This window comes from Schaalia sp. ORNL0103 (genome assembly GCF_019429565.1).
GTDB lineage: Bacteria > Actinomycetota > Actinomycetes > Actinomycetales > Actinomycetaceae > Pauljensenia.
In genome coordinates this window covers 57,672-115,342 of the sequence record NZ_JAHXSA010000002.1, presented here as the reverse complement: position 1 = coordinate 115,342, position 57,671 = coordinate 57,672, and the positions used below count along the sequence as shown (strand labels likewise).

Below are 57,671 nucleotides of genomic sequence, written 5' to 3'. Positions count from 1 at the left end.
CACTGGCGGCAACGTTGTTGATTGGGATCAGGTGAACCTGACCGCCACCCTGCCCGATGGAACCTCGGCAACGGCGACGACAATCGCTGTTGTGAAGGCTGTGAAGCAGGACGCGAAGGCACCTGCTCCGTGGGTTGAGCCTGCTCCGCAGCCCGATCCGCAGCCTGCGCCGGACCCGCAGCCTGCCCCGGATCCGCAGCCTGCGCCGGATCCGCAGCCTGCGCCGGATCCGCAGCCTGCGCCGGATCCGCAGCCTGCGCCGGACCCGCAGCCTGCCCCGGACCCGCAGCCTGCCCCGGATCCGCAGCCTGCGCCTGACCCGCAGCCTGCGCCTGACCCGCAGCCTCAGCCGGATCCGCAGCCTGCTCCCGATCCTCAGCCCGCGCCTGACCCGCAGCCTGCGCCCAACCCGCAGCCTCAGCCGGACCCGCAGCCCGCGCCTGACCCGCAGCCTGCTCCCGCCCCGATGGGCGCCTGGATGATGGACTCGGTCGGCTGGTGGTACCGCAATGCTGACGGCACGTACCCGACGAACACCTCCATGATGATCGACGGACACACCTACCGCTTCGATGGACGCGGCTACATGCGCACCGGCTGGGTCATGGACGGCGGAGCCTGGTACTACCACGACGCCTCCGGCGCTCAGCTCACCGGCTGGCAGATGGTCCGCGGCTCCTGGTACTACCTGGGTGACAACGGCCTGATGCGTACCGGCTGGGTCATGGTCGACGGTGTCTGGTACTACCTGCATGGCTCCGGTGCGATGGCCACCGGATGGGTCAACCTGGGTGGCACGTGGTTCTACCTGCACGGCTCGGGCGCGATGCTCACCGGCTGGCAGATGATCGGCGGCTCCTGGTACTTCCTCGGCTCGGATGGCGCCATGCGTACCGGTTGGGTGAAGGATGGTAGCACCTGGTACTACCTGCACGGCTCGGGCGCGATGGCCACCGGCTGGCTCAACCTGGGTGGCGCCTGGTATTACCTGTCTCCCTCGGGGGCCATGGTGACCGGCACGCAGATGATCAACGGCCGTATGTACACCTTCGACGCCTCGGGTATGTGGATGCCGTGATCTGATATCCGCCTACCGCCAGGCAATACGCCGGGTCCGGGAACGCAGTAGCGCGCTCCCGGGCCCGGTCGTGTTAGACGCTTCAGCTGCGCTTCACATATCGGTAAGCAAGATGGTGATTGTCAGGTAGGGCACATGAGGTATGTTGTGAGGAGACGGCTGGTACGCCGACGTACCGGGTGCCACTGGCACTCCGTCCCCCAACATATCGGAGAAGGCTTATGTCAACGAAGAAACCGGCTGCCCTCCTCGCCTTCGTCGGCGCGTGCGCGCTCGCGGTGACTGGGCCGGCCACCCTGGCCTCGCCCCTGCCCCCGGGACCCACCGGAACGCACGATGGCGCAGCAACCTCCCTGCCCGTGGGCGACATCGACACGGCGCTGACCTCGAAGAGCGGACAGTCCGCGCCCTCCTCGACCGGCGCAGAGGCGGACCCGGCGCGCGTCGTCGGCGTCATCGTCCAGCTCGAGGATGGCGCGTCCCGCGAGGGTGCGATCAGTGAGATCAACGAGGCCGTGTCCGCCCTCTACCCGGGAACGCAGGCCCAGGTGGAGCACGAGTACGGCAACGTCATGTCGGGCTTCGCCCTCAAGGCACCCGTCGGTGCGCTCGATGCAATCCGCCGTGCCCCGGGCGTACGCGCCGCGTTCCTTGAGCGCGAGGGTCGCGTCAGTGATGTGGCCACGCCCGATGCCGAGGGTGGTATCGAGTCCTCGCAGACCGGCGGGCAGGACCCCGTCAACCTGAGCGCCCATCTCATGATGCACATCGACCAGGTCGCCCAGAAGGGCGAAGGAAAGGTCATCGCCGTCATCGACACGGGCGTCGACATGACGCATCCGGCATTCACTGGCGAGCTCGCGGGAACGCCCCCGCTCACCCCGCAGAAGGTCGCCGCGATGACCTCGCAGCTGGGTGAGGGCAAGACCGGCGTCTACGTCTCGCAGAAGTTCCCCTTCGCCTACGACTACGCGGACGGCGACAACGACGCGTCGCCGGCGAAGACCCCGTACGGTTCCCACGGGACGCATGTCGCCGGCATCGCCGCAGGTAACGCCGACAAGATCGTCGGCACCGCTCCGAACACCCAGGTGATCGTCGCGAAGGTGACGCGCAGCGAGGACGACGCGCTGCTGGACTCGGCGCTGCTTGCCTCCCTCGACGACATGCTCGTCCTGCATCCCGACGTCATTAACCTGTCGCTCGGCTGGACGGCCGGCATGGATGGCGAGGCCGACACGGTGTACGCGACCGTGTACAAGAAGCTGCAGGAAGCGGGCATCACCGTCAACGCGGCCTCGGGCAATGCCTTCTCCACCGGGTACGGCAACAACTCCGGCAAGGGCCTGCCCTACGCCTCGGACCCCGACTCCTCGGTTATGGACGAGCCGGCGACCTACTCCTCGGTGGTTGCCGTCGCCTCGGTCGAAAACGCCCTGATGCGCAACGCCTTCACCGTCAATGGGAAAGACATCGGATATCAGCGCGCTCGCGGCCTCAACGGCGAGAAGGTCGCCTTCTTCTCCGACCTGCCCGCCGGCACCTACGAGTACGTGGACGCCGGGTTCGCCTCCGAGGAGGACGCCGCCGCGCTCAAGGCGAAGTACCCGGACGGCCTCGCCGGCAAGATCGCGCTCGTCTCCCGCGGCAACATGACCTACCAGAAGAAGGTCGAGAACCTCTACGACCTCAAGCCCGCCGGAATCGTCGTCTACAACAACGTGTCGGTCGGATCGCTCATCGCCATGAATCTGACGACGCAGGACATGCCCGCGGCGTTCATCTCTCAGGCCGATGGCCAGGCCATGCTGGACGCCCCCGAGCACACGCTCTCGATCGCCGAGGGTCAGGTCCTGCCGCAGTCCACCGTGTACGAGGCGTCGGAATTCTCCGCGTGGGGCGTGTCCCCGGACCTGCGCCTCAAGCCCGAGATCGCGGCGCCCGGTGGCGAGGTTTTCTCGTCGATACCGGACGGTGCGTACGAGCAGTCCTCGGGTACGTCGATGGCCACGCCTCAGATGGCGGGCGTCAGCACGATCGTCTTGCAGCGCGTCCAGTCCGACCCGCTCTTCGCCTCGATGAGTGCGCGTCAGAAGGCTGACGTCGTCCAGAACCTCATCATGGGCACTGCCCGTCCGCTGACGGATGCGGCTCAGACGACGGGCGCGTTGTACTCGCCGCGTAAGCAGGGCGCGGGCCTCGTCGACGCCCTGGCTGCGACGACTTCGTCCGTGTACCCGACCGTGGTCGGCGCCCCCGAGCAGTCCCGACCCAAGGCGGACCTGGGGGACGGCACGAAGGGGTGGCACTTCGACGTCACGCTGCATAACCTCTCGGGTGTTCCGGCCACCTACGAGCTGAGCTCGCAGGCCCTCTCCGAGATCGTGGACGGCGGATTCTTCACGCAGCACTCCTCTGATTGGCGAGGCCGTGGCGTGGAGATCGCGTACTCGGGCGCCGCATCCGCGTCCGCCGAGGGTGCGACGGTGACGGTCCCCGCGAGCGGCGAGGCCACCGTCGGTATCGACATCACGCCCGGCAGCGAGTTCGCCTCCTACGTCGCGGACAATGCGCCCAACGGTACGTTCCTCGACGGTTTCGTGCGCTTCGCGTCGAAGACCGCGTCCCAGCCCGACCTCGCCGTGCCCTACCTGGGCTTCTACGGCGACTGGGGCAAGGTCCCCATCTTCGACGCCCTCGCCTCGGACGGCGGCGCACACACCCGGGCCTCGGCCATCGTCAACGGCAAGACCGGCGACTCCCTCGGCTACAACCCCCTCGTTAAGGCGGCCGAGCGCACCGGCAAGCCCAACCCGCAGCGCTACGTGATCTCCAGGTCCACGGCCTCGGGCGCCCCGACGATCCTCGAACCCCGCACGGGCACGCTGCGCAGCGTCCACTCGCTGACCAGCACCTACACGAACGAGGCCGGGGAGACGGTCTTCTCGGTGACCAACCATCGGAACTGGAAGTCCCTCTACCAGACGAGCACCGAGGAGAACACCTGGGTCGAGGCCTACCACGAGTCCACGGTCTTCGACGCGAACGCGGAGAAGTTCTCGCACATGCCCGACGGCACGTACACGCTGCGGATCGCCGCGTCCAACGACGGCCCGTCGCGCGCCGAGCAGTCGATCTCCTACAAGTTCCGCCTCGACACGACGGCACCGGTCATCTCAGGAGTGACGTACGGCGGAGACGGGCCCGACATGGCCGTGTCCTTCAATGTCGCCGATGACTCGCCCCTGGCGGCGATCGACTTGCACGACCCGGCTGACGGCCTGTGGTTCTACCGCCACGTCTTCACCGAGAGCGAGGGTAGCGTTGGCCCCGACGGTCGGTACATGTACCACGTTGAGATCCCATTGATGGAGATCTCTGGGGCGTGGAGTGACCAGGGTGGCGTCGGCGGAGTCATCGACAATCCCTACCTGCTCGCGTGGGACTACGGGCTCAACCCCTCCGAGCCGGTGAGCCTCGACCTGCCCATCTCCGACGACAACGAGACGGCCTCGTGCAAGGATCCGACGGGCGGTCACTGGATCAAGGAAGTGCGGTACTGGCGGTACCAGTGCGCTAACGAGAGGGCGTACCTGGGAGGAGGCTGGTTCACGATCGGTGGCAGGGACTACCAGTTCAGCCCCTCCGGTTACATGATGACCGGCTTCGTCAAGCACCCCAGCGGTGACTGGATGTACGTGGATTCCGATGGCGTTCCCGTCGGCGGGTGGGTCCTCGACGGCGTGTACGGTGGCCCCTACTGGTACTACCTGGATCCGGCCACCAAGATCATGAAGACCGGGTGGCTCGCCGACGGCGGCTCGTGGTACTACCTCACAGGTTCCGGCGCGATGGCCATCGGCTGGGTGCACGATGGCGGCTCCTGGTACTACCTGTCCGACTCGGGCAAGATGGCGACAGGCTGGGTCAAGGTCGGTGGCACCTGGTACTACCTGGGCCCCGATGGTGCGATGTTCACGGGCACGCACGTGATTAACGGGCGTACCTACGTCTTTGACGGGAGCGGCGCGTGGGTCGGTTGACCTGAGTGCTTGCCCAGCGACGACGAGGCCCGGGGAGGGCGTCTCACCCGGCCCGGGCCTTGTTCGTCGTCGCACTGCCCTGCTGTCCGACGTGCTGCGCAATGATGCGTCGCAGCGCTGTCCTCACATAACGACCAATAGGTACGCGTTCGCTTCGTGCCTCTCGAGGTCCCCATTCACATTTTGGAGTTACGCACATGACAACGAAGAAACCAGCGGCGTTCCTCGCGCTGGCTGGCACCGCCGCTCTGGTGGTTGCCGGCCCCGCGACCCTCGCATCCCCGCCAACCCCGGCAGACACCCGACCCGACGCAGGCGCCACGGCCTCGTCCCTGCCCGTCGGCGACGTCGATACCGCGCTCACCTCGAAGAGCGGACAGACCACGCAGGACGCTCAGCCGCCGACGACCGACGAGGTCGACCCCGCCGCGGTCGTCACTATCGTCGTCCAGCTCGACGAGGGTGCAGACCGCGCGGCCTCCCTCGCCTCGATCAACGAGGCCGTGGCCGGTGCGTTCCCCGGCTCTTCCGCCCAGGTGGAGCGCCAGTACGACAAGGCCCTGCAGGGCTTCGCGCTGAGCGCCCCCGCCGGATCCCTCGACGCGATCCGCGCGGTGAGCGGCGTCAACGCCGCCTTCCTCGATCGCGAGACCCATGTCGATGGTGTCGATGACCAGGTCGCCGGAGAGGGCGCGACGAACTCCTCGCGCATCTCCACCCAGAACCCCGACAACCTCAGCGCCCAGCTGATGATGCACGCCGACCAGATCACCCAAAAGGGTAATGGCAAGGTCGTCGCCATCATCGACACGGGCGTGGACATGACCCACCCAGCGTTCGCGGGTGCCCTGCACGGGACCCCCGGGCTTTCCGAGGACAAGGTGGAGGGCCTGACCCCACATCTTGGCGACGGCAAGACCGGCAGCTACGTGTCGGAAAAGTTCCCCTTCGCCTACGACTACGCGGATAACGACCCGGACGCCTCGCCGACCGGCAAAGCCGGATCGCACGGCACGCACGTCGCCGGCATCACCGCGGGCAACGCGGGTGAAATCGTGGGCATCGCCCCGGACGCGCAGATCATCGTCGCCAAGGTCGCCAGCAGTATCAGCGGCGGCATCCCGGACTCGGCGCTGCTCGCCGCCCTCGACGACATGGTCGTCCTGCGCCCCGACGTCGTGAACCTGTCCCTCGGACAGACCGGCGGCATGGATAACGAGGCCGACTCCATGTACGCGACCGTGTTCAAGAGCCTCCAGGACGCTGGCGTCACCGTGAACGCGGCCGCCGGCAACGAGTACACGGCCGGATACGGCAACCTCTCCGGCAAGAACCTGCCCTTCGCCTCCGACCCCGACTCCTCCGTCCTGGGCGAACCGGCGTCCTACTCCTCCGTCGTGTCCGTGGCCTCGGTCGACAACTCGCTGTCGCACAGCGCCTTCACCGTCGGCGACCGCGACATCGCCTACCAGCGCGCCGGCGGCGCCGACGGCCAGAAGATGCCCGACCTGTCCGACCTGACCGGCGGTCCCTTCGAGTACGTCGACGGCGGCATCGGTTCGCCCGAGGATGGCGCCGCGCTCAAGGCCAAGTACCCCGAGGGCCTCGCGGGCAAGATCGTGCTGGTCAAGCGCGGTACTCTCACCTTCCAGGACAAGTTCAACAACATTGCCGGCTCCAAGCCCGCCGGCTTCATCGTCTACAACAACGTGCCCGGTGACTCGCTCGTGGTCATGAGCCTGGCGACGGACGGCGTGCCCGCCGCGTTCATCTCGCAGGCTGACGGTGAGGCCATGCTGGCCGCCGCCGACCACCACCTGAGCGTCGCCCCCGGCAAGGTCGTGGCCCCGAGCAAGAAGTACTCCATGTCGAGCTTCTCCTCGTTGGGCGTCACCCCGGACCTGCGCCTCAAGCCCGAGGTCAGCGCCCCCGGAGGCAACATCTACTCGGCTGTGCCCGGCGGCACCTACGAGTTCATGTCCGGCACCTCGATGGCGACCCCGCAGATGGCGGGCGTGAGCGCCGTCGTCCTGCAGCGCGTTGAGAACGATCCGCTGTTTGCCTCGATGAGCGCGCGTCAGAAGATCGATGTCGTCCAGAACCTCATCATGGGAACGGCGACCCCCGTCGTCGACCCGCTCCAGGACACTGGCGCCCCGTACTCACCGCGCAAGCAGGGATCGGGCCTGACGAATGTCCTGGCGGCCACGACCTCGTCCGTGTATCCGACCGTGGTCGGCGCCCCCGAGCAGTCCCGGCCCAAGGCGGACCTGGGGGATGGTACGAAGGGCTGGCACTTCGACGTCACGCTGCACAACCTGTCCGGCGCGGAGGCCACCTACGCGCTGAGCTCGCAGGCCCTCTCCGAGATTGTTGAGGGTGGGTTCTTCACCGGCAAGTCCGCCGATTGGCGAGGCAAGGGCGTGGACATCGCCTACTCCGGCGCGGCCGTGAGTGGCACCGGTGAGGGCGCGACCGTTACCGTTCCCGCGAACGGCGAGGTCACGGTGGGCGTGGATGTCAAGCCTGGCTCCGACTTCGACTCCTCCGTCGCGCAGAACACGCCCAACGGCACCTTCCTCGATGGATTCGTGCGTTTCGCCTCGAAGACCGCGTCCCAGCCCGACCTGACCGTGCCCTACTTGGGCTTCTACGGTGACTGGGGCAAGGCCCCCATTTTCGACGCCCTCGCCTCCGAGGACGGGGCTCACACGCTCGCCTCCTGGGTCTACAACGGATCCACGCGCCAGCAGCTGGGATACAACCCCCTGGTCAAGGATGCTGATCGTATCGGTCTGCCCAGCTCGAGCAAGAACGTCCTCTCTCGCTCGGTTGCCTCGGGCGCTCCCACGATTCTCGAACCCCGCACGGGCACGCTGCGCAGCGTGCACACGATCAACGCCGCGTACACGAACGCTGCGGGAGAGACGATCGCGTCCTTCACGCGCTACCAGAACTGGAAGTCCGCGCTGGATTCGTCCGGAAGGATGACGTGGGTCGAGCGGGGACGTGAGCCGCTGGTCCTGGATCTGCGCGACGCCGAGTACAGGAACCTGCCCGATGGTGTGTACAAGCTGACGCTGTCCGCGCACAACGACGGCCCTTCGCAGGCCGAGCAGTCGATCTCCTACGAGTTCCGCATCGACACGGCCGCGCCCGTTGTCTCCAACCTGGAGTACAAGGGCGAGGGTGCCGACACGGTCGTGTCCTTTGACGTCACCGACGCGTCCCCGCTGGCCGCGTTCGACCTGCATGACCCGGCCGACGGCCTGTGGTTCTACCGCCACGTGTTCGCGGACAACGAAGGAACGGTCGGGGCTGACGGAACCTACACGTACCACGTCGAGGTTCCCATGTCGGCCATCTCGCAGGGGTGGGCCGATCAGGGTGGCTCCGGCGAGGTCATCGCCCACCCCTACGTCCTCGCGTGGGATTACGGACTGAACCACTCCAAGGCAGCGACCCTTGACCTGCCGTCGGATAACCCTGGCGTGTGCGTCACGGCTGACGGCGGCCACTGGGCGAAGGACTTGCGTGGCTGGTGGTACCAGTGCGCCAACGGGAAGGAGTACCTCAAGAACGGCTGGTTCACGATCGGTGGCAAGGACTACCTGTTCGGCTCCGACGGCTACATGATGACCGGCTGGCTCCGGCGCGATGACGGTGCGTGGGTGTACGCAAATTCCGAGGGCGCCCTGGTTGGCGGCTGGGTGTTCGACGAGAGCTTCGACGGTGCTTACTGGTACTACCTGGATCCGGCTACGAAGGTCATGAAGACCGGGTGGGTCGCCGACGGTGGCTCGTGGTACTACCTCACCGGTAGCGGCGCGATGGCCACCGGATGGGTGCACGATGGTGGCTCCTGGTACTACCTGAAGGATTCGGGCGCGATGCACACCGGATGGTTGAACCTCGACGGTACCTGGTACTACCTGGGACCCGATGGGGCAATGTTCACCGGCACTCACGTGATCAACGGACGCACCTACGTGTTCGACGCGAACGGGGTCTGGGTGCGCTGACGCGCATCGCACCTGAATCACTGATTCGCTCATTCACGAGGCCGGGGCCCGGGAACGCTCACTGCGAGCGCTCCCGGGCCCCTTCTCATGCGCGCCCACGGGTGTTCATGCGCGCACGAACGTCGCATTCCCGATCGTCGCTGCGGTATGTTGGAAGCGGCGACACACCTCGATGTCGCCTCGTATCTGCGTCGAACGTATGGGAGTGCAGTCCATGAAGAAGCCAGCTGTTTTCCTGGCCGGGGTGGGCACGTGCGCGCTCGCGGTCGCGGGCTGCTCGCCTGCCTCCACGTCGACGCCCTCGCCACAGTCCAACCCGGGCAGCGACTCCGCCCAGTCCGCGCTGCGAGCCACGGCCTCGCCGACGATCGACCCCGACACTGCACTGACGTCCAAGAACGGGCAGAGCGGACCGAGCGCGCAGTCCGGCCAGGACGCAGACACCTCGGTCGTCGTCATCGTCCAGCTCGCGGAAAGCGCCGACGGCGAGGCGACCCTCGCCTCGATCAACGAGGCCGTAACCGCCGCGTTCCCGGGCGCCTCCGTGTCCGTGGAACGCGAGTATCGCAACGCCCTGCGCGGCTACGCTCTGCGCGTGCCCGCCGGGTCGATCGACGTCATTCGAGCGGTGAGCGGCGTCCAGGGGGCATACCCGGACGGCAACAACAACCTCCAGTAAACGAACATCCGGCTGCCTCGCGCCGGGTGAGGCAGGTGGGGGCGCGCCATTTCTCCTAGATGAGATCCAAGACTTGGGGCGCAACATTTCTAATTACTTAAAATTAAGATAGAATTAGAAGTAATTTGATTTTGTGTGAACGGAGCAGTCATGAAGAAGCCGACCCCTCCGCCTTGTCGTCTGGCTGAACTCTATGAGAGTGTTCTCGATAGCCTCAGGGGTATGGATGAGGACCATCGTTCGTCTGTTATTCGTGCGCTAGCTGGCGGACTTGATGATCCAGAGTATCGACCGTGGGAGTATTACTTCCGTGCCGAGCCGGTGCCCGAGGGGCTCACTCGCGAGGCGTGGTGGTGTGCAGTGCGCAGTGCGCGAGCGACCACGGCCAGGCCGACGCCCTTCACGATGAAGGACACAACGCCCTTGACCTTCAATCTTCCAGATGTTCTTTTGAGTCTGAATGAGGACATTACCGCTCAGGCGCGAGGTCAGGTCGAGCTCCCAGGGGAGGTTGCAACGGAGGCTGCGCGAGACAGGTACCTCATCAACTCCCTGTACGAGGAGGCGATCACATCCTCCCAGATGGAGGGAGCCTCCACGTCGAGGCGCGATGCGAAAAAGATGCTCCGGGAGGGGAGACGTCCACAGACGCGGTCGGAGCGGATGATCCGAAACAACTTTCTCGCCCTTGAATTTGTGCGGGGGCGTCTCACGGATAAGCTCACTCCTGAGTTTGTCTGCGAGGTGCATCGGATCGTGACCGAGGGGACGCTCGATGATCCGGGCGATGCTGGCCGCCTCCAGCGGGAGGGGGAGGGCAGGGTTCGCATCTACGGGACAGAAAATGAGGAGCAACTGCTCCATGTTCCGCCGTCCGCATCGGAGCTGCCCGAGCGCCTGGAGCGTCTGTGTTCCTTTGTAAATGGCGAAGGTGAGTATGCGACGCAATATGTGCCGCCCCTCGTAAGGGCGCTCATTGTTCACTTCATGATGGGATACGACCACTACTTCGTTGATGGTAACGGTCGCACGGCCCGCGTCATTGCGCAGTGGGTGATGCTGCGTGAGGGCTTCTTTCTGATGGACTTCGTTCCGGTGTCCCGACTATTGCACAGAGCGCCCGCACAGTACGCTCGCTCATTCCTTGAGGTTGAGCAGGATGAGGGCGACCTTACCTACTTCCTGATCTGGCATGCTCGGATAATTCTGCGTGGAATCCGCGAGCTGCACGATTATCTGGCAAAGAAATCCAAGGAGCTGGATCAGGTGAAGCATCGCCTGCGCGCCACGACGCTCACGAACCGTCAGATCGGCGTCATCGAAGAAGCCTTGCGTGATCCCATGATGACAGTGACAGCGGCGGCGCATGCCAACAAATACAGGGTCACTCCTCAGACTGCGCACGCCGACCTGCGTGGACTCGAGGATGAGGGCTATTTGAGGCGTGTTCGGCGCGGCCGGAGTTTCGAGTGGTATCCGGTGTTGGATCTTCAGCGCCGGGTTGATTGTGCCCTTGAAAGGGACGGTGAGTGACAAGAGGGGAGGGGCCCGAGGGTTGCCGCGATGCGGTGGCAGTCGTCAGGGTGCGACTGTGGATATGTTCGTTGAGAAGGTATTGCTTCCATTTACTTTAAATTCAGTCTTAATTTGAAGTAAATGGATAGTGTTACTGATCTGCGCGCGTCTGTCCGCGCCCTAGATCATGTCCTTCTTCTCCATGTACTTCATGGCCAGCCAGCCGAACGGGATGCGGCCGTAGAAGGTGACGAGACGGTAGAGCAGAGCCGTCGCGATGGCGACCGACGAGGAGATGCCCGCGACCGTCAGGCCCGAGGTCAGCGCCGTTTCAACAGTACCGATACCGCCCGGCGAGGGGATGAACGAGCCGGCCGCGTTTGCCGTCAGGTACGTGATGGACACGGTCGAGAAGTTGAGCGAACCGCCCATGGCGAGCAGGGCCGTCCAGAACGAGCCCACGTAGCCGATGTTCATCAGCAGGTTGCCGCCCACGACCGCAGCGAGGCGACGGGGCTGGCCGATGATCCACAGGAGGCGCGGGTAGACCTGCTGCCAGGTCGGCTGAATCTTCGACCAGATCCAGCGGCGCACCTTCGGCACGGCGACGATGATGCCGACCGCGACCATGACGACCGCGACGACACCCAGGATGGTGCCGTAGGGGACCGACACGGACAGCGACGATCCGGCGATCACCATGACGAGGAGGAGCAGGATGATCGTGATGAGCGCCTGTGAAATCTGCATGAGCGTCACCGTCGTGACCGCCATGGCGGTTGGGACGCGGCGCTTGCGCAGGTAGCGCAGGTTGAGGGCAGCGGGTCCGACGCCGGCGGGTGCCACGATCGTAATGATCGAGGCGGCGACCTGTGCGACGAGCGTCTCGCGCAGGCTCAGCTTCTCGGGTGACAGAGCAACAAGCGGGACCGCGGAACCGACCCAGATGAGGCAGGCAAGCACGGCGGAAGTGAGCATCCACCACAGGTTCGCGCTCTTGACCGTGGTCACGATGTCGCTGAAGTTCAGCGAACCGACGACGATGAAGACGGCGATGAACGCCACCGCGATCGTGAAGATCGTGCGCGGGCGGAAACGCTGCAGGTCAGCGGTGGGCGCGGTCTCGGCCTCGGAGTCACCCACGAGGGCTGCGCGCAGGTCGCCCAGCAGGTCGGAACGGCGCAGGCGCTGATTGATCTCCGCAGGAAGGACGGGCTTCTGGATGACGGGGGCGCACGCGATCAGCGTCTCCTCACCGACGCAGCGTCGGCCGGCCTCGAGCGCGCGCTCGGGGCCCACGGCCAGCGCCGTCAGGACCAGCATCTGTGCGATGTCGATGGACTGGTTTAGCTCGGTGGTCGCAACCTCGCCGGAATCCCAGTCCAGCAGCCACACGTCCGAGGACGAGTCGACGACCACGGCCTCGGGGGTGAGAGCGCGGTGCGAAATGCCGCGCGAGTGCGCGAAGTGCAGCTGCTCCCACGCACGGTCCAGGACCTCGTCCGATGCGTTCTCGCCGAGCTCCGTGAGCGGAGTCGTGGGGGGCAGAGCGGACATGACCAGGATGATCGAGTCGGAGGCCGAGGCGATGCCGATCGGCTCCTGTGTGAACACGCCGGCGCGCAGCGCCTGCAACGTCGTGAAGGAGGAGCGCTCGGCCTGAGCCTTGAGCGAGGGCGACACCCAGCGGCTGATGCCGCGCAGGCGCAGGTTGTTCCACATTTCGAGGAGCGTGCCGGTCAGTTCCTGGCCGGGGTCCATGGCGATGATCTCGTAGGCGAGGCCCGTGTCGCTCCACGCCTGGTAGTGGCGGTGATGGTCGTGGCTCGGGCGGCGCGTCACCGTGACGCCCATGTCGCCCAGGTCGGCGGGCATCTGGGTGAGGTGGCCGCGCGAGTTCTCAGCGACGGCCCACGTAGCCAGGGGCTCCTCGGTCGTGTCGAGGTCGGTGCGCACGATCCGCGAGGGCGTAATCCCGATGTTGAGGAGCGCCTCGACGAGTTTGGCGCCCTTCGCCCGCTGGTCGTCGTAGCCCATGATCCACCGCGAACCCGAGCCGAAAGCGCGGCCCAAGAAGACGGAGATGAAGGCGACGGGCAGGGTCATGGATGAGCGCAGCACGCCGAGAATGAGAATGATCCACAGGCCCGTCCATCCCCACTTGATGGCCTTCATCGACTGGGCCTCGCCGGCGGAGGTGAACAGCGCGCACAGGGTGACGATGACCAGGTTGATGGCGATCGCGATGCCGGTCTGGGAGCCCTGCGTGGCAAGCGCGCGGTCCACGCTCAACGGCGCAGTCAGGTCGGAGGGCAGCAGGCCCGTCAGCAGGATGATGATCCAGCCGCCGACCGCGGCCACGAGGCTCGTCACGAGGACCTGGATGATCGCCTGGAGGCGTTTGCGCAGCGCGAGCGAGACGATCACGAGGATCGGCGTGATCAGGATGATGAGGCCTTCGGCGATGCTCACCGGAAGGATGAGGATCTGGCGGACGAGCTGGAAGCTCAGGACGTCCATGGTGACGCCGCGCGTGGTCGCGCTGGCCAGTGCGCCGATCGTCCAGATGAAGAGAATCGCGATAAGGGAGATGACGACGTCGACAAGGTCTTCGCGGCGGCGGCGCACGGGCAGGATGCGGTCGGCGATGTAGACGGGGCGAGGCAGGCGCATGCGGCGCACGGGCAGGTTTGCGGCGATTTCGCCGGTAGCCGGAGACGCGGCGGATTCAATGTCCGCGTCCTTGTCGTCGGTGCTGGCCTCCGCGTCGGTCTCCGTGGCGGCCTCCGGCGCGCTGTCCTCGGCCTCGTCGGTGGGTTCCGCGGAGCTGGCGGCGTCATCGGCTGTGGGCGCGGACGGGGGAAGCAGGGGATCCGCTGCGCTCTCGTCATTCGTCGACGAGGCGGGGGCGCCCTGGTCGGCGTCCGCGTGGCTGGGAGGAATGCTGGGCGGCATGGCTACGGGCGCGGTCGTCGCGTCCGGCGTGACGACGGGCTCCATGACCTCGGTGTGCGCTTCCGAGGAAGGGACCTCCGGGGGCGGGGGAGCCTGCAGGGGTGCACCGGCCTCGTCGATCATCCCCATGAGGGCATCCACCCCGGATGCCGAGGGGTCGGCGGAGGAGTCGGGGACGAAGAGGATGTTCGTGTCCCCGACCGGAGAACCGTCGTGTGAATCCTTGCGCTTCCTCATGCCGCCTATCCTATATTCGCGGTCAACAAAGGTAGGGTTAGGGTGATACATTCCCGGCAGAAAAGGGCCCTATCGTGACCTGGTCGACACTCGTGACCGCATCAGATCCGTCGATGCTGCACACCGTTATCGAGTGGTTTAAAAATCCCGAGACTCTGCTCGTCGCCATGGGGCCGTGGGTGCTGTGGGGAACGATGCTCATCGTCCTCATCGAGTCGGGTGTCCTGTTCCCGGTGCTGCCCGGTGAATCCCTGCTGTTCACCGCAGGCCTGCTCCACGACCGCCTCGGCCTGCACCTGCCGACGCTCATCCTCCTCGTCGTCGTCGCGGCCTTCATCGGAGCGCAAATCGGCTACTTCCTGGGTGCCAAGTGGGGGCGTCGCTTCTTCAAGCCCGACGCTCGATTCCTCAAGACCGCGCACCTGGAGAAGGCGGAGCACTACTTCACGAACTACGGCGGGCGCTCGCTCGTTATCGGACGTTTCATCCCCTTCGTGCGCACCTTCATTCCGATCGCCGCGGGCATGGCCCGCTACCCCTACCCGAAGTTCCTGGCCTTCAACACGCTGGGTGCCATCGTGTGGGGCGCAGGCTTTATCCTCGTCGGTGCGCTCCTGGGCAACGTGCCTTTCGTGCACGACAACCTGACGCTCATCCTCGGCGTCATCATCCTCGCGTCGGTCCTGCCCGTCATCATTGAGATCGTGGGCAAGCGCCGCGCCGCTTCCGACAAGGAGTAATCCATGCTGGCCTGGTGGATGCTGCTCCCGACCCTGCTGGCCATGATGGTCGCCCTGGTCCTGCCGGGGTTCATGTGGCTGCGGGCGGGAGGACGCTCGTCGCTCGTTGCGATCGGTGCGGCACCCGCGTTCACCTTTGGCCTGATCACGATCCTGTCGGTCGCCTACCCGGCGCTCGACATCGAGTGGGAGCCCTCTACGGCGCTGCCGATCCTCGGCATGAGCGCCCTGGGAGGCGCCGGCGCGTGGAGCCTGAGCTTCTTCCGCCGCAGCAACGACGGATTCTCCCTGCGGGGAGTTCCCCTGCGCGAGGCCATCGGCGTGCGCAAGCCGATCGGTGGACGCCAGGCGGCGATCCGTGCGGCCACGTGGGGAGCGATCCTGGTGGGATTCATCCTCGCGGCGTTGCCCCTCGTGATGGGTGCGACCCCATCGAATCCCGTCCAGCAGTGGGATCCGACGTTCCATCAGAATGGCGTACACGCGATCCTGTACGGCAAGAACGCCAGCCCCTTCGGCGGCCTCCACGAGCTGTACGGCGGTCGCAACGTCTACTATCCGACGGGCTGGCACGCTTTCGTCTCGCTGTTTGCGCGCTACGACTCAGTCGTCCAGGCCTCGAACGTGTCCTCGCTGGCGCTCATGGCCGTGTGGGTCATCGGCCTGGCGGCCCTTGTCTCGGTCCTGACCGCCTCGCGCACCGCGATCATGGCGGCCCCCATCATCGGCGGCATGCTGCTCAATATGCCCGCCGATGCACTCACCATGTACAACCAGTGGCCCAACTCGACGGGCACCGCTCTGGTGCCGGGCCTGGCGGCCATCGCGATCGTCGTGGGGCGCAGGCTGGTCGCCGACCTGCGTGCGGGCGATGGGCTGCGTGCTTTCCTGCGCCGTATCCCGCAGGGGGTGTTCCTCCTCATCGGTGCCATCGGCCTCGTCGGCGCGCACCCGAGCGCCGCCTTCTCGATCCTCGCGTTGCTGATCGCGCCGCTCCTCGCCTCGATCGCGTCCCTCGCCCGACGCGCCTACGGTCGTGGTGGACGAGGCCAGCTCGTCGCCCTCGTGTGGGGTGCCCTCGCGCTTGTTGTGGTCGCTGCACCGCTCCTCGCGCTGTCATCGTCAAAGATTCAGGCGATGGGCAACTACCGGCGCGACGGCAGTAACTGGACCGACGCCTTCCTGCACGCCTTCCTGCCCTACCCGCCGTTCTCGAACACCGCCGGCAACGGTCAGTGGACGTGCGTCCAGCTCATTCTCCTCGTCGTTGGCATCGCGGCGACCGCGCGCCTCCACCTGCTGTTCCGTCGCAGGGATCCCTTGGAGCGTGCCGCCGAGCGTGCTGGTCTCACCGATGAAACTGACGTGGACGCGGAGGAGGCTGCTCTGGCCTCGGCTCAAGAAATCGAGGAGTCTGAGGAGGAGGCGCAGCCCCTGCCGTTCTGGCCGCTGGCCTCCTACATGATCCTTGCGGGCCTCACCGCCCTGGCGTACTCGCCCAACTCGGCGCTGCGCACCTACCTGCTGGCCCCCTGGTACAAGGACGCCCGCCGCATCATGGGCGTCGAAGACATCGCGCTGACCATCCTCATGGCGGTCGGCGTCGCCGCCATTGTTCGCCTCATTCACACCGCCTGGACGAGGTCGCTGCAGCGGATTCTCGCCGAACGCGGAGCCGATGACAACATTGAGGCGCCGCGTTGGCCAATCCAGTTCGCCGTCGGTCTGCTCGTGCTGGTCCTCTCCGGCTTTGGCGCCATCGACGCGCGAAACGCGGCGGTCGCCCAGGTGTATGACCCGACTCGCCTGGGGAAGCCGGGCATGGCCACGATCGGCGAGCTCGCCATGCTGCGCCGCATGCCGTACACGACCGCCCCCGACGCGCTCATCCTGGGCGACCCGATCGCGGGCGCTGCATACTCCGAAATAATCGGCGGACGCAAGGCCGTCTTCCCGCAGCTGAACACCGCTAACAAGGATGTGGCCTCCCAGAAGATCCTCATCCAGCGTTTCCACGACATCGCGACCGATCCCGAGGTGTGCGAGGTCGTGCGCAGGCTCGGCATTACCCACTTCTACGAAGAGGAAGACGGCGCCTACTACAACTTCATGCGCTCCACACGCCACCCCGGCCTTTATAACGTCGACACGTCCACCGGCTTCGAGCTGGTCGACGCGGGCGGCACCGCGAAGCTGTGGAAGATCACCGCGTGCGGCGAGGTGACGCCGGGCGGCGGACGCGAGGCCTTTGCGACCGGCGTGACCGGCTCCCGCGACTGACGATCGCCCGGCCTCGGAACCCGCGCGATTGGCCACAATGCGCCCTCGTCTCCGAAACGAGGCCGCGTCACTCCCTTCGCTCTCGTTACCCTTGACACCATGACGACGAACATTCCCGGCCCCGCGCCCCTCGGTGACAAGCTTCGTATCGCCTTCCTCGGCCCCTTCGGCACGTTTACCGAGCAGGCGGTCCACCAGGTCGCTCCCGCCGGCGCGATCCTCATGCCCATGACGAGCGCCCCGCAGGCGCTCGCGGCCGTGCGCCGCGGCGAGGCCGACCGCGCCGTCGTCCCGATCGAAAACTCCATCGAGGGCGGCGTCAACGCGACGTTGGATTCGCTCTCGCACGGCGACCCCCTCGTCATCGTCGCCGAGATGCACGTGCACGTTGTCTTCCAGCTGGCCGTCCTGCCGGGTACTCGCCCCGAGGATATTCGTCGTATCGGCACCCACCCGCACGCGTGGGCGCAGTGCCGTGGCTGGGTTGAGGAGACCTTCCCCGGCGCGATCCACGTCCCCGCCACGTCGACGGCCGCCGCCGCCGAGCTCCTCTCGGACGGTGACGCGTCCTTCGATGCCGCCCTGTGCAACGCGGTCTCGGTCAACACCTACGGCCTGGAGGCCCTGTTCACCGACGTTGCGGATAACCCGGGCGCGATCACTCGCTTCGTGCTGGTGGCCCGCCCCGGCGTGGTGCCCCCTCCGACCGGCGCGGACAAGACGACCATCCAGGTTGCCCTGCCCGTCAACGAGTCGGGCGCTCTGCTGACCCTCCTCGAGCAGTTCTCGGCGCGCGGCGTCGACCTGTCCCGCATTGAGTCTCGCCCGAGCGGCGATGGCCTCGGCAACTACACGTTCAGCATTGACATCGTCGGCCACATCCGTGAGGAGCGCGTTCAGGCAGCACTCGTCGGCCTGCACCGTTACTCGCCGGATGTTCGCTTTATGGGGTCCTACCCGCGTGTCGATGGTGTGCGCGCGTCGGTTGCCCCGGGAACGACGGACGAGGCCTTCCGCGCGGGTCGCGCGTGGGTCGCGGACCTGCTGCACGGCGGGGATGGCGCGGGCGAGGCTGCGGGCAACGCCCCGTCCTGGCCGCTGGTCTGACGCCCGCGTCGCCGCGCTGAGCCAGTAGGCGTCGCCTCGGCAGGGATAAGCCGGGTCACGGCATCTGCTGCTCCAACGAACTGTCAACCGAGCTGTATTGGGCAGGTCTGCACCAGATAGGGAGCATTACACCAGTTAGGGGGTATTACACCACCTCCGAGCTGGTGTAATGCCCCGTTAAGTGGTGTAACACCACTTAGAAACAAGGCAGATCTGGGCACAGACCCTGCAGCGCTGCACTAGATGCGGGAGCAATGCACTAGTTGTGGGGGCATTGCACTGCCTGCTATCTGGTGCAATGCCGCGCTAAGTAGTGCAATGCCGCGTTAAGTAGTGCACTGCTACTCAGCGACAAGCTCGTGCGCGTCGCGCGTCGGGTAAGGACGTGGGCTTAGCCGGGCAGCAGCTCCATCCACGTGCGCTCGGCGGGCACGGCAATGTCGAGGGCACCCGCCTGCATGCGAATGTGCATGGTGTGGGCGAGCCCGATCGCGTCGCCGTCCACCTGGCACACCTGGGCCTCTTCGGCCGTGACGGACGCTCCCTTCGCCTGGCGGAACGCGACCTTGCCGGTCGAGACGGGCAAATTGATCGGGCGCAGGCCGATGAGCTGGCCGAGCATCTTCCAGGTCACGTCCGCCCAGCCGAGCAGGCCAGCGAGCGCGTCGACCGCGATGACGTCGATGAGGCCGTCCGACAGCTCCGCATCGGGCGCGAGGACCAGCATCTTCATCTCGCCCGCGTTCGCGAACATGACGGACCGGGCCTCGACGCGGGTGATCTCATCCGCGGGTGAGCGCAGGGTTTCCGTGCTCGCCGAGGAGGTCTCGTCCAGGGCCTCTCCAGTGATCTGATCGCCGACGCCCAGAGGGTCTGCCACTCGAGCGGCGGGGGAGCGCAGGGTCAGGCGTGCCTTCATGCGTGGAACGCCCATTGCGCCCAGTCCGGCCCACACGTAGGCGATCCATCCGATGCGCTTCTTCAGTTCGGGGTTCGTGTCCGCCATCGTTGCGCCGTCGTAGCCCATGCCCGCGACGACGAGGCACGCGTACTCGTCCGCGCGCGGCTCCATCGACGAGGCCGGGGCGCCCTGGTCCGCAGCGCTGGCTTCGGGGTGTAGCGCGGTGCGTGCCGCGAGGCGTAGTCCGCCTTCGGCGGGCTGAGTGGATTCCTGGGTGACGTCTTCGACGCGTACCCACGCCAGGTCGACGGCGCGGTGGTTGCGGTCGACCGCAACGGTGAGGGCCTCTTCGGGGTCGTCGGGGACGGAGAGGTTTCCGGCCAGGACGTTGCCGGTGCCCACGGGGATGATGCCCATGCGGACGCCGGAGCCTGCCATGCCGGCGGCGACGGCGCGCACGGTCCCGTCTCCGCCCGCGGCGATCACGACGGTGGCACCTTCCTCAAGGGCGCGCACGGCCTGCCCGGTGCCTGGGTCTTCGCGGGTGGTCTCGCGCCAGTGCACGTGGTCGATGCCGAGTTCTTTGGCCTTGCGGTTGATGCGGTCCTTGAAGGCCTGTGGGTCCTCGTGCTTCGAGGGGTTCATGATGATCCAGGGGCGGGGACGTCCGCGCGTCGGGTCGTCCACCGATGCGGGGATGTCAAGGGCCTTGCGGCGGCGGTGCCTGCGGGTGAGGGCGGTTGCCAGACGCGCGACTCCGATGGCTCCGGCTCCGGCGGAGGCTGCGAGTGCCCAGTAAATTCCGTCCATGTGCCTAGCGTATCCCGCTTTATGCCTGTGGACGGGTTGTGAAGTGGCTTTTCGTTGCACTTCGTGTCACCAGAGACGAGCTGACGTGTGCTCACCGTCATCTTGTCCACACGGTTATGCACCAAAGGTGGATAACTTTCAGGGTTTTGAAGACCCCAGGGGTGTAGTTTGTGCATAACCTTGACCTGCTGTGTTGAATTCAAAGTCGTGGCGGTAGGGGACATGGCGCGCCCACCTGGCATAGGATGGGACGCATGATTGATGTGCGTGCCCTGCGTGAAAACCCCGAACCCGCCCGCGCCTCCCAGCGTGCCCGCGGAGCGAACCCCGGCCTCGTCGATGAGATTATTGAGGCCGACGCCGCCCGCCGCGAGGCCCTGCAGGCTTTCGAGACGCTGCGAGCCACCCAAAAAGAGGTCTCCAAGTCTGTGGGCCGCGCCTCCAAGGAGGAGCGTCCGGCGATCCTGGCTCAGGCCAAGGAGCTCGCCGAGCAGGTGAAGGCCGCCGAGGCCGCCGCAAATGCGGCCGACGCCGAGGCTGACCGCCTCGCGCGCCTCCTGCCCAACCTGGTCGTCGACGGCGTGCCCGTCGGCGGCGAGGAGGACTTCGTGGTTCTGCGCCACGAGGGACCCGCCCCCCGCGACTTCGCGGCCGAGGGCTTCGAGCCCCAGGATCACCTCGCGCTCGGCGAGGGCTTGGACGCGATCGACACCAAGCGTGGCGCGAAGGTCTCCGGTGCCCGCTTCTACTACCTCAAGGGCATCGGTGCCCGCCTCGAGCTGGCCCTCATGACGATGGCCATGGACCAGGCGCTGGCCAACGGCTTCGTGCCGATGATGACCCCGACCCTCGTGACCCCGCAGGTCATGGGTGGTACCGGCTTCCTCAACGAGCACTCCGACGAGATCTACTACCTGCCCGCCGACGACCTGTACCTGACGGGCACGTCCGAGGTGGCCCTCGCCGGCTACCACGCCGATGAGATCCTCGACCTGTCGGATGGCCCCAAGCGCTACATGGGCTGGTCCACCTGCTACCGCCGTGAGGCCGGTTCCGCGGGCAAGGACACGCGCGGCATCATCCGCGTTCACCAGTTCAACAAGGCTGAGATGTTCAGCTACTGCCGCCCCGAGGACGCCGCCGAGGAGCACCAGCGCTTCCTCGCGTGGGAAGAGGAGATGCTCGCCAAGGTCGAGCTGCCCTACCGCGTCATCGACACGGCCGCCGGCGACCTGGGCACCTCCGCCGCCCGCAAGTTCGACTGCGAGGCGTGGCTGCCCACCCAGGAGCGCTACATGGAGGTCACCTCGACCTCGAACTGCACGACGTTCCAGGCGCGCCGCCTCGGTATTCGTGAGCGTCGCGAGGACGGCATGACCGCGGTCGCCACCCTCAACGGCACGCTGGCCACGACCCGCTGGATCGTCGCCTTCCTGGAGAACCACCAGCAGGCGGACGGCTCGATCTACGTGCCCGAGGCCCTGCGCCCCTACCTGGGTGGACTCGAGGTTCTGAGCCCGGTCGCTCGATGAGCCAAGAGCGCTTCCTGACGGTCCCCTCCACCGGCGAAGTCGCTCGCCCCTTCGAGGATCTTCTCGACGAGGCCTCGGCCGCCCTGCCCGCCGACTTTCCGACGTCGGCGGGCCAGGTCCTGGTCGCGCTCGACATCGACGGCACGATCCTGACTCCGGCGGGGGCGACCCCGCGCGTGCTCGAGGGGATCCACGGCCTCGCCGCCGCGGGCGCCCAGGTGCTCATCGCCTCGGGCCGCGCGCTCGAGGGCGTGATTCCCGTTCTTAAAGCCCTGGAGTTCACGGACGGGTGGGCGCTGTGCAATAACGGCGCGACCCTCGTACGCGTGAGCGGCGGGGCGTGTGAGATCGTCGAGGAGCGCACCTTCGTGCCCGGCCCGATCCTGGAGGAGATTGCCGCGGCCGTGCCCGGCGCGGTGTTCGCATCGATGCCGCACCCCGACATCCTGCTGTCCGCTCCCTTCCCGAACAACGAGATCGAGGGGAGCGATCACCGCATCGTGTCGATGGAGGAGCTTGCTTCCACGCCGACGCCGAAGATCGTGGTGCGCGCCGCCGAGATGGATCGCGAGGAGTTCGATCGGATCCTGTCGTCCCTGGACGTGTCGCGCACCCACGAGGTGTTCGTCGGCTGGACGTCCTGGGCGGACATCGAGCCCCTCGGCGTCACCAAGGCGAGTGGCCTGGAGTCTCTCCGTCAGCGTCTCGGCCTGCCCGCGTGCGGGACCGTCGCCGTCGGCGACGGAACGAACGACATCGCGATGATCGAGTGGGCGGCTTTCGGCGTCGCCATGGGTGGCGCCTCCGATGAGGTGCGCGCCCACGCCGACCACGTGACGGCCGCCGTCGAAAACGATGGCGCCGCCGCGGTCATGCACGGCATCATGCGCCGCTGCGGGGTTGGCGGCCGCTGAGCCACTCACCCATGATCGCGAAGGCGCGGTCCAAGTCCCCTATCTGACAGTGCTGCGCCATGTCCGGGTCCTGCGCGTGATGGAACGCGCGTACCTCCAGTAACTCAGCGTTTCTCAGGGCGCGGCGCACGTCGCCCAGGCGCTCGAAGGGCACGTACTGATCCGCATCCCCAGCGAGGACGAGGCACGGCTGGGTGATGCGCCCCTCGAAAGGTTCCATCGTGTAGTCGCCGAAGGCTCGCAGCACCTGGCTGGGACTGTTCAGTCCCGTGAGGTGCTGCGCCTGCTGGAGCTTCCACGATAGGTCCGCGCTGAGTCGTGAGACCATCCCCAGACCGGCGTCGATGAGCCGAGCGGGCCGCGGGTTCTCGATGACCGCGTTCGCGATGGGGCGAAGGGGACGAGGCAGTGGCATCGTCAGGCCGTCCAGGAGCCGGTACATCATGTCGAAGGCGATCACGCGCGTGATGCGCGGGCAGTGGGCGGCCGCGCGCATGACGAGGTAGCCGCCGAAGGAGACCCCGAGGGCGGCGGCGTTGTCGATGCCGAAATAGTCCAGCACCGCCTCGGTCGGGCGCTCCCACTGGGGCTCTAGCGGCATGCCAGCCAGCGCCGTGTGTCCCTGTCCCGGGCCATCGAAGGCGATGATGTCGAAGGGGCGGGTCGGGAAGTGGGACGCGAAGTCCATGATCTCCTCTGCATACCCGTCGAATCCGTTCATCATGACGAGCGTGGTCGGGGTACCCGCCGGTGCCTGCGCTCGGTCCGCCGGATCCGCCTCCCAATGCATCGCGGTGAGCTCCCCGCCGCGATAGGGGACCGCGTGCCGGGTGAGCGCGAGGCCTCGGTGGGCCTCGTCGAAAGAGCGTGACATCGCGTCGATGAAGCGATGCTTGCGGGGGTCGTCGGCCCCGAGGTAGAAGGCTGCGAGCTCGTAGAGGCGCCACGCGGCATCCGCATCCCCTCCCGACTCGAAGCGCTCGGCGAGGTGCTGGGCCAACGCCGTGATCTGCGTCGTCGTCCGCAGGCGGGGGAGTGTCGTGGCCGCGATCTTGTCCATTCCGGGGCGATGGAGGATCGGTGCGAAGGTCCGGTTGAGCTGCAGGTCGAATTGGCGATTGCCGGTGTACTCGGTGAACATGGTTCGACGCTATCGCTCTTACAGCTGGGGCGGACCGCACAATAACAAACGGAGTGTTGGATACCGTACGACGCGAACGCCATGCGTAGGATAGGCCCATAAATAGGGCAAAAATGATCGGAGAAACATGTTTCTGCGGAGTGCGGATAAGCATGGGCGCGAGGCCGAGAAGAACCTGGATCTGCGCATCCGGAAGACGCGTCGGGCCATCCGCTCGGGCCTCGTCAAGGCGTGCCAGGCAAAGCCCTACGCGCACGTGAGCGTCACCGACATCTGCGCCGCGTCGATGGTGTCGCGCACGACCTTCTACGACCACTACACCGACAAGGACGCGCTCCTGGCCGAGGTCGTGTCCTTCCTCCTCGAAGAGATCACCCCTGCCCTCGAGGGCCTGTGGTTCGGCGAGGGACGCGACGCCCGCGCCGTCGCCCGCCATCTCGCCGACGTCTACGCGCGCAATGGGCAGGCCCTGAAAACCCTGCTGGCGATCCGCGTGGGCGGCGAGGGGGATCTGCATGAGCAGCTTTATCGCACGTGCTGTTCGGTATTTACCGATTGGGCGCGCGGTCGTATGGACGACGAGGTGCTTCCACTGGCCGCGGACGTCTACGCGTCCGTCGTCCTGACCTTCATCGAGCGTAGCGCCACCAAGCCGCTCACCGACAAGGAACTCGCCGCCATCGACCGCGCGCGTGAGCTCTTCATCGAGGGCTTTGGCACTCGGTAGGTCAGCGGTAGATGCGTGACTGATGATCGAGGGTGAGCAGCTCAGCCCTCCAGGCCAAGAGTCTTCACCGCCTCGTCAAGGCTCACTGATGTGGCTCGGCCGCTGCGAATGTCCTCGAGTTCCGCCTGTAGTGAGTAGGCCAGCTCGATCTCTTCGAGCGCTGACTCGATGGCGCGATTCATGTAGAACGACTTCGTTCGCCCCGTCCGCTGGGCGAGGGCGGTGAGGCGGGCGTCGATCTCAGGATCGAGCTTGACGGAGCGTGCGACCCGTGCGGTAGACATGTGTCCTCCTCAAATATGACTACGCGTAGTCTACGCTATTCGCCCGCCCTGTGAAACTGTTTCGACGACGCGTGATGGCGTGGGTTGAATGGGCAAGTGGTGGTCTGGCTATTCCGGCCTTCTGTCAATCGGAATAGAGTGATCGCGAACAGAGCGTTCAGTATCTCCCAGACGGACACTACCCGCTTGAGCGCAAAGGTGTTATCGTTAACGCAACCCCGGCCCCGGCCTCGTCAATGAAGACCCAAGGAGCACACATGAGCACCGACCCCCGCGCCGCCATCGCCGCCGCTGACACCGCGCTTGGCATCGAGTTTGGCTCGACCCGCATCAAGGCCGTCCTGATCGGCCCCGACCACGAGGTGCTCGCCACCGGCGGCCACGGGTGGGAGAACCATCTGGAGGACGGCTTGTGGTCGTACACCCTTGACGAGGTCGTCGCCGGCCTGCAGAGCGCCTACGCCTCCCTGGTCGCTGACGTGCGCGAGCGGTACGACGTCACCCCCACGACTTATGGCTCGATCGGCATCTCCGCGATGATGCACGGCTACCTTGCCTTCGATGCCGAGGACAACCTGCTCGCGCCGTTCCGCACGTGGCGCAACACGAACACCGGGCGCGCGGCCGACGAGCTCACCCGCCTCTTCGGCTTCAACATTCCGCTGCGCTGGTCGATCGCGCACCTGCACCAGGCGGTCCTCGACTCCGAGGAACATGCGCTGCGCGTCGCCCGCCTGACGACCTTGGCAGGCTGGGTCCACCACCAGCTGACGGGACGGCATGTCCTGGGCGTCGGCGACGCCTCGGGTATGTTCCCGATCGACTCGGAAACCGGTACCTACGTGGAGTCCTACCTTGATCAGTACGAGGCCCTGGTTCAGGACCGGGTCCCGTGGCGCCTGCGTGATGTCCTCCCGACCGTGCTGAGCGCAGGCGAGGACGCGGGGATGCTGACCTCCGAGGGCGCCGCGCTCATCGACCCGACCGGCACGCTTCAGTCCGGGATTGCGCTGTGCCCGCCGGAAGGTGACGCGGGCACGGGCATGATTGCGACGAACGCGATCGCGCAGCGTACCGGCAATATCTCATGCGGCACCTCCGTCTTCCTGATGGCTGTCCTCGAGCGCTCCCTCACTGAGCTGCACACCGAGATTGACATGGTGACCACGCCCGACGGCTCGCCCGTCGCCATGGTTCACTCGAACAACGGCGCGTCCGAGCTCGACACGTGGGTCGGCTGGTTCGCCGACTTCGCGCGCCTCGTCGGTGCCGACGTGCAAGTCCCGGCGATCTACGACGCCCTCTACAACCACGCGCTCACGGGCGAGGCCGACGCGGGCGGCGTCATGGCCTACAACACGCTGTCCGCCGAGCCGCTCGTCGGCCAGGAGGCAGCCCAGCCGGTCTTCACCCACACCGCGGACGCGCGCGTGAGCCTCGCCAACGCCGTGCGCGCCCAGCTCATGAGCATCTTCGCGGCCGTGCGCATCGGAGTCGACATCCTGAGCGGCGAGGGCGTGCGCCTCGACTCGCTCTTCGCCCACGGCGGCCTGTTCAAGACCCCGGGCGTCGCCCAGCAGATCCTCGCGGACTCGCTGAACATCCCCGTCTCCGTTGGTGACACCGCGGGCGAGGGCGGCGCGTGGGGCATCGCGGTGCTCGCGCGCTACCGTGCGGTCCTCGCAGGGGACGAGGCCGCGCCCGCCCTGCCGGACTACCTCTCCGAGCGTGTCTTCGCGGGCGCTTCCGTCTCCACCCTCGAGCCCACCCCCGAGGGCGTGGCCGGGTACGAGCGCTTCCTCGACGCCTACCGCGCGGCCCTGCCCGGCGTGGAGGTCATCGCCCGAGGCGCCGCCCGCTGACAAGGCGTCGGCACGGACCCTGCGCAGGCGCATGTTTACCCAAAAATGTCGCACGTAATTCCCCGCGATCTATTTCAAATATTGAAATCAGATCGTTGAAATTCCGCGTAATTCTCGATACCTAATAAAAGGTAGGGGTACCAAATTACGTGCGACATTGGGGGAGGGGGCGCGGGGGGCGAGGGGACCGGCTCGCCCAGCCCCCACCTCGTCGATTGGGTGAAACCCGCTACGATTAGACCCATGGGTAAAGCTAGCCGCCGTAAGAAGGTCACCGATCCCGCCAAGCTCAAGGCGTATCGCCCGCCGATCCCCTTCGTCGCGCGCCCCTACGAGGGCCTGCCGAAGGAGATCGAGCTGGTCGCCATGCGCGAGCTCATCCCGGCGGCCACGCTGACCGCACGCACCGACGCCGACCACGGCGCCGTCGAATTCGACTTCGTCACTCTCCTGCCCGAGGGCCACCCCGCGATGGTGCGCCCCGACGGCCGCATCCTCGTTGCGCTGCAGACCCGGTCGAACTCCGCGGACCTCAGCCACGACGCGGGCGCCGCGCTGCTCGCCGCCATCGCCGCGAAGGAAGCGGGCGACGAGGGCGTCATCTCGATCGACGTGCGCGAGCCCTCCGAGCGTCTCCAGGACATCGTCGACGCCGACAGCTTCACGGACATGAAGCTCGAGGAGGACTTCTCCTTCTGGTTCGACCCGGCCGAGGAGATCGACGACCAGACGCGTCGCGCCCTCGAGCAGAACCGCGACGAGATCATCCCGACCGAGCCCGTGCCCGGCGTCCCCGGCGCGTACTGGTGCGAGATGAACCGTAACTTCGTGCGTTTCCTGACGGACAACGACGAGACCAAGCTCTTCGACGCGCTCGCCCGCCTGGCCGCGCGCGGCGAGGCCAACGTCGGCGAGGGCTCCCGCTACGTGGGTTCCTTCCGCGCGTGCGGCCTGATCGTCCCGGTCTTCGAGCTGCCCGAGGGCGCCAGCGCGGCCGACGTCGCGCCCGGCACGCAGGCCCTCGCCAAGGCCCTCGAGGAAGCCCTGAAGGTCACCGACCGCCTGGATGACAAGGAGCGTCGCGCACGTCAGGGCCTCGTCTCCCGAGCTGTGACGATCCGCTAAGAACATTTTTACCTGTCGTTTAGACAGGTTTGTCGCTCACATTACGGGCGGCGGGACGCGATTGCGCCCCGCCGCCCGTAGACTGTTAGTCGTGAACTATCCCGCCGGATCTCGAGGTTCCCAGCCGCAGCGCGTCGCCGCCGTCATCGCTGCACACAACGTCGGACGCGCCGTCGCGGCCACCGTGCGCGCGTGCCGCGCGATACCCAGCGTTGACCTCCTCATTGTCGTCGACGATGGTTCCACGGATGACACCGGCCGCGCTGCCCGAGCCGCCGGTGCCGTCGTCGTGCGCCACTCCGTCGAGCGCGGGCGCGCCTCGGCCATTGAGACCGGCGTGAAGGTCGCCGCCATGCGCGACCGCCCCGACGGGCCGCCCCGCCACATCCTGCTGCTCTCTCCCGACCTCGGCGAATCCGCGGTCGAGGCCACCGCCCTCGTCGAGGCCGTTTTCGCCCGCCAGGCCGACATGGCGATCGCCGTCCCGGCCGCGGGACGTGAGTACTCCGGCTACGGGCCGGGCGTCGCACGCCGGCTCATCCGCCGCAAGACCGGCTGGAACTGCCACTACCCCCTCAGCTATCAGCGCTGCCTGACGCGTGAGGCCATCGACGCGGCTATGCCCTTCAGTGGCCGCTACGTGCTCGAGGCCGCGATGACGATCAGCGTCTTGCGCGCGGGGCTGTCCGTCATGGAGGTGCCCTGCAACTTCACGCATTCGGGCGCGGACCGCTCGCTCGGCTCGCTCAACCGCCCGGCGCGCATGTTCGACGCAGTTCGCGCTACGGTCAGCCAGCTCTTCCACTCCGACGCGCGCTCGAAGCGCCGCGCCGACCACGAACAGGGGATCGGCGTGCCCTATCCGGCGCCGGCCTCGGCCCGCGACGAGGCGGAGGCAACTGACTTCTCTGACGCGCGCCGCACGGAGATGGTCGGGTGAAGGGCCTGGATCGGTTAGCCGTCCGTCGCTTCATCGCGACCTGGTGGCTGCCCACCGTCATCGCCTGCGCTGTCGGTGCGCTCTACGTCTTCTACTCGGTGGCGCAGTGGCGCGCGCTCGTCGCCCCCTCGTGGGACCTGGGCATCTTCGCCGAGGCCGTCCAGGCCTACTCGCGCTTCGAGGCTCCGGTCGTCCCCATCAAGGGGCCGGACTACAACCTGCTGGGCGATCACTTCCACCCGATCCTGGCGCTCCTGGGACCGATCTTTCGTCTCTTCCCCTCCGCGCTGACCCTCCTCGTCGTTCAGGACCTGTTGATCGCCGCGTCGGTGTTGCCGATCGCACGCCTCGCGCAGCGCCTCCTCGGCCGTGGCGGCGCCCTCCTCGTCGGGCTTGCCTACGGGCTGGGGTGGGGGCTGCAGGGTGCGGTCGGTGCCCAGTTCCACGAGGTCTGCGTGGCCGTCCCGCTGCTGGCGTTCGGAGGCGTCGCCTTCGTTGAGCGGCGCTGGGGAGCGTGCATGGCGTGGCTGGCGCCCCTCGTTCTTGTTAAGGAGGATCTGGGGCTCACGGTCTTTGTCGCCGGACTCGCGATCGCCTGGCGCCGCCGACGCGAAGGACGGTCTGCTGTCCTGCGGTCGATAGCGTATGCGTTGTTCGGCATCGTCGCGTTTGTGCTGACGGTGAAGGTGCTGCTCCCGGCGATGAACCCGGCGGGCACGTGGGCCTACTCCCTCGATGGGGCCGCGACCGGGGCGGGCACGCCGACCGGCGGAACCACCGCAGCGCACGCAATCCCCTCCCTGTGGGACATCCTGACGACCCCCTCTGTCAAGCTCGTGACCCTCATCGTCCTAGTGGCCGGTGCTGGCTTCGTGGGCACGGCCTCCCCGTGGTTCGCACTGGTTGCGCCGACGCTCGCGTGGCGCTTCGCGGGTTCGGTGGAGAGCTACTACGGATGGGACTCGTGGCACTACAACGCCGTGCTCGTCCCCATCGCGGCGTGCTCGCTGCTCGACGTCATCGACCAGTGGCTCGCACCCGAGCGCGCTACCGCCGAGACCGACGCGGACGCTGAGGAAGAGGCCCCGGCCTCGTCGAACCTGGGCTGGCGCGTCGCGGCCTGGGCGGCCGCGTGCGTGCCCGCTATGTCGCTGGCTCTCACGGCCTCGTCCCTGCCGCTGTGGCACCTGCCCGACCTCAAGGAGGACCCGCGCATGGCCGCCGCCCTCGGCGCGCTCGACGCGGTACCCGAGGGGGTGAGCGTCGAAACCGACACGACGCTGCTTGCACGCCTCGTGCCCGGTCGCGAGGTCTACTGGGTGGGCACGACCGGCACTATGGATACCCCTCCGGAGTATGTCGTCATCGACGCGCGCTCCTACGCGTGGGGCGATCAGCAGGTCGATGCCGAGTCGTGGGGGAGCGCCGCCCACCCCGGCCACACCTACGAGACCGTCTACGCCAAGCAGGGCTTCCGCGTCGCGCGACGCACCTCGTAATACGACAGGCGTTGCACGTTCAATGCGGCTGGGTTCACTAGACGAATGACAGCTTTATTGCGCTGAGTGAGCATCGAGTGTGCATAGCACCACGGCGTCCTCTTTCTCGCATATGATTGGTTCATCTGAAAGCAGGAGAAAAATATGTCCTCTCTCGTGTCCCGTCGCGCATGTGCGGCCACCTCGTCCCTGCTGCTCGCTGCCGTTGCGCTGTCGGGCTGCTCCCTCTTCGGTGGGGGTGGCTCTAAGGCCACCGATATCAGCAAGCTGCCCAACATTCCTCAGGGGCAGAAGCAGCAGCTGGTGCAGCAGATGCAGTCCGCGTCGGGCGATCAGAAGAAGCAGATCGCTGCGAAGGCCGTCGCCTTGAACAACATGGTCGGCGCGCAGCTGGTGGCCGAGGATCCTGTGTCGATCTCTCAGCAGAAGTTCAAGCTGGATCCCAAGGGCCAGACGGTCGTGAATAAGAATGAGACGATCTACCAGATGATGTCGGCGACCGACTACTGGCGTCTGGGCAATGACACCTACGACCTGTGCGTGGAGCAGAACTGTGAGTACTACTCGTCCTGGACCGTGGACGTGGAGGGTTCGGGCTCTGACCTGACCTACGTGTGGACCCTGAAGATCGAGGGCCCCGACCAGCCTGACCAGCCGCTGGTCCGCCGCTTCAAGGTCGCCAAGTAAGCAACTGGGCGCATCGCAGCGCTCTCTTCATCTTCCATCAATTTTAAGGAGCTACGAATGGCCGATCAGGCAGGAGTCGACAGCGAGAAGCAGGTAGCGGCAACCGCTCACGTGGTCGAGAGCGGCGATGCCGTGACTTCGTCCGCGCAGGGTTCCTCGTCTCTGGGCGCTGCCCAGAAGACGATGTTCTGGGGGCAGGAGAACGGCCCCCAGTCCATGGGCGACACCTCCGCCGCTCTGTTCGACAAGATATCTAAAGTCCTCGCGAAGGAAGCAGAACTCATCTCCACCTTCGAGGCTCAGATCAACGCAACTCTCAAGGACTTCACGGGTACAGAGCAGGACAACAAGCTCCAGCTCGCGAAGATTCAGGAGGCGCTCAACCGAGTCGACAAGTCCGACGCCGCAGTAGCAGCCAAGGCAGCGCAGCATGAGCTCGACAAGTTATTCGGGACCTTTGGAATTAAGTCGCCTATTCAGCTCCCCATGCAATCGGGGCCGACGCATTCAACGTCTTCCGCTGGTTCGGCACCTACCACTACACCCGGTCCGCGCAAGTACTGAGACATTTCGAGACAAGGGGATTAAATCATGGTGTCGTCACCGATGTACGAGCGACTCAAGGTTTTCATGCAGGCCGCCCGCTCCAATCGCGATCTGGACGCGTGGGAATCCGACCACCAGCAAACGATTAAAGGCCTCGAAGAATCCGTTGAGCGCCTCAAGCAGTACCGTGACTCGCAAGGATTCGTGGGAGAAACAGCCGATGCCATGAATGCGTGGGTTGATAAGGCAGTTGCGCGCATCAACGGCTACAAGGCCCACTATCAAGTGAGTCACGAAACCTACGAGGTAGGCCGTCGAGCAATGGAGGCAGCCCTCAAAGAAGCCGAGCTGCTCTCGCCAACCCTCCTGGATGCCGATACAGCCGCCATGCGCGACAACCCCGTCGTCATGGTTCCCAGTTCCTCGCCCGGAGGCGGCATTTCTGTGTTGAGCAAGCGCTTCACAACCGGCGCTGCCTACGTGGACGCGGTAGAAGCCCAGGCCAACGCCCAGCGCGAGGCCGCGGCAACACGTATCCTCACCCAGGTGAATGCGATGACGGGCGCACTCAGTATGTCGATGCGGACCCTCAGTTCCATCGCGGATGCTCAGCAGAAACAAGACCTCGAGTACGGCGCGGATGCTCGAAAGGCTACCAAAGCTGTAGACGACTGGGCTAATGGCGCAAGCACTTCCTTTGACCGTTCCGCGGGCCGAAACCCTTCCTCGGGCACGTACCCGGGTGGTTTCGCCCAGCCCTGGTGGAGCGAGGCGGACGCCGCCGCGGCGCGTAACCGTACGGTCGCATCGGGCGCAATCCCGACTCAGGAGCCGGCCTACGGTGAGCTTGGGTCGCGCACGAACCCGATTACGGACCCCCAGGAGCTCATGGGGACCGACCTACTCCACACCCCCGCGAACGGCACGGCGTACCGTAACGGCGTCCTCGATGGGCACACCCCAGCACCGCCGGCGGACGCTCATCACCCGCTGTGGCGTCTCAACGGCGGCGCGGCTTCCGACTCCGCCACGGCAGGCCGCCTCGGCGGCGCGGGCGTCCTCGGCGCGGGCGCGCTCGGCCTGCGCGGCGCAGCCCGCATGGGCTCGGGCAGCTTCGGAGGCTCCGGTTCCCTCGGCGGCTCGAGCGTCTTTGGTCGCTTCGGCGGCGCGGGTGCCGGCGCGAACGGCCTCGGCGGTTCCGGCTCGGCCAGCGGCCTGTCCGGTGCTGGTCGCATGGGTGCTGCGGGCATGCGCGGCGTCACCGGCTCGACCAACGGTCTGGGTGCTTCGGGGGCCGCTGGCCTGAAGGTCGGCTCCTACTCGGGTTCCGGCTTCGGCTCCTACACTCCCCCCGCTGGCTCTGCGGGCGCAGCCGGTGCTGGCGGCGCAAACGGCGCTGCTGGTTCCTCCGGTGTCACCGGCACCACGGGCGCAAACGGCGGCAGTGCCGCCGGAGCTGCCGCTGCTGGTAAGGGTGGCTCGACGGGCGGCGGCTTCATGGGTGCCGGCGCAGGAGCAGGTGCAGGCGCGGGTAAGGAGGACAAGAAGGGCCGCAAAAACCGGTACGTCGCCTTCAAGTTCGACGACGACGAGGACGAGCTGCCCGCGGGCTACGTGAATCCCCTGTCGCAGACCTCCGGCACCGACAAGGACATCGCACCGGCGAAGCGCACTGACGACGGATGGGACCCGCGCCAGTGGTGAGCATCTCCTCCAACGCCGCGCCCCGTTCTCCCTTCGCTTTCGTGGGGAGGGCGGGGCGCGCCGCGCGCGCCCTGACCACCGCCGCCTCCGCGCTCGTGCTGGCAGCTGGGGCCCTCACTCTGGCCCCAGCACCGACCTATGCGGACGATACTGTGCCTTCCCAGGAGTATTTCTCCTACTACTCATTTGACTCTGCACGTCAGAAGGGATATACGGGCAAAGGCGTCACGATTGCTCTCATTGATGCCGGTGTCAATACGAGTGCGCCCGCGTTGAAAGGGGCGAACGTCACCGACAAGAGCCGGTGCACCGTCGAGAGCAACGCTGAGGGAACGCGCCACGCCACTGATATGGCGACCATTTTGGTCTCGCCCTACACCGGCGTCGCACCCGACGCGACACTGTACTCCTACCAGAGCACCAACTCCGGAACACAATCCGAAGGAACATGCACAGCAAACGGCGCGGCGCTAAATTCCACCGGAGCTCTCATCAACCAGGCAGTCGAGGACGGGGCCCAGATCATCTCCGTCTCTCAGAGCGAATCCGACAGCAGCAAGGAACTCAAATGGGCGATCGCCAACGCTGTGTCTCGCGGCGTCATCATCGTTGCATCCGTCGGAAATAACACGAAGGATGAAAACTCCCGTCACCTCAGCCGGTGGTCCGGCGTCGTTGGTGTTTCTGCCATCAATAGTGACGGCACGTTCGCGTCCTACTCCTCCTGGGGTAACGGTGTCGTCACTGCTGCTATCGGCGGTCCTTACAATTCGTATGATCCCTCCACCAACGAGCCCACAACCGTCAGCGGAACTTCTGTGTCAACTGCGCTCGTCGCTGGCATGCTGGCGTTGGCGCGCCAGAAGTGGCCCGACGCAACCACCAACCAGATCCTCCAGTCACTCGTCCACTCTGGTCTTAACCCGAATCACGAGTGGAATCAGTACACCGGTTATGGTGCTATTGACGGCGGCGGACTCGTCATCGACGATCCCTCACAGTACCCGGACGAGAACCCGATTCTCAACAAACCAGGCGGTTCCGAGCCCACGGCTGATGAGGTCGCCGACTACGCCGACGGACTCATCAATCCCGCTGACAACCGGGCGATCCCTGATTCCTACGTGTACCGAGGCGCCGACGATAACGTCGTCATGTACCAGTCCGAGCTAAAGACACAGCTCCACCTGGGAACCAGCCCCCGCTACCACCGGAAGTGACCATGACACTCGCGCGCGCCCTGACTACCGCGGTTTGCGCTCTGGCTCTGGCTGTTGGTGCTCTGACGCTGGCACCCACCCCGGCTCTTGCTGACGATGCGGTGCCTTCACAGGATTATTTCTCCTACTATCCCCTGGATACCGTGCGCGCCAAGGGGTACACCGGTAAGGGCGTCACGATCGCTGCCATTGGCGGTCCGGTTGATACGAGTGACCCTGCGCTCAAGGGGGCCAACGTCACCGACAAGAGCCGCTGTACGGTGGAGGCGACCCCCGAGGGGAAGCGTCATGGCACCGACATGGCGATTATCCTTGTTTCCCCCAAGACCGGTGTGGCACCCGACGCGACCTTGTACACCTACCAGTCGTCGACGGCATCGACGACGTCGAACGGAACATGCAGCTCCGATGGCGGTCGGCTCAACACTTTCGCCAGCCTTATCAACCAGGCCGTTGAGGACGGTGCTCAGATCATTTCCGTCTCGCAAAGTGTCTCGGAGGAGAGTCCTGAGCTGAAGTGGGCGATCGCCAACGCGATCAGCAAGGGCGTCATCATCGTCGCCTCCGCCGGAAATGGCGCCAGTGACGACAATGTGACGCACCTGAGCAGGTTCTCTGGCGTCGTTGGTGTGTCCGCGATTAACGCCGACGGTACGTTCGCGTCCTACTCCTCCTGGGGTGACGGCGTAGTCACAGCTGCTTTTGGCGGACCCTTCAACACTTTCGACCCTGCGACAAACCAACCGCAAACGGTCAATGGGACATCTGTGTCTGCGCCGCTTGTGGCAGGCATGCTGGCTTTAGCGCGCCAGCGGTGGCCCGAGGCCACTACCAACCAGATCCTCCAGCTCCTGGTTCGCACGGGCCTGAACCCCAATCACAACTGGGATAAGTACACCGGCTATGGTGCGGCGGCTCTGGGGTCATTGGTTAACACGGATCCGTCGCAGTACCCGGATGAGAACCCCATTATTCCAAAGCCCAATGGCTCTTCCCCCAGTGCCCAGGAGGTGCAGGACTACATGGACGGAATCGCAGGGGACACGCTGACAGAATCCTTCCCGTCGTCCTACGTCTATCGCGGAACGGACGAAGGGGTCATCTTTAACGACAACAAGACGATCACCGTCCACCTGGGGACCAGCCCGCGCTACCACCGGAAGTGACCATGACACCCGCGCGATCTCGTAATACGGCAGGAGTGCCGCGCAGCCGGACACCCGGCCACGCGGCACTCGTGCCGTTTGTGCGACTACTTCGCGGCGCGCAAGCGCAGCGAGTTGAGGACCACGAACACCGACGAGCACGCCATCGCGGCGCTGGCCAGCATGGGGGAGAGGAGCCCAGCGATCGCGAGCGGCACCATCAGCACGTTGTAGAAGAACGCCCAGAAGAGGTTCTCCTTGATGATGCGCAGCGTCCGACGCGACACTCGGATCGCGGTCGCCGCCGAGGTGAGCGACGAGTTCATGAGCGTCATGTCCGCAACCTCGATCGCCACGTCCGTGCCCGATCCCATCGCGATGCCCAGGCCCTTCGCGCTCGCCTGCGCGAGTGCGGCCGCGTCGTTCACGCCGTCGCCCACCATCGCGACCGTGCGGCCCTCGGCCTGTAGATCGGCGACGGTGTTGCGCTTGCCGTCGGGCAGGACTCCCGCGATGACGCGCTCGATCCCGACCTGGTCTGCCACGTGGCGCGCCGCCGCCTCGTTGTCGCCGGTCAGCAGGATCGGCTCGATGCCGAGCTCGCGCAGCTGAGCGATCGCATCCGCGGAGGACTCCTTGACCGTGTCGCGCACGACGAGCGCGGCGATCGCACTGCCCTCGACGCGCTCGGGGATCACCAGGGACGAGGCCTGGGCCCCCTCCCGCTCGCCCGCGCCCGGGGTGGTGCCGGGTTGAGTGGGGGTACCGGTATCCCCACCCGCGCTGTCGCCAGCCGCGGGTGCGCCGTCGGCGGTCGCGGCCTCAGAGCGGGAGGTGACGGTGCCGGAGTAGCCGGCGGCGCTCACGACGGCCTCGAGCTCCTCGTCGCTGTGAGGGACGGTGAGCGTGATGCGAGCGGATTCGGTGGCGAGGTTGACCTCGGCCTTCACGCCGTCGAGCTTGCCGAGCTTGCGCTCGACGCGGCGCACGCAGGAGGCGCAGGTCATGCCGCCCACGCTCATGGTGAGGGTTGCGAGGGGCAGCTTGGCGTCGGGGCCGGGCAGGACAACGTGCGTGTGGGCCTCGGGCATAGGGGTGACGGCCTCGGTGGTCGCCACTTGGCCGAGCTGCGGTGCGAGGGCCGCGACGACGGCGGAGGCGCCCGAGGCCTCGGCCTCGCGCACGGCGTCGAGGAGGGAGGCGGGCACGTCGATGCCCAGGGAAGCCAGCCACGACGGGCGGCCGACCAGCACGCCGCCCTGGGTGGTGATGCCGACGACGCCGAGCCCGGGCTGGTTGGCGAACGCCGTCACGGGGACGAGCGACAGGCCGCGGTCTGCGGCACCCAACGTGATGGCGCGGGCGACGGGGTGCTCGGAGAGGGACTCGACGGAGGCGGCGAGGGACAGGGCCGAGGCCTCGCCCGCGCCGGGTGCGACTGCGACCGACTCGAGGGACATGACGCCCGTGGTGACCGTGCCCGTCTTGTCGAGCAGCATCGTGTCGATCGAACGTGTCTGCTCGAGGATTTCGGCGTTCTTGATGAGGATGCCCAGCTGCGAGGCGCGCCCCGACCCGACGAGGATCGCGGTTGGCGTGGCCAGGCCGAGCGCGCATGGGCACGCCACGACCAGAACGGCGACGGCCGCCGTGAATGCGGCCTGTACGCCGCCGCCCGCGAGCAGCCAGCCCCCGAGCGTCAGCAGGGAGACGGCGATGACGATCGGGACGAACACGCCCGAAATCTGGTCTGCGAGGCGCTGGACGGGAGCCTTTCCGGCCTGGGCCTCGGCGACCATGCGCCCGATCTGTGCGAGCGTCGTGTCCGAGCCGACGCGTGTGGCGCGCACCAGCAGGGATCCCCACGTGTTGACGGTCGCACCCGTCACCGCGTCGCCGGGGGCGGCGTCCACGGGCACGGACTCGCCCGTCAGGAGCGAGGTGTCCAGGGCGGAGGAACCCTCGACGATGACGCCGTCGGTTGCTACCTTCTCGCCCGGGCGCACCGCAAAGAGGTCGCCGACCTGCAGGGACGAGGCGGGCACGACGCTCTCGGAGCGCTCGCCGGTCGCGGGGTCGACGCTCACGAGCGTCGCCTCCTTCGCGCCCATGCTCAGCAGCGAACGGAGCGCGTCGCCCGCGCGGTAGCGTGCGCGCGCCTCCAGGTAGCGTCCCGTCAGCAGGAACACGACGATCATGCATGCGCCCTCGAAGTAAATCTCCGCGTGGCCGGCGTGCGCCGCGCGCGGGATCAGGCTCATGTGCATGCGCATGCCGAGCATCCCGGCGCCGCCCCACAGCAGCGCCCACCAGCTCCACAGCGTCGAGGAGATAACGCCGAGGGAGACCAGCGTGTCCATTGTCGTCGAGCCGTGGCGGCCCGCCGCGAAGGCCGCCCGGTGGAAGGGCCACGCGCCCCACGTCACCACCGGGATCGAGGCCACCGCGACGACCCACTGCCACCCCGTGAACTGCCAGGCGGGCACCATCGACAGGATCATCGCGAGGATGCCCAGGGGCGCGGAGACGATGAGGCGAGCCCGCAGGTCGGCGGCGTGGGCGCGGGTGCCCTCGCCGACCTGGGGGGCCGGGGCCGAGGCCGGGGTGGCCTCAGGGGAAGAAGGGGCGGCCGCGGGAGTGGTCGTCACAGAGTCAGTGGACATGGGTACCCTCCGGGGGTATGTATCGGGTGAAAGGAAACGAGGCCGGGAAAGTGCCCCGACCTCGTCGGTGAGGTGCGGAAAACCTCAGAAGTCGCGCGAGATGCCGACCAGCTTGAAGCCGGCCTCGGACACTGCGTCGCTCAGCGCCGCGTCGTCCAGGGGGGTGTCGGTCAGGACCGTCACCTTGGAGGTCGCGCCCGAGTTGAGGATCACGTCGACGTTCTTCACGCCGGGGATCTCGCTCAGCTCTTCGCTGACGCTCATTACGCAGTGGCCGCAGGTCATGCCGTCGACGGACAGCTCAATGGTGCGATCGATTTCGGTGGTCATGGTTTCTCCTTGTTGTTAGGACTTGATGAGGCGTGCGATGGCCGCGGCCGCCTCGTCGACTTTGGCCTGCGCGGCCTCGTCGGATTCGCGCGCCGCCGTGACGACGCAGTGGTTCATGTGGTCTTTGAGCAGGTTGACCGCGACCGAATCGAGCGCGGACTGGACGGCCGAAACCTGCGTGAGGATGTCAATGCAGTACTCTCCCTGCGAGATCATGCGCTGCAGGCCGCGGACCTGGCCTTCGATGCGGCGCAGGCGCGCGAGATGATTCTCGGTGTTGCCGTGGTAGCCGTGTTCGTTGCTCATGGAAGTGATGGTACCCCTAGGGGGTATGGGTGTCAAGGGGTGTCGACAATCGAGCGCTGTGGGGGTGGCGACACGCATCCCCCAATGCGGCGCGCCCAGGCCCGGCCCGCCGTAGGGTGGAGACAGCACACAGGGAGGGAGGGGACATGAAGCGACGCCCGCGTCGGCGCTACCGCGCGATCCGCCGCGTCCCCCAGGCCTACCCCGGCCTCTACCTGCGCCTCAAAGTCGCACCCATCGTCCCCGCCCTCGCGGCCACGGTCGCAGTTGGAGCGCTCGCGGACATCTCCGCCCTGCCGCAGGATGTGCGCGCCCGCGCGCGCTCCCTCTCCGACGCCATGGGAACCGCGATCAGCGAAAAATCGCAGCGCATCTTCTTCGATAACCCCGGCCTCGACACCCTCCTCATCCGCTCCCTCTCACACGTCGCGCGGCGCACCGCGACCGTGGGGCGCGCCTGGGCGCGAGCGGTCGTCGCCGTCGGCGCGGACAAGGACGGGCGCATGGCCCGCATGCTGCCCCTCATCCCCAGGCGCGCATACGACGCCCTCATGACCGGCATGCTGACGATCGGCACGGCAGTGGGCGCCCTGCGCGGCGGCGAAGTCCACGTCGCGCTCCTGCGCGACTCCGACGCAGACCCCGCCTTCCAGGACCCCCTGCCCGGCCACCCCGAGGCCCAGATCCGCCGCGTCGACGCACCCGCGCTGCTCTCCGACATGTGCGCCGATATCGACGAGCTCTACTGGTCGCGCACGATCGGCCCCGCCGTCAAGATCACCCGTGTCGGCGAGGGCGAGGCCCGCCGCTGGCTCCTGAGCCTGGTCGGCACCGAGTCCATGACCTGGCGCTCCACGAACAACCCGGCCGACGCCGAGACGAACATCCGCCTCATGCTCGGCCTGGAAAGCGCGATGAGCGTCGGCGTCGTGCGCGCGCTGCACGCCGCCATGGAGCGCGACGGCGTGCCTGCCGATCGGTGGTCGTGCGAGCCTGTCGTCATCTGCGGCCACTCCCAGGGTGGGATTGTCGCCGCCGCCCTCGCCTCCGTCCCACCCGACGAGGCCGGGGTCAACGTCGCCGGCATCCTGTCCACGGGCGGCCCGAACCGCCGCATCCGCGTGCGCCCCGACGTGGTGACCGTCGCCGTCTACCACGACCAGGACGTCATGCCGAGCCTCGACGGCTCGCCCGACCGTGCCCCCGACCGGCGCGTCACCGTCGGACGCAGCCTCGTGAGGCCTCGGACCCGTCCCCTCTACTACGCGCACTCCTCCTCGACCTACACCGAGACCGTCCGCCTCCTCGAGCGCAAGGTGCGTGTGACCCCGTGGGGCCGGCTGGCCTCGTCGATGGCGGCCCTGCAGGATTTCCTGCCCGCGCCGGACGAGCCCACGCGCGTCATGCACTACGAGATCTGGCAGGACATCCTGACCCCGACCTCCGAGAGCACGTGGGACACGGTCGCCGCACTCGAACGCGGCGGCTCCTACGAACCCGCCACCTACCCGATCGACTACGCGGTCACGGCCCCCCGCCTGCCCCGCGTCGCCAGAGCCCGGCGCCGCGCGGCCCTCCCGGCGCGTATCGCTTCCGCCCTCTCCTCCCTGAGAAAGGACAGGTCATGACCGACCCCAACGCCCCCCTGCGCGAGGTGCGCCGATGGATGCGCGTCTCGACCCCCGTCAACAAGGCCGCCTCCTCCGGCCTGCGCGGGCGGCTCCCGCAGATCGCCGGGCCGCTCATGATCGGCGCGCTCGGCGTGGGTGCCCTGGGCGCGGGCATTGCGTGGCGCGCCCTGTCCTCGACGAGGGGCACCGGGCGCACGCAGCGCTTCGTCGACCTGGCGACCGCGGCGCTCGACTCCGGCTTCCCCGTGCGTGCGCACGACGCCGATGCAGGTGAGGCTCGCGCGCCGCGCCGCGTCGTCCACGTTGAGGTCGGCGAGGGCTTCGGGCGCCCCTCCCTCGTGTCCATCGACGTTGTCGTGGCCTCCTCGGACACGCTGTCGGAGCACGAGGCCGCCACGCGCGCCCTCGACGCAATCACCCGCGCAACCTGGAACAATCCCGAAATGGCACCGGTGAGCGTGCGCGCACGAGTCCTCGTCGCCCACGACGAGGCCGGCGATCTCGAGGCCCCTGGCGCGCAGACCGACACGGTCGTCGACATGAGCGCCCTCGGCTTCGCCGACGAGATCGCGCGCCCCGACGAGCTCTACGACCGCTACGGCGCGCCCGAGTGCGACCCCGCCTGGAGGCCGTGACCGTCCGGCGAGAGTCGGCCTCGTTTCTTTGACGAGGCGGGGTGTCCCACCCCTTGGGGGCGCTGTTGTTCGCCTTGTGACCGTTTGGTAGGGTCTAGCTTAACAGCACCGAAATGACATCAAAGGAGCATCATGGCCGGCGATCTTGTCATCGAAGAAGGGGACCTCGAAGTCCTGCGCGACCGCACGAGAGACCTGTCCGGCAGACTGCAGTCGGTGACCGTCGCGACGGCGGGCGACTACATTTCCTCCGGGGTTGGCGGGAGCCCCCTCGCAGGACAGGGGCGCAGCGCGGGCGAGACTATTGACGACGCGGTCATGGCAGCGTCGCGTGACCTGGATGATTTCTCCCAGTCTGTGAATGATTCGATCAACGCCTATAACGCAACCGAAAACGATGCTGCGGTGAGCTTCCAACAGACCGACCACGGTGGCCCGGCGATGACGATGGATGACCTGCGACACATGATGGAGGAACAGTAATGGCAACCTGGGCGGACATTCAGAGCTGGGACCACAACGCCATCATCGAGGCCGAGGACCTCATCGAGGCCGAGGTGCGCGAGGCGCGCGAGATCATCGCCGACCTCGAGCACGCCGCGAACGACATCCGATCTCAGGGTGAGGCGCCCGACCGGATGCGTGAGCGACTCTCCGAGATCCAGGACAAGCTGGACGCGCGCCTCAATGAGCTCACTGAATACGCGCTGGCGACCGCAGAGCTGCACGGGTACGTGAGCCGAGTCGTGGCGAAGCGGAAGTCCGCGTGGGAGGTCGCGGCAGAAGTTGGGTATGACATTCCGGAGAGTGGTGTTGTTCAACCGTCAGCGCCTGAAACGAGGTTTGAGCCGATAGCGAGTAAGTTTGCTGAGCTACGCGATTGTGTTGACGATGCAGTGCGAATTGCGACGGAAGCCGAGGAGACGGTGGGGCCACGCTATCAGGCGTTGGCCGACGGCCAGTATGTCCTGGCCGAGGGGCGCCACTCGGCGTCTGCGGGCCTGGCAAACGACGCCGACCCCTCGTGGAGTCCCGAGGAGGTCTCCGTGTGGTGGGCGCTCCTGTCGGAGTCCGAGCGCGAGGCGCTCATCAACAAGGATCCCGAAAAGTACGGCAATCTCAACGGTATCGACATGGCCTCGCGAGTAAAGGCGAATGAGCTTGCGTTGAATGGGCACCGCGACGCCGCGGGAAATCGTATTCCGGGACTACTTGAGAAAGCACAGAAGGAGTACGACGAAGCGAAAGCTGCATATGAGAAGGATAGGGATTCATTCTGGGGTAACCCGTATAAAGTTGATGCAAGCCTTGAACGCTATCGCAACGCTGAAAATAAACTGAATGATCTCCTAGCCGTCAAAAAAGCCCTTGAGGGTGAAGATATCTCACTTGTTGCTCTTGAGTTTGGTGAACGTGGAGAAAACGTGCGTGCGGCGCTCGCTATTGGAGATGTCGATAACGCAAAGCATGTAACGACCTTCGTTCCGGGCATGACCACGTCTTGTCGTAAGAGTACTGACCTCAACTTGGGGTATGCGCGTAACTTGATCGACGCAGCGGAGACTGTGGGCGGTGCAGAAAAAGGAAGTGTCGCAGCGGTCGCGTGGATGGGGTACGAAGCGCCGCCGGGTCCAGAGACAGGGGACCTGTCTGTCGCGTCTCCAGGCAAGGCACAGGCCGGAGCTGAGAAGCTGAACGGCTTCCTGACAGGAATCCACTCGTGGCGCTCAGAGCGGGGAATGGACGTGCACCAAACTCCGGTCACGCATTCCTATGGGTCCCTGACGGGCGGCTTCGCGATGCGTGATATTGGAGAGGGCGTCGTCGATGACTTCGTGTACACGGGTTCCCCGGGCTCAGCGGTGAATTCTGTCGGGACGCTGGGGGTAGACCCCGAACACACGTGGGTATCCGCGATTCCGCTACACGACGAGGTGCAGGGGATGGGGCTCGATGTTAACTTCGGTCGCGACCCCAAGGAACTCGAGGGAATCGGGCACCTCTCGGGTGACGCGACCGGGGGAGACGGATACAACTCAGATCCAAACGCCGAAAAATATGCGAATCACTCCGCGTATTTCTATAAGGCGAAAGCTGGCCAGCATAACTACTCTCTTGAAGACATTGGTGAGGTCATCGCGGGTAAGAAGAAGAGGTTATGAGCCGGAAACAGCTGGTCACACTGCTGGGCGCCGCCTGCGCCTCTCTGGTTGTGTCGGCGTGTATTCCGAGCCTGCCGGACGCTGCCCCCTATCCGGATAGCGGAAGCGTTCCCGCAGCTGAACGCCAGACGTTGGAGGCCTTTGTCAGTGACGCGATGCCTCGGTATATGAGCATCATCGAGGAGGTCGCGATGGAATCGGGAGGAGTCATCGCTGACGTCGGTCACTCGGAGACTCAACCCTGTCGGTCAGAAGTCAATGGGTACGAGATTCGTGCGGTCCGCTTTAATCTTCCGCTGATTGAATATGAAGATATGCGCAGGATTGTCGGAGAAGCTGCTCAGCGCTACGGCTACCTGTATACGTCTGATCCTGTTCCTCGGGATGAGCGACACATGCGCAGCGTCGGTTTGAGCGACCAGGACGGTAATTCTCTGTTGTTTGATCACTTCGAGAATGACGTTATCTTTGTCCAGTTTTCCTCCGGGTGCCTGCCGTCTTTGCGTTCGAGGGACATCCACGGCCAATTTGCGCTTCCAACAACGCAAGAGATGTTCCCTCACTTAACGGTCGTCGACGCGTACGACGCTGATAAGCAGAAGAATCCGTTGATTTTCCGTCATGTGGCGGCGGATTCCGAGCAGCAGTCGGGGAGTTGAGGGCGATGAAGTGGACGCCAGTGCGTGTTGGTCTCGCGGCGGTTGTGGTGGTGGCCGGTTTGTACGGGTGGGATGCGGTCATGCCGCGCCAGGGTGAGCTCGTTCCCTTCCCTCAGCGGGTGAGTTTCGAGGAGTACATGAGCCATCGGCTGCCGGAGCTGTCGCGCATGGCTGGGCAGGTGGCCGCCGAGACCGGTGGCGAGCTGACGGTGATGGGCCTGCCCTACGTGCAAGCGTGCGGGATCAGCGGTTTGCAGGGTTATCGGGTTTTTGGCTACAGCACTGTGGCTCCGCAGATCTCCTTTGATCGGCTTGAGGAGGTCGTCAGGGCCCACCGGCGTGACGGTACGTCTGGCCTGTGGGTACAAAACGATTTTCGGAATGATGGAAGTCGGAGAATTTACTTCACAGACAATGACGGCAATTCGGCTGAGTTCAAGTACACCGAGACCGGTATCGAGATGAGTTCCTACTCCTCGTGCCTGCCCACCTCTCACGCCCTGAATGATCCCGGTCAGTTCGTTCTGCCGTCGGTGGAGGAGGCGTTCCCGAGCGTGCGCGTGACGGTCAGTGACAACACGAACCCGGACCTGCACCCCCTTCCCACGCTCACCCTCGGTGCGCAAGCCGACCCACAGCCTGACGCTCAGAGCGGCGCCCAGTCGGGCTCGTAAACCTGCCCCGGCCTCGGCGATACAGGGCAGAAACGGGAAAGGCGGCGAGGCGCGGACCAACCGCGCACCCGCCGCCCCAACCGGTGAAGCTCAGGCCTCCCAGTGCGCCAGGCGCTCGGACAGGCCGATGTAGGTCGCGGGGGTCAGCGCAAGGAGGCGCTCCTCCACCTCGGCCGGCAGACCCAGGCCCGCGATGAACTCACGCATGTCTTCCGCGCCCACCTCGTGGCCGCGCGTCAGCTCCTTGAGGCGCTCGTACGGGTTGGCCATTCCGGTCGCGCCCGCGATTGCGGCGGCGCGCATCGCCTGCTGGACGGCCTCGCCGAGCACCGCCCAATTCGCATCCAGATCGCGGGCCATACGAGCCGCGTTGATCTCGATGCCATCCAGGCCGCGCACCAGGTTGTCGTAGGCCAGTACCGCGTGACCGAACGCGACGCCCACGTTGCGCTGCGTCGTCGAATCCGTCAGGTCGCGCTGCATGCGGCTGGTCACCAGCGTCGCGCCCAGGGAATCCAGCAGCGCGTTCGACACCTCCAGGTTCGCCTCCGCGTTCTCAAAGCGGATCGGGTTGACCTTGTGCGGCATCGTCGACGATCCCGTCGAGCCCTGCGCCGCCAGGTTCTGGTGGAAGTAATCCATCGAAATGTACGTCCACGCGTCCGTCGCCAGGTTGTGGGCAATACGGCCAGCGCGCGCCACGTCCGCGTACAGCTCGGCCTGCCAGTCGTGCGACTCGATCTGCGTGGTCAGCGGGTTCCACGTCAGGCCCAGGCCCTCCACGAACGAGCGGGCCAGCGTCGGCCAATCCGCGCCCGGCACGGATACGACGTGCGCGGCCCACGTGCCCGTCGCGCCGTTGATCTTGCCCAGGTACTCCGTGGCCTCGACGCGCTTGATCTGGCGGGACAGACGGTGCGCGAACACCGCCATCTCCTTGCCGACCGTCACGGGGGTTGCCGGCTGGCCGTGCGTGTGCGCCAGCATCGGGACGGCCGCACCGGCCTCGGCGAGGCCGCGCAGGCGATCGAGGAGCGCGCGGATCGCGGGCAGCCACACCTGCTCGGTCGCCGCCTTGATGGTCAGTGCGTACGCCAGGTTGTTGATGTCCTCGGAGGTGCAGAAGATGTGGACGACCTCGCGCAGCGACGGCAAATTCGTGCCCTCGCCCAGCTTCTCGGACGCCGCCTCGAGGTATTCGCCGATCAGGTACTCGACGGCCTTGACGTCGTGACGGGTGACGGCCTCGAACTCGGCCAGGCGCTTGATGTGGTCGGCGCCGAAGTCGCGCGTGAGGGCGCGCAGGTAGTCGCGCTCGGCGTCGGTCAGCGTCGGGGCGCCGGGCAGGACCGAGTTGTCGAGGAGGAAAATCAGCCACTCGATCTCGACGTGCACGCGCGCGCGGTTCAGGCCCGCCTCGGACAGGTAGTTCGCCAGGGGCGCGGCCACCGCGCGGTAACGGCCGTCCAGCGGGCTGAGCGGTTCACCCCCGCCCGCCAGGTCCGAATAGCCGTGGGCAGTGGAGAACAGTGTCATCGTGTCGCTCATACCCCTATCTTCCCAGAACGAGGGGCCATCGGGATGCCCAGTCCGCTCGGCGGTTCGTGGCGTGGGTAACGTACGAGGCCGGGGCTGAGTGGGTGCGCGCGTGAGGGCTCCGGGCGTGTCGTCCACAGGGGTGGGTGGCGTCGGGCGCTTATCCACAGGGAGTGCCGCGCGGCTGGTGGTGGTGGAGTGGGGCGGCGTAGCGTGCGAGGACAAGCAACGACTCTTCCGATGATGGGAGACACCATGATCCTCGATCCGACCAGCCCAGGCCTGTCCCTCCAAGCCGCCCAGGGCCTCGTCGACGGCCTGCGCGGGGTACTCGCGGGCGCGATGTGCCCGCAGTGGACGGGAGTAGGGGGTGACTCCTACCGGGCGCGCTGCGGCGAGGTCGTCGCCGGCGCTCAGGCAGTCGTCGACCAGATCCAACAGGCCCTCGACCTTGTCCCAGCCTTCGATACGGAGCGGGCGCACGGCCTCGCGCGCAGCCTCTCTGAGTCCGCCGAATCAGCCGTACTTCATCCCGAACTCGTCATGCTGGGAGTGTGGTGACCGTGGCTTTCGATCCGAACCGACACGTGTCCGTGTCCTCGGGCTCCTTCAGCGTCGACGTCAACGAGCTGTGCGCCACGCACACCCTCGTCACGTACGAAGAGAACCTCTCGATCGGGCCCGCGCGCCTCGCGCTCAACGCCGCCCTCGCCGAGTCCGACCTGGCCTCGCTTTTTGCCCCGGAGACTGCGGCCGGCCTCATAGGCGCGATTAGCGCCGCCCTGAGCGCCCTCGACGCCCTCGAGTCCAGCGTCGACGACCTGCGGTGGAAGATGCAGGACGCGGCCCTCACGTACGCGGATGCGAACGCCGCCGCTTCCCTGTGGGAGGCAGTACCCGGCAGCCCATTGGGAGCGCAGCTCAGCTGGCGGAGCCTCGGAGCGTTCGCCCTATGCCCCGGTGGCGCCCTGGCCACCGGCGGCGTGGCGCTCTACCACGGGTTTCAGGACGCCTCCGCGAGCGCGGGGGTCCCCTGGCTGCCCACCGTTCTTATGCCCGGCTTCGCGGTGTTGGCGGCAGAGAAAGACCTATGTGACACCGTGATCGACGGCATCACCTTCGCGCGGCACGGAGATGCGGAATCTGGGGCATTGTTCCAGCGCGACCTCGGTAGGTTCGCCCTCGACGTGAATTCCCTGCCTGCGTTCCGAGGCGTCGTGCAGACACTGTCCGGGCTGGGAGTCAGCCAGGATCTGAACTCGACGTCCACGCAATCGGCGTCCGGGATGGCGGCGCTCGCCGCGCCCTGGGTGGCGGCCACCCTGTATAACCGCAAGGGTTCTGGGCATGGAGCCAGCTACGGGGTCGCCGTGAGGGGACCGGACGGGAACACTCGTGTCCATCACAGCGAGGCCGCCGCACGTATTCCGTCCGGGACCCTCGACGCACGCACCCAGGCCGCGCTCGCGGCCATGCCCGACGCGGCACCCGACACCCACTACGAGGGTGTTGCTACCAGCGCCGACACCATCGAGCACATCGTCGACATGCACGGAGGCGACGCCGACAACGGAGAGATCGCCATTGAGGAACACGTGACCGTGGGGGAGGATGGCGCGACGAGTCGCTCGTGGACCGTCGACATTCGAGGCACCCAATCGTTCGCCATCGGGCAGTCGGGCCCCCAGGACATGACCACCAACCTGCAGGGCGTGGCAGGAATGGCCTCGGATCAGCTCGACGCGATCATGGAAGCTATGGACGCGGCCGGCATTCCGCCCGAGGAGGCCGTCGAGTTTGCCGGCCACTCGCAGGGCGGCATCATGGCGGCTCAGCTGGCCGCCGACCCCGCCGTGCGCGCACGCTACAACGTCGTCTCCGTCGTTACCGCAGGATCACCCACGGCGACGGTTGCGCCCAGCGACGTACCCGTCCTCTCCTACGAAAACTCGGGCGACATCGTCCCCGGTCTGGACGGGAACGCGACCCGCGGAGACAACGTGACGACCGTCAGGTTCCACGACTACGAGGCCGCGTCTCACCCCGAAGACCCGGTTCCCTCCTCGCACAGCGCGCCGCTGTACGTGGATGAAATCCGAAGTACCCTGGACGCCGCCCGGGCCTCGTCCGATCCGGGTCTGAGCGCCCTGGCGGCCGCCGAGGCCCACCGTACCCAGGCGCTCGGCCTCACCCAGGACACGCAGACCACCATCCACCACTATCAAACGAGGCGCATCACCCAGGGGTAATGCGCCTCGACGGAGAAGGGAGCGAAACGTCAGTCCCGCTTGTCCTTCTTATCCCGCAGGATGCCCGAGACGATCGAGGACACCACGGAGGTGATGACCGCGCCGACCAGGCAGGACCAGAAGCCGCCCGTCGTCATGGGGAATCCGAGCGACGTGGACAGCCACCCCGTCAGCGCAAATAGCAGAGAGTTTGTCACCAGGGCAAACAGGCCGAAGGTCAGGAGGTACAGGGGGAATGTCAGCGTCGTCACCACAGGCTTGATGATCGAGTTCACCGCAGTGAACACCAGGGCGACTGCCGCCAGAACGATGACGGTTTGCGACGCCGACGACGATTCGATCGAGATCGACGAGACCAGATGGGTCGTCACCCACAGGCCGGCCATCGTGGCCAATAAACGAGCAATAAAGTCCATTTCTCCATTCTTGCGCAGTGGGATGATGCTTGCATGGTCCAAGTCCATGGGATAGGACTACACACATGACCAACCTGCGCATCCGTCCCGCCGTCGCCTCTCTGCCTCGCTACGTCCCCAGCAAGACCGCGCCCGACGCCGTCAAAATCTCCTCTAACGAGATGCCGACGCCGCCCAGCCCAGCGGTGCTTGAGGCGATCGCCCGCGAACTCGAGACGATCAACCGCTACCCCGACCTGACGGCCGCGCCCCTGCGCGAGGCCCTCGCGCAGCGCTTCGGCGTCGGTGCCGACCAGGTGTGTGTGGGTACTGGTTCTTCGGCGATCCTCGTCGCCGCACTGTCCGCCGTCTGCCAGCCCGGCAGCCAGGTCGTCTTCCCCTGGCGCTCCTTCGAGTCCTACCCGATCGCCATTCCCTCCGTGGGCGGCGAACCCGTGCCCGTTGAGCTCCTCCCGGACGCCACCCACGACCTCGACGCCATGCGCGCCGCGATCACGCCCGACACCGTCGCCGTCATCGTCTGCTCGCCCAACAACCCGACCGGCTCGGCCCTCACCTACGAGGAGATCGCCGGTTTCGTCGCCGACGTCCCCGATGACGTCATGGTCATCGTCGACGAGGCCTACATCGACTTCGCGACCAAGCCCGGCGTGCGCACAGCGGTCCCCCTCATCGAAGAACACCCCAACGTCATCGTCATGCGCACGTTCTCCAAGGCGCACGCCCTGGCCGGCGTGCGCGTCGGCTACGCCATCGGCGATCCCGAGGTGATCGGCGCGATCCAGGCTCTCCTCGTCCCCTTCGGCGTCAACTCCCTCGCCCTCGCCGCGGCCCTCGCCTCCCTGAAGGACGCCGAGGGCGTGCAGCGCGCGGTCGCCGAGATCATCGCCGAGCGCGAGCGCATCATCCCGGCCCTGCGCGCACTCGGCTACGACATCCCCGACAGCCAGTCGAACTTCTACCTGATCCGCGGCGACGTCTACGGCCTCGTCGAGGCATGCGCGCGCGTCGGCCTCATCGTGCGCCCCTTCCGCGTGGGCGTGCGAGTCTCGGTCGGCTCGCGCGAGCAGAACGACCGCTTCCTGTCCGTGGCCGCTGAATTCGCACGCACCGCGGGCGTCGGCGCGTAGGGTCAGCATGCGAATGGGCGCGCCCGACGAAACGGACGCGCCCACGACCACCCACCGGGGTGCAGTGGATTACGGGATCAGCAGCGAGGCGATGAGGAGAAGCGACCAGCCGAGCTCGCTGAAGCCGATCAGCTTGGGTGAGAAGGGACGCGTGCGGGTCCGGTTCAGCGTCGGCATGACCCACGCGCGCGCGGTCAGGCACGCCCACATGAGGACGGGCCAGATCGTCAGCGCGCCGAACCACCACCCCACGGCCGCGCACAGCGTGAACGCAGCGTGCAGCAGCGTGGAACCCGTCGCCCAGCGCGGGTCCTTGCGGCCTCGGATCATCGAACGAACCAGCGGAACTGTGCCGATGTAGTGCAGGCCGAACGCGGCGCACGTCGCCCACGCGTGGAGGGTCACCGCAGACGGTGAACCATCAGCGATCGCCAGCGAGAACGCCACGGGTCCCATGATGTTGCCCGCCAGGATCGAGGCCGCACGGGCGCCCAGGGAGCGCTCGCGGCCCTTCCACACAAGGTAGAGTGCCGACGAGGCCAGGGGGGCGAAAGCGATCGCCCACCATAGCAGCTGTGGGCGCAGTGCCAGGAGGGTGGCGCCGGGGAGCGCCGCGAGCACGCCGTAGGTCAGGACCGCGGGGGCAATGCGGGAGCGGCGCTTGGCGGGCGTTTTCACCCACAGGCACACGGCGGAGAACATCTGGAATGCCATCGCCCACGCCACCAGCATGAGGACGACCGTCCAGGAAAAGGTGAAGGACAGTGCCCACCCGAGCAGCGGCGGGAAAGCCATCATCGTCCACGCGCCGTGCTGGTCCGAGATCCAGCCGTCGCGGGCAAGCTTACGCATGCGGGGATTGTTGTGGTGGCGCGGCTTCGGGCGCCCCTGAGGGCGTCCCGATGCGCGGTTGGGGGAGCTCTCCGCGGTGCGTTCGGGCGTTGAGTGAGTCTGCGGCGCTGCACTGTGCATAGCCTTAGCTTAGTGAAGTAGGCCTGTGAGGCTCAATACTGGGAGGGTCACAACGTGAGACTGAAGCGGGAAAAATACAACGAGCGGTGAAATATGGTGGCATGTCCACATCAGACGCAGTTACAACTCAATCCCCCGTCCTTTCCTCCGAAGACCGAAGTGCGCGCATCGCCGTCACGGTCTTCCCGCTGCTGATCCTGGCGGCCTTCGCGATCGCCATGATTACGCCCGACACCTTCAAGCCGCTGGCTCCCGGCGTTAACTGGGCGCTCGGCGTCATCATGTTCGGCATGGGCCTGACCCTGACGCTGCCCGACTTTGGGCTTATCGTCAAGCGTCCGCTGCCCGTGCTCGTGGGTGTTGTCGCCCAGTACCTGATCATGCCCCTCGTTGGTTGGGCCCTGTGCTACGTGTTTGGTCTGCCCGACGCGGTCGCGGTCGGCGTCATCCTCGTCGGCTGTGCGCCCGGTGGTACGGCCTCGAACGTGATCTCCTACCTGGCGAAGGCTGACGTCGCGCTGTCGGTCACCATGACCTCGATCTCGACGCTGCTCGCACCCCTCATGACGCCGCTGCTCACCGCCTGGCTGGTGGGTAATCGCATGCCGGTGGATGGCGCGGCGATGGCGAAGAACATCCTGCTGATGGTTCTCGCCCCCGTCCTGGGCGGCTTCATCGTGCGCTTCGTCGCTGGCAAGTTCGTGGAGAAGATCCTGCCGCTTCTCCCCTGGATTTCCGTGTTCGGTATCTGCTACGTGCTGCTGGTCGTCGTGTCTGGCTCGGTTAACAAGATCCTGACGTCTGGCGCTCTCATCATTGCGGTTGTCATCTGCCACAACCTCCTGGGCTACCTTTTCGGCTACCTGGCCGGACGCGTCGGCCGTGGCTCCGACAAGGCGGCGCGCACGACCGCAATCGAGGTCGGCATGCAGAATTCGGCGCTGGCCGCGACGCTGGCGAAGACTCACTTCGCCTCTACCCCGGAGACCGCGCTCCCTGCAGCCGTTTTCTCCGTGTGGCACAATCTGTCCGGCGCGCTGCTGGCGATGTTCTTCCGTCGCTGGAAGAACGGCGGACAGGCCTAAATGAACGAGGCCGGGGCGGGACGAGCACTGGTCCCCGCGTCCGGTTCTCAACTGAGTAGATGACGAGGAGGGGGTGGCCCGCAGGGGTTGCCCCCTCCTCGCGCGTGCTCAGGGGTTGCCCCCTCCTCGTATCGAGTGGTGCGGCCATCACGCTCGTTTGTAATTCGTGCAGTGGAATGTATCAATAATGCACGAATCTTCTTTGACGGCGAGGAAATTAATAGCGTGAAAATGCGATATGATTCGCAGGTACCCATCATAAATACTCGAAGGAGTAACCCTCATGAAAAAGCGTCTTCTGACGGCCGCCCTCGTTGCACTGCTGCCCCTGAGCCTGGCCGCCTGTGGTGGGCAGTCCAAGCAGGCTGCCTGTCAGATCATCAATGACAAGGCCGTCAAGGCAATTGATGGCCTTGATCCGAGCAACACGGAAGACATGGTCCAGGGTATGAGCAGCGTTGCGACTGTCCTGAAGTCTGACGAGATTACCAACTCGGAAGTGAAGGCTGCTGCGGTGGCTGCGGGCGATAGTGCTCAGGCTCTCGCTGATTTCGCCAAGACGGTGGGAGACGAACCTTCGCAAGAGCAGATGACTGAGGCTATGGATCTGTACACGAACCTCGCGACGTCAATGTCGTCGCTTGAGACGGTGTGCAACGCGCGCTGACGAGCAACATCAGATGTATGTGCCCGCGTGCGGGCGTTGAGTGAGGAGGGGCGGCCCGACGGGCCGCCCCTCCAACGCTATGTATCGATGAACGAGTACTTACCTGTTCGTCAGTCCTCCAGCAGTGCAGGGCACAGCTGGCCGAGCGAATACATCGAGGTAGTGAGGCGTGCGATCAGCTCGTTGGCCTCGTTCTGATCGGCGGCGCCCGGGTTCGAGTCGTACTTGTTAGCGAAGTTCACCGTATCCGTCAGGACCGCAGCCACCTTGCCGGCTGCCTCCTTCACATCGGGATTGGTGATCTGAGGCGAGTTGAGCGCCTTGATGGTGGCGTCTGCCATGGCTTTCTTCTGTTCCGGAGTTGCGTCCGTGCTGGCGCTTTCGGAGAAAGATTTGAGCTGGCTCGTCACAAGGCCGCAGGCCTCATCGACGGACTGGCTGGAGTTGCCGGGGGCCTGCGTGGGGGCGGGGGTCTGCGTGGGGGCAGCGTTCTGTGTCGGATCAGCGCTGGCGGTCGCCGCGGGCGCCGGGGTGCTCGGGGTGGCCTTGCGGGACTTCGTGCCGTGGCATGCTGCCATGCCCAGGGGGAGCGTGATGATGAGCATAGCTGCTGCAAGACGACGCTTCATAGAGATTCTCCTCAAAGTGAGTGATGGGTACGACCTCAGTCTAATGGGCGATCGCGCTCTTTCGACCCATTGGTCAGTGATTCTGAGCATAGCGCCTATACAAAAGTCGCCGGGACCAAACGGTCCCGGCGACTACCGGTCGGGGTGGCGGGATTTGAACCCACGGCCTCTTCGTCCCGAACGAAGCGCGCTACCAAGCTGCGCCACACCCCGGTGCCGTTCGAGTATAGCCTCACCCCGTCGAAATTCCCAAACGGAGATGGAGGGAGCGCTCGAAGTGTGGTCCACGCCGCATGTCGTCCGGCCGCGTGGGCTCCAGAAAGCCCGGCAGCCGGTGGCGCGACTCCCTCCTATGCGGGGTGGACGTGCAACAGAGACGCCTCGGGACGCGTTGCGATGCGAATCTTTGCGTAAGGGGAGGTTCCCAGGCCAGCCGAGACGTGCAGCCACGCTTCAGTGCCGTCCGGAGCCTCCCACCGCTTCAAGCCCTTCGCGTAGGGGCGCGAAATGTCGCAGTTCGTGATGATCGCCCCGACTCCGGGAATGCCGATCTGGCCGCCGTGCGTGTGCCCGGCGAGGATCAGGGCCGAGCCTGCCGACGTCAGCGCGGACACGACGCGCGTGTAGGGGGCGTGCGTGAGACCCAGGCGCAGGGTGCCCGGTGCCGCCCATGACGAGGCCGGGGTTCCCATGCGGTCCCGGTGGATATGAGCGTCATCCGTGCCAAGCAGGGACACCGTGCCGGTGGGCAGGCTGATCGTGCCGGCAGCATTCGACAGATCGACCCAGCCGGCCCGACGCATGTGACGCACCATCGGCAGGTAGGGAAGATCGGGAACAACCCGCGCGGGGTGCGGCTTCGATCGTGACAGGTAGCGGCTCCAGCGCTTCGGAATCGGCGAGTAGTAGTCGTTCGAACCGAGCACGAAAGCGCCCGGATAGGACAGGAACGGGCGGTACGCGTCCATCACCATGTCCAGTGCATCCACAGATCCGAAGTTGTCGCCGGTCGCTACGACCATGTCGAAGTGCTCCGAGGCTGCGACATCCGATAGGAAACGCAGGAGGAACTTCTGTCCGGCAAACAGGTGCAGGTCCGCGATCTGGAGGATCGTCACCTCGGGGACGTCACCCTCAACGGGGACGTCGTAGCGGCGCAGCACCGGCATCGTACGCTCGACCGAACCCCACGCGAGCGCCGCGCCGCCCGCGGCCAGGCCAGCGAGACCCAGCCCGCCGACGACCGCTCCCGCAGTGCGCAGGAGGCCACGGCCTCGTCGAGCGGACGAGGCCGTGGCCCCTGCGAGTGCAGACGTGACGTCAGTGGTCATTGCTGTTGGGGGACGCGCTCGGCGCGGGAGTCGGAGTCGCGCCGCGCTGAGGCGTCGTCGCGCCGATGTTCGCGTTCGAGACGGCCTCGACGGGTGTGCCCGCCAGCGCCTGCGTCATGTAGGGCGCCCAGATGTTCTGGCCGACGTAGGTCTCACCGAAGATCTCGCTGTGGTACACGCCGTTGATGACAACGCCGGAAACTTCCTGGGAGGAGTTGTCGCCGTGGCCCACCCATACGGCAGTGGCGAGCGAGGGGGTGAAGCCGGTCAGCCACGTGTTGGCGTGGCCGTCGGTCGTGCCCGACTTCGCGGCGAAGGGACGGCCGTCGCCCAGACGAGTCGACGTGTAGTACTGGCCGGCCGAGGCCGTCAGAAGTGCCGCCGTCTTGTTTGCGAGGTCAGGGGAGATGACCTCCTTGCAGTCCGCTGCAAACTCCTTGAGGACGTTCTCGTCGCGGTCGGTCACGGACTCGATGGACTGGGGCTTGCACTGCTGGCCGGAGTTCGCGATCGTCGCGAACACGGAGGCCATCTGCAGCGGGGAGGCCGACACGGAACCGAGGATGTTGGCGGGGAAGGGAGACGGAACCTCGCCGTCCTCCGTGATGCCCATGTTGTAGGCGGTCTCGAAGATCGAGCAGAAGTCCACGCGCGACGCCATGTTCACGAAGGCCTGGTTGACCGACTGGCCGGTGGCGCGCACGACGTTCATCGTGCCGGTCTTACCCGCGAGGTCGTTGACCTGGTAGCCCTCGGTCGTGATGGAGCGACCGTCGCACTTGAAGGAGCCGTTCGGATAGAAGGTGTTGGCCGAACCCACGGTTTCGTAGGCCGAGTGTCCCTCCTTGAACCACTGCAGGAGCGTGAACACCTTGAAGGTCGAGCCCACCTGGAAGTTACCGTCGGCCGAGTAGTTCGACATCGTCTGGCCGGCCTCGATGCCGTAGGTCGTGTTCTGGGCCATCGCAAGCACCTTGCCGGTGCGCGGGTCCAGCGAGACGAGCGCGTCGTTCAGGCCGGAGGCGTCGCCCACGGGAATCGCGTTCGTCAGCGAGGCGTAGGCCGCGTCCTGCTTCGCGGGGTCCAGCGTCGTGCGGATCGTGATGCCCTGGGTCTTGAGCAGGCGCTCGCGCTCGATGCGCGTTGCGCCGAACGTCGGGTCCTCCAGGAACTGAGAGAGGACGTAGTCGCAGAAGTACGCCTTCGAGGATTCGGCGCCCGAGCAGCCCTCCGAGGACACCGTCGGGTGCAGCATCGAATCGACCGTCGTCGCGACGCCCTCGTCGTACTCTTCCTGCGTGATGACGCCCTGGTCAAGCATCGTTGCCAGGACCGTGTCGCGGCGTTCCTGAGCGGCTTCCGGGTGGGTCAGCGGATCATACTGGACGGGGGACTGGACGAGGCCTGCGAGGAGCGCAGCCTCCAGGTAGTTCAGCTCCGACGCGGACTTGGAGAAGTATCGCTGCGAAGCGGCCTCGACACCGTAGGTGATGGGGCCGAAGGGGGCGATGTTGAGGTAACCCGTGAGGATTTCGTCCTTCGACTGGGTCTTCTCCAATGCCAGCGCGTACTTGATTTCGCGCAGCTTGCGCTCAGTGGTCTGCTCGGTCGCTGCGCTCACCTGGTCCGCGTCGCCCTCGAGGTAGCCGCGCTCTGCCAGCGAGTTACGCACGTACTGCTGGGTGATCGTCGAAGCGCCCTGGCGGCCGCTATCGCCCAGGTTCGTCACGAGCGCACGAGCGATACCCGTGGCATCGACACCGTTGTGCTCGTAGAAGCGCTTATCTTCGATCGCGACGATTGCCTTCTTCATAACGTCAGCGATGTTGGCGCTGGGCACCACGATGCGCTGCTTGTCGTAGAAGTGTGCGATCACGCCGCCGGACGAATCGAGGAGCTGCGACTCCTCGGCCGGGGCCACGGTCTGCAGGTCACCGGGCAGCTCGTTGAAGACGGAGGGGACCGACTTTGCTGCCAGCGCGGTGGGTCCCGCGACGGGGACGAGCATGCCGGCCGTGACGACGCCCATGAGCGAGGACACGCTCAGGAACGCCAGTAGCAGCGCGAGCAGCTGGGCCGGTCGGACAGCGCGAGAGTGAGAGTGCGACATATTCCTAGCTTACGTGTCGGCCCGCTCATCTGGCGTTTGGCGGCGCGTGAGAATTGCCTGATGAATCACCTTGAGGTGCCTTCGACAGTGGTCGCAGCGTTTGCACCGGCACACGTATGTGTGTATGGTCACAGGCAGGGCTCGAAATACAGTGAAGTGGAGTTCCACGATGTCAACGCAAGGCGACGACCAGAGTTGGGTCGCCCGCGCGCTCTGCGCGTCCATCGAACCGGACGTGCTGTTCGTGCAGGGTGCCTCCCAGCGTCAGGTTCGTATGCGCTGCTACGAATGCGAGGTTCGCCTCGAATGTCTCGCCGACGCTCTCGAATCCGAGGCGAACTACGGCGTGTGGGGCGGGCTGACGGAACGTGAACGTCGAGCGATTCTGCGTCACTATCCTCACGCGGACAATTGGCTGGAGTGGCTGCGCACCTCCGACGAGCCGCTCGCCCGTGAGCTCCGCAGCCCCCACGTCCCGAAGGTTCTGTCCTTCGTGCGCCCCCAGTTGACGGGCGGGTAGGATAGAGCCATGACTAAATGGGAATACTCCACGATTCCGCTGCTCACGCACGCGACGAAAGCAATCCTCGACCAGTGGGGCGCCGACGGGTGGGAACTCGTCCAGGTGATCCCCGGTCCTACGGGTTCCGAGAACCTGGTGGCCTACCTCAAGCGTCCGATTGAGGAAGCGCCTGTCGTTCAGAACTGACGCGCGCCAGCTCCGCGCATGAACGAGGCCGTGGTCGGCACGTGCGGAAAACGCACGAGGGACCACGGCCTCGTTCATATCGTC

46 protein-coding genes and 1 tRNA gene (1 of these 47 only partly in view) are annotated in these 57,671 nt (G+C 66.2%); 33 read left to right on the top strand and 14 right to left on the bottom strand.

Going from position 1 to position 57,671, the window contains the following annotated elements:
* The 5 genes from JJJ16_RS07750 to JJJ16_RS07730 all read left to right on the top strand — a co-directional run.
* Window positions 1–1,078 carry the 3' portion of an N-acetylmuramoyl-L-alanine amidase family protein gene (locus JJJ16_RS07750; RefSeq protein ID WP_219752087.1) on the top strand. 896 nt of this gene lie to the left of the window's left edge, so only the last 1,078 of its 1,974 coding nucleotides appear in the window; the start codon falls outside the window, past its left edge; the stop codon is at window positions 1,076–1,078.
* A gap of 221 nt (window positions 1,079–1,299) precedes the next feature.
* Entirely contained in the window at window positions 1,300–5,121 is a 3,822-nt protein-coding gene (locus JJJ16_RS07745) for a S8 family serine peptidase (RefSeq protein WP_007587687.1), read from the top strand.
* 197 nt (window positions 5,122–5,318) lie between these two features.
* Window positions 5,319–9,143, top strand: coding sequence for a S8 family serine peptidase (locus JJJ16_RS07740; protein ID WP_219752086.1), 3,825 nt, complete (start codon window positions 5,319–5,321; stop codon window positions 9,141–9,143).
* 214 nt (window positions 9,144–9,357) lie between these two features.
* The gene (locus JJJ16_RS07735; RefSeq protein ID WP_219752085.1) at window positions 9,358–9,822 is read left to right on the top strand and encodes a hypothetical protein; all 465 of its coding nucleotides are present in this window, start codon (window positions 9,358–9,360) and stop codon (window positions 9,820–9,822) included.
* Window positions 9,823–9,972: 150 nt separating this feature from the next.
* On the top strand, window positions 9,973–11,355 hold the full coding sequence (locus JJJ16_RS07730; protein WP_219752084.1) for a Fic family protein: 1,383 nt from the start codon (window positions 9,973–9,975) through the stop codon (window positions 11,353–11,355).
* A 162-nt stretch (window positions 11,356–11,517) separates the two neighbouring features.
* Here the strand turns inward: JJJ16_RS07730 and JJJ16_RS07725 are convergent, their stop codons facing one another.
* Entirely contained in the window at window positions 11,518–14,529 is a 3,012-nt protein-coding gene (locus tag JJJ16_RS07725; protein ID WP_219752083.1) for a lysylphosphatidylglycerol synthase transmembrane domain-containing protein, read from the bottom strand.
* 113 nt (window positions 14,530–14,642) lie between these two features.
* On the opposite strand from JJJ16_RS07725, the gene JJJ16_RS07720 reads away from it, so the two are divergent.
* From JJJ16_RS07720 to pheA, 3 genes are all read left to right on the top strand, one after another.
* A complete protein-coding gene (locus JJJ16_RS07720; RefSeq protein WP_219752213.1) occupies window positions 14,643–15,269 on the top strand; it encodes a DedA family protein in 627 nt (208 codons plus the stop codon).
* A gap of 3 nt (window positions 15,270–15,272) precedes the next feature.
* A complete protein-coding gene (locus JJJ16_RS07715) occupies window positions 15,273–17,549 on the top strand; it encodes a DUF6541 family protein (RefSeq protein WP_219752082.1) in 2,277 nt (758 codons plus the stop codon).
* Between the two features lie 99 nt (window positions 17,550–17,648).
* Window positions 17,649–18,656 carry a prephenate dehydratase gene (gene pheA, locus JJJ16_RS07710; protein ID WP_219752081.1) on the top strand — a complete coding sequence of 336 codons (1,008 nt, stop codon included), beginning with the start codon at window positions 17,649–17,651 and terminating at the stop codon, window positions 18,654–18,656.
* Window positions 18,657–19,047: 391 nt separating this feature from the next.
* On the opposite strand, the gene JJJ16_RS07705 is transcribed toward pheA, so the two are convergent.
* On the bottom strand, window positions 19,048–20,367 hold the full coding sequence (locus tag JJJ16_RS07705; RefSeq protein ID WP_219752080.1) for a diacylglycerol/lipid kinase family protein: 1,320 nt from the start codon (window positions 20,365–20,367) through the stop codon (window positions 19,048–19,050).
* Window positions 20,368–20,621: 254 nt separating this feature from the next.
* On the opposite strand from JJJ16_RS07705, the gene serS reads away from it, so the two are divergent.
* Complete coding sequence (gene serS, locus JJJ16_RS07700; RefSeq protein WP_219752079.1) at window positions 20,622–21,899, top strand: serine--tRNA ligase; 1,278 nt, start codon at window positions 20,622–20,624, stop codon at window positions 21,897–21,899.
* Entirely contained in the window at window positions 21,896–22,813 is a 918-nt protein-coding gene (locus JJJ16_RS07695; RefSeq protein ID WP_219752078.1) for an HAD hydrolase family protein, read from the top strand. The genes serS and JJJ16_RS07695 overlap by 4 nt, the downstream gene beginning before the upstream one ends.
* Here the strand turns inward: JJJ16_RS07695 and JJJ16_RS07690 are convergent.
* Complete coding sequence (locus JJJ16_RS07690; RefSeq protein WP_219752077.1) at window positions 22,782–23,954, bottom strand: alpha/beta fold hydrolase; 1,173 nt, start codon at window positions 23,952–23,954, stop codon at window positions 22,782–22,784. The two genes, JJJ16_RS07695 and JJJ16_RS07690, sit on opposite strands and share 32 nt — an antisense overlap.
* Window positions 23,955–24,081: 127 nt before the next feature.
* Here JJJ16_RS07690 and JJJ16_RS07685 point away from each other — a divergent pair, with 127 nt between their 5' ends.
* Window positions 24,082–24,681 carry a TetR/AcrR family transcriptional regulator gene (locus JJJ16_RS07685; protein ID WP_219752076.1) on the top strand — a complete coding sequence of 200 codons (600 nt, stop codon included), beginning with the start codon at window positions 24,082–24,084 and terminating at the stop codon, window positions 24,679–24,681.
* A gap of 41 nt (window positions 24,682–24,722) precedes the next feature.
* On the opposite strand, the gene JJJ16_RS07680 is transcribed toward JJJ16_RS07685, so the two are convergent.
* On the bottom strand, window positions 24,723–24,965 hold the full coding sequence (locus JJJ16_RS07680) for a ribbon-helix-helix protein, CopG family (protein ID WP_219752075.1): 243 nt from the start codon (window positions 24,963–24,965) through the stop codon (window positions 24,723–24,725).
* A gap of 257 nt (window positions 24,966–25,222) precedes the next feature.
* Here JJJ16_RS07680 and JJJ16_RS07675 point away from each other — a divergent pair, with 257 nt between their 5' ends.
* From JJJ16_RS07675 to JJJ16_RS07635, 9 genes are all read left to right on the top strand, one after another.
* On the top strand, window positions 25,223–26,827 hold the full coding sequence (locus JJJ16_RS07675; protein ID WP_219752074.1) for a xylulokinase: 1,605 nt from the start codon (window positions 25,223–25,225) through the stop codon (window positions 26,825–26,827).
* A gap of 243 nt (window positions 26,828–27,070) precedes the next feature.
* Window positions 27,071–27,952: a DUF5926 family protein gene (locus JJJ16_RS07670; RefSeq protein WP_219752073.1), complete on the top strand. Its 882-nt coding sequence runs from the start codon at window positions 27,071–27,073 to the stop codon at window positions 27,950–27,952.
* 91 nt (window positions 27,953–28,043) lie between these two features.
* Complete coding sequence (locus JJJ16_RS07665) at window positions 28,044–28,892, top strand: glycosyltransferase (protein ID WP_219752072.1); 849 nt, start codon at window positions 28,044–28,046, stop codon at window positions 28,890–28,892.
* Complete coding sequence (locus JJJ16_RS07660; RefSeq protein WP_219752071.1) at window positions 28,889–30,391, top strand: DUF2079 domain-containing protein; 1,503 nt, start codon at window positions 28,889–28,891, stop codon at window positions 30,389–30,391. Before JJJ16_RS07665 ends, JJJ16_RS07660 begins: the two co-directional genes overlap by 4 nt.
* Before the next feature lie 144 nt (window positions 30,392–30,535).
* Entirely contained in the window at window positions 30,536–31,078 is a 543-nt protein-coding gene (locus JJJ16_RS07655; RefSeq protein WP_219752070.1) for a hypothetical protein, read from the top strand.
* Between the two features lie 57 nt (window positions 31,079–31,135).
* Entirely contained in the window at window positions 31,136–31,642 is a 507-nt protein-coding gene (locus JJJ16_RS07650; RefSeq protein ID WP_219752069.1) for a hypothetical protein, read from the top strand.
* 27 nt (window positions 31,643–31,669) lie between these two features.
* Window positions 31,670–33,328: a hypothetical protein gene (locus JJJ16_RS07645; protein ID WP_219752068.1), complete on the top strand. Its 1,659-nt coding sequence runs from the start codon at window positions 31,670–31,672 to the stop codon at window positions 33,326–33,328.
* The gene (locus JJJ16_RS07640; RefSeq protein WP_219752067.1) at window positions 33,307–34,548 is read left to right on the top strand and encodes a S8 family peptidase; all 1,242 of its coding nucleotides are present in this window, start codon (window positions 33,307–33,309) and stop codon (window positions 34,546–34,548) included. The genes JJJ16_RS07645 and JJJ16_RS07640 overlap by 22 nt, the downstream gene beginning before the upstream one ends.
* 2 nt (window positions 34,549–34,550) lie before the next feature.
* Window positions 34,551–35,714 carry a S8 family peptidase gene (locus tag JJJ16_RS07635; RefSeq protein ID WP_219752066.1) on the top strand — a complete coding sequence of 388 codons (1,164 nt, stop codon included), beginning with the start codon at window positions 34,551–34,553 and terminating at the stop codon, window positions 35,712–35,714.
* A gap of 86 nt (window positions 35,715–35,800) precedes the next feature.
* Here JJJ16_RS07635 and JJJ16_RS07630 read toward each other — a convergent pair whose 3' ends face one another.
* From JJJ16_RS07630 to JJJ16_RS07620, 3 genes are all read right to left on the bottom strand, one after another.
* The gene (locus tag JJJ16_RS07630; RefSeq protein ID WP_219752065.1) at window positions 35,801–38,356 is read right to left on the bottom strand and encodes a heavy metal translocating P-type ATPase; all 2,556 of its coding nucleotides are present in this window, start codon (window positions 38,354–38,356) and stop codon (window positions 35,801–35,803) included.
* Window positions 38,357–38,440: 84 nt separating this feature from the next.
* On the bottom strand, window positions 38,441–38,686 hold the full coding sequence (locus JJJ16_RS07625; protein ID WP_009054619.1) for a heavy-metal-associated domain-containing protein: 246 nt from the start codon (window positions 38,684–38,686) through the stop codon (window positions 38,441–38,443).
* A 15-nt stretch (window positions 38,687–38,701) separates the two neighbouring features.
* Window positions 38,702–38,992, bottom strand: a complete 291-nt coding sequence (locus JJJ16_RS07620; RefSeq protein WP_016460585.1) for a metal-sensitive transcriptional regulator — start codon at window positions 38,990–38,992, stop codon at window positions 38,702–38,704.
* A gap of 146 nt (window positions 38,993–39,138) precedes the next feature.
* Here JJJ16_RS07620 and JJJ16_RS07615 point away from each other — a divergent pair, with 146 nt between their 5' ends.
* From JJJ16_RS07615 to JJJ16_RS07590, 6 genes are all read left to right on the top strand, one after another.
* Window positions 39,139–40,620: an alpha/beta hydrolase gene (locus tag JJJ16_RS07615; protein ID WP_219752064.1), complete on the top strand. Its 1,482-nt coding sequence runs from the start codon at window positions 39,139–39,141 to the stop codon at window positions 40,618–40,620.
* Window positions 40,617–41,258 carry a pyridine nucleotide-disulfide oxidoreductase gene (locus JJJ16_RS07610; RefSeq protein WP_219752063.1) on the top strand — a complete coding sequence of 214 codons (642 nt, stop codon included), beginning with the start codon at window positions 40,617–40,619 and terminating at the stop codon, window positions 41,256–41,258. The genes JJJ16_RS07615 and JJJ16_RS07610 overlap by 4 nt, the downstream gene beginning before the upstream one ends.
* Before the next feature lie 132 nt (window positions 41,259–41,390).
* Entirely contained in the window at window positions 41,391–41,741 is a 351-nt protein-coding gene (locus JJJ16_RS07605; protein ID WP_219752062.1) for a hypothetical protein, read from the top strand.
* Window positions 41,741–43,420 (top strand): alpha/beta hydrolase, encoded by a 1,680-nt coding sequence (locus tag JJJ16_RS07600; protein WP_219752061.1) that lies wholly within the window; start codon window positions 41,741–41,743, stop codon window positions 43,418–43,420. The genes JJJ16_RS07605 and JJJ16_RS07600 overlap by 1 nt, the downstream gene beginning before the upstream one ends.
* A complete protein-coding gene (locus JJJ16_RS07595) occupies window positions 43,417–44,079 on the top strand; it encodes a DUF4853 domain-containing protein (RefSeq protein WP_219752060.1) in 663 nt (220 codons plus the stop codon). Before JJJ16_RS07600 ends, JJJ16_RS07595 begins: the two co-directional genes overlap by 4 nt.
* Before the next feature lie 5 nt (window positions 44,080–44,084).
* On the top strand, window positions 44,085–44,753 hold the full coding sequence (locus tag JJJ16_RS07590) for a DUF4853 domain-containing protein (RefSeq protein WP_219752059.1): 669 nt from the start codon (window positions 44,085–44,087) through the stop codon (window positions 44,751–44,753).
* Between the two features lie 90 nt (window positions 44,754–44,843).
* On the opposite strand, the gene purB is transcribed toward JJJ16_RS07590, so the two are convergent.
* Window positions 44,844–46,301, bottom strand: coding sequence for an adenylosuccinate lyase (gene purB, locus JJJ16_RS07585; protein WP_219752058.1), 1,458 nt, complete (start codon window positions 46,299–46,301; stop codon window positions 44,844–44,846).
* A 201-nt stretch (window positions 46,302–46,502) separates the two neighbouring features.
* Here purB and JJJ16_RS07580 point away from each other — a divergent pair, with 201 nt between their 5' ends.
* Together JJJ16_RS07580 and JJJ16_RS07575 are read left to right on the top strand one after the other, a co-directional pair.
* Window positions 46,503–46,850, top strand: a complete 348-nt coding sequence (locus JJJ16_RS07580; protein ID WP_318836538.1) for a hypothetical protein — start codon at window positions 46,503–46,505, stop codon at window positions 46,848–46,850.
* Window positions 46,844–48,538, top strand: a complete 1,695-nt coding sequence (locus tag JJJ16_RS07575) for an alpha/beta hydrolase (protein WP_219752057.1) — start codon at window positions 46,844–46,846, stop codon at window positions 48,536–48,538. The genes JJJ16_RS07580 and JJJ16_RS07575 overlap by 7 nt, the downstream gene beginning before the upstream one ends.
* 29 nt (window positions 48,539–48,567) lie before the next feature.
* Here JJJ16_RS07575 and JJJ16_RS07570 read toward each other — a convergent pair whose 3' ends face one another.
* Entirely contained in the window at window positions 48,568–48,954 is a 387-nt protein-coding gene (locus tag JJJ16_RS07570; RefSeq protein WP_219752056.1) for a phage holin family protein, read from the bottom strand.
* A gap of 65 nt (window positions 48,955–49,019) precedes the next feature.
* On the opposite strand from JJJ16_RS07570, the gene hisC reads away from it, so the two are divergent.
* Window positions 49,020–50,084, top strand: a complete 1,065-nt coding sequence (gene hisC, locus JJJ16_RS07565) for a histidinol-phosphate transaminase (protein ID WP_219752055.1) — start codon at window positions 49,020–49,022, stop codon at window positions 50,082–50,084.
* A gap of 69 nt (window positions 50,085–50,153) precedes the next feature.
* Here hisC and JJJ16_RS07560 read toward each other — a convergent pair whose 3' ends face one another.
* A complete protein-coding gene (locus JJJ16_RS07560; RefSeq protein WP_219752054.1) occupies window positions 50,154–50,936 on the bottom strand; it encodes a YwiC-like family protein in 783 nt (260 codons plus the stop codon).
* Between the two features lie 221 nt (window positions 50,937–51,157).
* Between JJJ16_RS07560 and JJJ16_RS07555 the strand changes: the two genes are divergently transcribed.
* Both JJJ16_RS07555 and JJJ16_RS07550 read left to right on the top strand, forming a co-directional pair.
* Window positions 51,158–52,141 (top strand): bile acid:sodium symporter family protein, encoded by a 984-nt coding sequence (locus JJJ16_RS07555; protein WP_060565959.1) that lies wholly within the window; start codon window positions 51,158–51,160, stop codon window positions 52,139–52,141.
* Between the two features lie 283 nt (window positions 52,142–52,424).
* Window positions 52,425–52,808, top strand: a complete 384-nt coding sequence (locus JJJ16_RS07550; protein ID WP_219752053.1) for a hypothetical protein — start codon at window positions 52,425–52,427, stop codon at window positions 52,806–52,808.
* Between the two features lie 110 nt (window positions 52,809–52,918).
* Here JJJ16_RS07550 and JJJ16_RS07545 read toward each other — a convergent pair whose 3' ends face one another.
* The 4 genes from JJJ16_RS07545 to JJJ16_RS07530 all read right to left on the bottom strand — a co-directional run bounded on the left by JJJ16_RS07545 (window position 52,919) and on the right by JJJ16_RS07530 (window position 56,878).
* The gene (locus JJJ16_RS07545) at window positions 52,919–53,437 is read right to left on the bottom strand and encodes an endo alpha-1,4 polygalactosaminidase (protein WP_219752052.1); all 519 of its coding nucleotides are present in this window, start codon (window positions 53,435–53,437) and stop codon (window positions 52,919–52,921) included.
* Between the two features lie 139 nt (window positions 53,438–53,576).
* Window positions 53,577–53,650: transfer RNA gene (locus JJJ16_RS07540), tRNA-Pro, on the bottom strand.
* A 137-nt stretch (window positions 53,651–53,787) separates the two neighbouring features.
* Window positions 53,788–54,768 carry a metallophosphoesterase gene (locus JJJ16_RS07535; RefSeq protein ID WP_219752051.1) on the bottom strand — a complete coding sequence of 327 codons (981 nt, stop codon included), beginning with the start codon at window positions 54,766–54,768 and terminating at the stop codon, window positions 53,788–53,790.
* Window positions 54,758–56,878, bottom strand: a complete 2,121-nt coding sequence (locus JJJ16_RS07530; protein WP_219752050.1) for a transglycosylase domain-containing protein — start codon at window positions 56,876–56,878, stop codon at window positions 54,758–54,760. The genes JJJ16_RS07535 and JJJ16_RS07530 overlap by 11 nt, the downstream gene beginning before the upstream one ends.
* Before the next feature lie 169 nt (window positions 56,879–57,047).
* Here JJJ16_RS07530 and JJJ16_RS07525 point away from each other — a divergent pair, with 169 nt between their 5' ends.
* Both JJJ16_RS07525 and JJJ16_RS07520 read left to right on the top strand, forming a co-directional pair.
* Window positions 57,048–57,398 (top strand): WhiB family transcriptional regulator, encoded by a 351-nt coding sequence (locus tag JJJ16_RS07525; protein ID WP_048774884.1) that lies wholly within the window; start codon window positions 57,048–57,050, stop codon window positions 57,396–57,398.
* A 9-nt stretch (window positions 57,399–57,407) separates the two neighbouring features.
* A complete protein-coding gene (locus JJJ16_RS07520; RefSeq protein ID WP_219752049.1) occupies window positions 57,408–57,587 on the top strand; it encodes a DUF4177 domain-containing protein in 180 nt (59 codons plus the stop codon).
* The last annotated feature ends 84 nt before the right edge of the window (window positions 57,588–57,671 follow it).

Bases quoted from the DNA above. Each gene is read 5' to 3' on its own strand.
- JJJ16_RS07685 (WP_219752076.1), top strand. From the start codon at position 24,082: ATGTTTCTGCGGAGTGCGGATAAGCATGGGCGCGAGGCCGAGAAGAAC.
- JJJ16_RS07680 (WP_219752075.1), bottom strand. From the start codon at position 24,965: ATGTCTACCGCACGGGTCGCACGCTCCGTCAAGCTCGATCCTGAGATC.
- JJJ16_RS07605 (WP_219752062.1), top strand. From the start codon at position 41,391: ATGGCCGGCGATCTTGTCATCGAAGAAGGGGACCTCGAAGTCCTGCGC.
- JJJ16_RS07690 (WP_219752077.1), bottom strand. From the start codon at position 23,954: ATGTTCACCGAGTACACCGGCAATCGCCAATTCGACCTGCAGCTCAAC.
- pheA (WP_219752081.1), top strand. From the start codon at position 17,649: ATGACGACGAACATTCCCGGCCCCGCGCCCCTCGGTGACAAGCTTCGT.
- JJJ16_RS07615 (WP_219752064.1), top strand. From the start codon at position 39,139: ATGAAGCGACGCCCGCGTCGGCGCTACCGCGCGATCCGCCGCGTCCCC.
- JJJ16_RS07715 (WP_219752082.1), top strand. From the start codon at position 15,273: ATGCTGGCCTGGTGGATGCTGCTCCCGACCCTGCTGGCCATGATGGTC.
- JJJ16_RS07635 (WP_219752066.1), top strand. From the start codon at position 34,551: ATGACACTCGCGCGCGCCCTGACTACCGCGGTTTGCGCTCTGGCTCTG.
- JJJ16_RS07735 (WP_219752085.1), top strand. From the start codon at position 9,358: ATGAAGAAGCCAGCTGTTTTCCTGGCCGGGGTGGGCACGTGCGCGCTC.
- JJJ16_RS07695 (WP_219752078.1), top strand. From the start codon at position 21,896: ATGAGCCAAGAGCGCTTCCTGACGGTCCCCTCCACCGGCGAAGTCGCT.
- JJJ16_RS07675 (WP_219752074.1), top strand. From the start codon at position 25,223: ATGAGCACCGACCCCCGCGCCGCCATCGCCGCCGCTGACACCGCGCTT.
- JJJ16_RS07570 (WP_219752056.1), bottom strand. From the start codon at position 48,954: ATGGACTTTATTGCTCGTTTATTGGCCACGATGGCCGGCCTGTGGGTG.
- JJJ16_RS07640 (WP_219752067.1), top strand. From the start codon at position 33,307: ATGGGACCCGCGCCAGTGGTGAGCATCTCCTCCAACGCCGCGCCCCGT.
- JJJ16_RS07600 (WP_219752061.1), top strand. From the start codon at position 41,741: ATGGCAACCTGGGCGGACATTCAGAGCTGGGACCACAACGCCATCATC.
- JJJ16_RS07525 (WP_048774884.1), top strand. From the start codon at position 57,048: ATGTCAACGCAAGGCGACGACCAGAGTTGGGTCGCCCGCGCGCTCTGC.
- JJJ16_RS07625 (WP_009054619.1), bottom strand. From the start codon at position 38,686: ATGACCACCGAAATCGATCGCACCATTGAGCTGTCCGTCGACGGCATG.
- JJJ16_RS07670 (WP_219752073.1), top strand. From the start codon at position 27,071: ATGGGTAAAGCTAGCCGCCGTAAGAAGGTCACCGATCCCGCCAAGCTC.
- JJJ16_RS07630 (WP_219752065.1), bottom strand. From the start codon at position 38,356: ATGTCCACTGACTCTGTGACGACCACTCCCGCGGCCGCCCCTTCTTCC.
- JJJ16_RS07535 (WP_219752051.1), bottom strand. From the start codon at position 54,768: ATGACCACTGACGTCACGTCTGCACTCGCAGGGGCCACGGCCTCGTCC.
- JJJ16_RS07590 (WP_219752059.1), top strand. From the start codon at position 44,085: ATGAAGTGGACGCCAGTGCGTGTTGGTCTCGCGGCGGTTGTGGTGGTG.
- JJJ16_RS07705 (WP_219752080.1), bottom strand. From the start codon at position 20,367: ATGGACGGAATTTACTGGGCACTCGCAGCCTCCGCCGGAGCCGGAGCC.
- JJJ16_RS07595 (WP_219752060.1), top strand. From the start codon at position 43,417: ATGAGCCGGAAACAGCTGGTCACACTGCTGGGCGCCGCCTGCGCCTCT.
- JJJ16_RS07620 (WP_016460585.1), bottom strand. From the start codon at position 38,992: ATGAGCAACGAACACGGCTACCACGGCAACACCGAGAATCATCTCGCG.
- JJJ16_RS07725 (WP_219752083.1), bottom strand. From the start codon at position 14,529: ATGAGGAAGCGCAAGGATTCACACGACGGTTCTCCGGTCGGGGACACG.
- JJJ16_RS07520 (WP_219752049.1), top strand. From the start codon at position 57,408: ATGACTAAATGGGAATACTCCACGATTCCGCTGCTCACGCACGCGACG.
- purB (WP_219752058.1), bottom strand. From the start codon at position 46,301: ATGAGCGACACGATGACACTGTTCTCCACTGCCCACGGCTATTCGGAC.
- JJJ16_RS07745 (WP_007587687.1), top strand. From the start codon at position 1,300: ATGTCAACGAAGAAACCGGCTGCCCTCCTCGCCTTCGTCGGCGCGTGC.
- JJJ16_RS07655 (WP_219752070.1), top strand. From the start codon at position 30,536: ATGTCCTCTCTCGTGTCCCGTCGCGCATGTGCGGCCACCTCGTCCCTG.
- JJJ16_RS07730 (WP_219752084.1), top strand. From the start codon at position 9,973: ATGAAGAAGCCGACCCCTCCGCCTTGTCGTCTGGCTGAACTCTATGAG.
- JJJ16_RS07645 (WP_219752068.1), top strand. From the start codon at position 31,670: ATGGTGTCGTCACCGATGTACGAGCGACTCAAGGTTTTCATGCAGGCC.
- JJJ16_RS07530 (WP_219752050.1), bottom strand. From the start codon at position 56,878: ATGTCGCACTCTCACTCTCGCGCTGTCCGACCGGCCCAGCTGCTCGCG.
- JJJ16_RS07740 (WP_219752086.1), top strand. From the start codon at position 5,319: ATGACAACGAAGAAACCAGCGGCGTTCCTCGCGCTGGCTGGCACCGCC.
- JJJ16_RS07610 (WP_219752063.1), top strand. From the start codon at position 40,617: ATGACCGACCCCAACGCCCCCCTGCGCGAGGTGCGCCGATGGATGCGC.
- JJJ16_RS07555 (WP_060565959.1), top strand. From the start codon at position 51,158: ATGTCCACATCAGACGCAGTTACAACTCAATCCCCCGTCCTTTCCTCC.
- JJJ16_RS07560 (WP_219752054.1), bottom strand. From the start codon at position 50,936: ATGCGTAAGCTTGCCCGCGACGGCTGGATCTCGGACCAGCACGGCGCG.
- JJJ16_RS07720 (WP_219752213.1), top strand. From the start codon at position 14,643: ATGCTGCACACCGTTATCGAGTGGTTTAAAAATCCCGAGACTCTGCTC.
- JJJ16_RS07545 (WP_219752052.1), bottom strand. From the start codon at position 53,437: ATGAAGCGTCGTCTTGCAGCAGCTATGCTCATCATCACGCTCCCCCTG.
- hisC (WP_219752055.1), top strand. From the start codon at position 49,020: ATGACCAACCTGCGCATCCGTCCCGCCGTCGCCTCTCTGCCTCGCTAC.
- JJJ16_RS07650 (WP_219752069.1), top strand. From the start codon at position 31,136: ATGGCCGATCAGGCAGGAGTCGACAGCGAGAAGCAGGTAGCGGCAACC.
- JJJ16_RS07550 (WP_219752053.1), top strand. From the start codon at position 52,425: ATGAAAAAGCGTCTTCTGACGGCCGCCCTCGTTGCACTGCTGCCCCTG.
- serS (WP_219752079.1), top strand. From the start codon at position 20,622: ATGATTGATGTGCGTGCCCTGCGTGAAAACCCCGAACCCGCCCGCGCC.